Genomic DNA, 57,671 nt, shown 5'->3' with positions numbered 1-57,671 from the left:
AAGCCAAATCAATAGAATCACAAAAACGGCCCACATCCGACCAATGTTCAAACCCGTTTCAGGATGGGCAAAGGAAACATAAATGGTATTAAAAATATCCACTAGCAATGCAGCAGGAACAACCTTTGCGATCCCATCCAGAATGGCCGCCACTGCAGAGGGCAGCAGGCTTCGCGTATTCCCTCCCGAAATGTTGTAGAAGTAATTATTCATCGCTCATATCCTCCTTGACAACAGCCGCGGCGACAGGCTGCCGGGACAGCTGATCATCCAAACCGAGCTTCCAGCGAGCTGCACTGATATGCGCCCGCCACATCTGCTCATATAACCCGTTTCGCTCTCGCAGCTCTTCATGTGTTCCGCGTTCAGCAATCTCGCCTTGATTAACGACGATGATCTGTTCGGCTCCACGTATCGTCGACAACCGATGAGCAATGATGAGTACAGTTTTATCCTTAACCAACTCCGCAAGCCCTTGCTGAATCTTCCTTTCATTTTCGGCATCAGCATAAGCCGTAGCTTCATCCAGCACAAGAACAGGGGCATTTTTGAGCAAAGCGCGGGCAATGGCGATTCGCTGAGCCTCTCCACCGGACAGGTAGGTTCCTCCTTCGTCTATTTTCGTATCATATCCATACTCCAATTTCTCGATAAATTCGTGGCAGCAAGCTGTTCTGGCTGCTTTCATAACCTCTTCTTTGGATGCGGCTGTATTTCCCATTCGGATGTTCTCCTCAATCGTATCGTAGAATAGATGCACATCCTGGAACACAAAAGACACTGTATCCATCAGCCTTTCGGTTCCCATCTCACGTATAGGCACATCACCGATTGTAATTTGCCCCTCCTTCACATCCCAAAACCGCAGCAGCAAATTCGCTATAGTTGACTTTCCCCCACCCGATGGCCCTACAAGCGCGGTCATTTCTCCTGCTCTCGCCACAAAGCTGATATTGGACAGTACATGTTTGAAGTCCATGCTATCTTTACTCTCATAAGCAAATGAAACCTGATCAAAGGAAACATCATAGGAGGAAGAAACGCGGGGCACCGTCGGTTCGCTTACAACCTCCTCGGCAAAAACCGCTGCAATGCGTTTGTTGCCTTCCACTATTTCTCTCAGGCCGCTTCCCAGATAAAGCAGCTTGAGCAGCGGTGCCGACAAGCTCGGCGTAATAATCAAAATCAAGATAAACGTAACAGCAAACGATTGATTGTATGCCTGGCCGCTGGAAAGCAAAATCCCGATCGGGACAGCGAAAACAAATAAAGAGCTAATGATGATAAAAAACAGGCTATACGACGTTTTGCACATATTCGTTATATTCAGCGAGATGTCCCGGTAACGAGTCACCGCCTGTTTGAAGGTTAAAAAAGATTCCGCTGTGATACCAAACACTTTAACGGCAGGCATGCCCCTGACATACTCGATGCCCGTTGCATTCATTTCTTCTACCGCGTATTGGAAGTCCCGGTAAGCCTTTTGTCCTTCCTCGCTTCCAAATACTCTAGCTTGCAGCCAAAAGCCGATTCCGATGGGAAGCAGCAACACCAGAGCCATCCGCCAATCCAGCCAAAATAAATAAATCAATAAGGACAGCGGAACAATAACCGCGCTAACAAGATCGGGCAATTGATGAGCAATAAATTTTTCGATTTTCTCCACACTGACCTCAATAATTTTCTTCAGTTCCCCGCTAGCCGTCTTGTTGTGATAGCCCATAGGTACTTTAGCCACATGCTCGGACAACCGCACCCGAAGCTCATAGAGTATGTTAAAAGCAGCGATATGCGAACACATCCCGCCGATATATAAGGCGATCAAAGCGCCTACCAGAGCCAGAAATGCCCACATACCCCAATGTATAATAAGCTCCTTGTTAATTCCGGCGGCATTTTGGGCATGCATAAGCAGTTCTTCTATAATTTTAAATACTGCAAAAAAGGGTACAATCTGCAGCAAACTGGACAACGTCGAAAATACGCTGGCAACGATCAGAAGTCCTTTTTTTGTAGAAACAATTCTAAACAATCCGACAACTTCGGAATTGGAGTTCATTTGAATCCACCTTCTTATCACTCAATTATTTAATCATGCCTGCTTTAATAAAATGTTTGTTCAGCAGCTTGGATGCAAACCAACAGCCCAGTAAAGTCATAACAAATGAAAAAACGATACTCGAAGCAACCCATATTGGCGAGTAAGCAAAGTACAGCATTCTCTCCAGCGTATCCTTGGCAAACATATTGGCAAGGTAATCACCGCCGTAAACATAGATCGTTACCGACGATCCAATGCCGAATAAACCACCATATGTAGCATATGCCAGAGCCTGTCTCTTCAGGCTACGATACTGGCCTCCTTCTCCCGGATACAATACCGTTTCTCCCAACAACCCTGCCAGACTAAAGAAAACCAGCATCAAGGGAACACCCATCAAAGTGTACACCAGCCCGTTGACCACACATTGCACCAGCAGAACCCCTTTTTTGGCTATCTTCATCGCCATGAGCAAATACACAATTGCCGAGAAAAAGAGGCAGAAACCCGAAATTAAAGGCATAGCCGCTGCTCCCATAATGGGTGTTAATACTGAACCTACAACAGCGTTCACCACATAGATCAAAATGCTGAAAATGCCAATCAATATAAAATCCTTAGTTTTAAGCCTTCCTGTCATTAAACTCTCTCTCCTTATAGTGTTGTAATTGAACAAAGCAGAAAAATGCTGGTGAAGCAGATAATGATAATCATTATCAATTGATGCGAAAATAATAAACCTCCCTACTCATCAAAAGTAAACAGGTCATATTTAGTAATTATTACGATTAATCGCGGTGATTTTATGCTGCATTTTTCATCTCCTGTTTCACGAATATTTTACTCTATGTAACTATCGCATACTCCCTCTCCTTACGACACCTTAATCAGGAATATTTCGATACAAAACCGGATTATTCCGGTAGAGACTAGGTTCTTCCAAAAAAACGCGAGGGAATAGCGCCATACTTCTGTCTAAACTTCTCGGCAAAATAGCTCGGATTGCTGAAACCTGCCATCGCAGCTGCCATCGTAACCGTTGATGAGCCGCTTTCAAGCAGTTTATAGGCAACCTCTAACCTGCAATCAATGACGTATGCATGAATTGGCAGACCAAACAGCTGCTTGAATCCCTTTTTCAGTTTAAATTCATTCAGGCACACCTTCTTGGAGAGCTCTTGAATTCCTGGAGCACCCACTAAATCATGATCCAGTATCTCTTTTGCTTTGAGTAAAGATTCTATATCAGTTCGAGATAACCCTGCGCTTATAGGCGACATATGCATCAACTCATGCAAATAAACGGCCGCCAATTCCAACACCTTCCCCTCCAGATATATTCTCTTAATATTGTCTTCATAATTACAGTCAAGCATTTCTCTGAAGATACGATGTATTGACGGGGGAGCAATGTGAGTAAAATATGGTTCATTCCCTTTCGGTTGAGTATGATAAAAAAGCATACCCTCAAGATATTTTCGATCAATTTTAACCGTAATTCCGCAGTAAGGTGTCCCAGCTCGATATGCACCTACACAATCGGCCGGTTGATGTCCAAAAACTGACATCTCTCCATAATTTAACTGGTATGCCCGATTCATCGATCTGACTTCCCACTCAATCGGAGCACCCAGAGAATACCCCCACTTAATAGAATCATTTTGCTCAAGACAGCTCATCTCAATATCCTCATGAAAGCTCATTTCGCACACAGCAATATCTATGACAGAATTTACTTTGAACCTCTTCCAGAATCCCTGCCCGAACTGCTCTGGTATTTGTAACCTTTTACTCACGCAAGACCGCGTACGGTATAAACTGTTCAAATTATCTGCAAGAAGATGGTGCTTGGGGTGCAAACTTTCAATATCATACCAATCTGCTCGATCCTCTATCATCAATATTCACCTCATGGATTCATTTTCATTTCACTTAATTGATAATGATTATCATTATTAGTATTTTAAATGAATACATATCAATTTGCTAGCATTACAGCCAAACCTTTCTTCAAACATATGTAATTCAAAGTGAAGGAGTCCTACTAACTAACTTTAAAATGTGGAAATATTTATTAAATCTCCCCTTACATAAAAGGAAATTCATGCTATAATCTGAATGAATAAAAAAATATTCATTCATAAAATGGGATTTCGTGTCATTAGCTTATGCTGCAAATTCAAGTTAGTCGGAGGTTTACAACGTGGAAGATAAAAAGACGATTATTCTAAATAGCGGAAAAGAGTTGTTCAGTTCCAAAGGATTTAAAGATACCAATGTATCCCAAATCACAAAAATGGCTGGGGTCGGGGTCGGTACATTTTATAATTACTACCCTTCCAAAGAGAAGCTTTTCCTGGAGATCTTTTTAGAAGAAAACGTGAAGCTTAAAAAGAGCATGATGGACTCCATGGACTTGAAGGATGATCCCTTAACACTACTCAAGAAGTTGTTATCTATGAACATCATTGGTATGAACTCCAGTCCGATATTAAGACAATGGTATAACAAAGATGTCTATGGCATGCTGGAGGAGCTCTACCGTGAAGAGAACGGCATTGATAAGGTTGATTTCTTATATGGCAGCTTTGCAGAACTGTTCAGGCAATGGCAGGTTGAAGGAAAAATAAGAAACGATATTGATATTGAGCTTATCATGGCTTTTTTTACAGCGATCATCAGTATAGATACACATAAGGAAGAAATCGGGGTTCAGCATTTCCCGCAGATTTTAGATTACATGGCGGAGTTTGTCATGAAAGGATTAACCGAGCATTCAAAATAGTGCTAGTGAAACTTACGCCAACATCCGACTGACATGTGAAAGGAGGTTTGCAATGAACAATGAGCAGAACCACGGATACCCAGTCCGTTAACTTAGGCATGAATACAGAGATGACACACAGAGCTTTCGGAAAGCACGCAGAAGAAGCCCTCAGAGCTGTTGCTGGTGAAGCGGTACGGTTGGAACAAATGCTGAGCTGTTTTATACCCGGAAGCGAAATTAGCAGGATCAACAGGTCCGCAGGTATACAATGCGAGAAGCTGAGCCTTGATACCTACGAGTTGTTGTCATTGGCTGTTCATTTCTCAAGCTTTTGTCAAGGATTGTTTGATGTCACCATCGGTCCACTAGTAGCCCTGTGGGATTATAAGAATTCATACGAAATTCCGGATGAAGCGAAAATCAGGAGGGTTCTTGCCCTAGTGAACTATGCTGATTTGATGTTGGATCCTTATGAAAAGACCGCAGGACTTCAAAAAGTAGGACAGTCCATTAACTTGGGGGGAATAGGCAAAGGATTTGCCAGCGATAAGTTATTGGAAGTATTCAAGAAATTTGATGTCACATCGGCTTGTACAAATATCGGTGGAAATGTAGCTGTGCTGGGAACAAAGCCAGATGGCTCTCCGTGGCGCGTGGGTATTCGTCATCCTCGGCAGGAAGGGCGTTTAATTGGTGCTGTTTCTGTAGCTGACAAAGGAGTAGTTACATCCGGAGACTATCAGCGATACTTTTGGGATCGTAATGGAAAAAGGCGTCATCATATTTTAAATCCACATACAGGATATCCAGCGGAATCAGGGTTGATTAGTGTAACCATAGTTGCGGACAGCGCCACGACTGCGGATGCGTTGTCTACCCTGTTTTTTGTAGCCGGAATAGAAAAAGGACGTAAACTCCTAGCAAACTTTCCTGGAGCTGAGGTCATTCTCGTCGATTCGGAATTGCAAGTTTATGTTTCGCAGGGTTTGAAAGATTGCTTTCAGGCTGATAAGGGTATTCGAACGAATATTTTGAATTCATGATGGGAGAAGATCAGAATGACAAGAAAGGGGAAAAGAAAATTGCTAATCGCAGGTATCGTATTCGTGAGTGTTGTAGTCGTGGGTTTGGGAGGAGCATTACTCTTTACTGAGGGAGAGCGGCGTGAAGCCAAAAACCTCCCGATCGGAACCGTGAACTTTGAGCAGCTTCATGATGGCACTTATCTTGGGGACTATGAAGGCGGCATGTATAAATGGAGGGCCAATAAAGTACAGGTCACCGTATCCTCCAAGAAGGTCACAAACATCAAGCTTATAGAGCAGAAGGAAAAGCGGCCACCCTCATTTTCCGATGAATTGTTCGGCAGAGTAATCCAGTCGCAGTCGTTGCAGGTGGATACGATAAGCGGTGCAACCCTTACCTCCAAAGCCTATCTCAAAGCGATAGAACACGCATTGGACGAAGCGCAAGGTAAATAAAACTGGGATTGAGGTGATACGATGATATTTTATTTTTCCGGGACAGGAAATTCGCTATATGCCGCAAAAATGATTGCTCTTCATACTGGAGAAAAGTTGATTTCAATAGCCGAAGCTGAGAACAGAGCCGAAGAAAGCCATGAATACTGTCTGAGAGATGATGAAATCGCAGGTTTTGTACATCCTGTTTATGCGTGGGGACCGCCCACCATCGTGCTTGAATTTATTGAGAAGCTGCAGTTGAACAATTACCGGGGAAACTATGTCTTCTCTATTGTTACTTGCGGAGGCAGCATAGGAAATACGATGAAAGTGATGCAAAATCGGTTAACAAAAAAAGACATCCTTTTAAACAGCGGGTTCTCCATCCCAATGCCAAATAACTATATCATGATGGGTGACGTGGATTCCAAAGAAGTAGAGCACAAAAAGCTTACCGCTTCTGATGAAACCTTGAAATATATCAACCATGCTATTGACCAAAGAGTAAATGGAGAGTTTAAGGTAGAAAAAGGTCCTCTCCCGTGGCTATTAACCGGCATTATTAATCCTTTATTTAATAAAAATGCCATCGATACTACAAAGTTTCAGGCAGATCATCGCTGTACCGGTTGTGGTACTTGTGAAAAGGTCTGTAATTTAAATAACATTAAAGTGGATGAAAAGCCACAATGGGGACAACGCTGTTCTCAATGTCTGGCGTGTGTTCATTACTGTCCTATGAAAGCAATTCAATACGGAAAAGAAACTGAAAAAAAAGGAAGATATACAAATCCCAAAATAGCAATTAGTGAAATGTTCAGGGGATAAGGTTTTTCAGCAAAAAGCGCGGCCCCCGAAATCCCCGGAAGTCGCGCTGTTGCTTAGAAAGTTAGTTAAGTATGCTGGTGAAGGGAATTGAACCCCCGACCTACGCATTACGAGTGCGACCAAGTAGAGTTTAATAGCAACAAAGAACCTCAGGCATATTCACTCGAGGTTCTTTTACATGCATTGCATTTAATTATTTTCTAATTCCTCTGCACTTACTGTATAAAAATTATGATAAAAAAGATTTCGTGACTGATCAGCCAGTTCAAGCAACGCCTCCCTTTTAAATTGGATAGCTTCCTTCTCCAGCTCCGGCTCAGCGATCACCAGGTCTATCAGATGGAGAGACAATTGAGTCTGGCCGTTAACCTTCAGTTCCTTGGCTCGGTCAAGTACATATCTTGTATTTCCAATCAAGCCTGTTATCTCTCTCCGTACATCTTCCGTCGGCGCCGGTGCCAAATGGGTGGGATTGCCGTTAAACCAGCCGGTGTACCGGCGATAGATACCACGGATGACGAATTCGCGAGTTCCATAAACTTGCGTTAGGAAGGGGCTGTTCAGCAGATGCTCCGGCAGCTCGATTTCGGCTACAGCCTGTTCCTCAGATGCTCCCTTGTTAATGTAATCTATGGTTCGCTCATGAAGCAGCTTCAGCACCTCGATATTGTGTGCTAGTGCTCCCTCAATCTGTTCAGGCTCCAGAAGTGCCGGGCCATGGCCGGTCGCAATTGCCTTGGGGTTCCAGGATTGCACCCGCTCCAGCGTCTGGTACCATTCCTTTTCATAACGAATGACTTTATTCGGATTACCGATATTGGGAAAGGTCCATAAAATGAAATCGCCAACATACACAACGCCGTCTTCCGGTACATATGTTACGGTAGCATCGTCAGTTTCTCCTTTTCCATGAACCAGGCGGAAGGTTTTTCCTCCCAACTCGAAGGTATACTCCTGATCGTAAGTAATGTCCGGATAGACAAAGTTCGGTTCCAGCGTGAACAGGTTCTTTCTGAACTGTAATCCGTTAATGGCCATGTGATGAGACCAAAGTTTGGTATAACGGTCAAATCGGCGGACGATATTCCGGTGGCCGATGACAACCGCTCCCTCACGTTTGAATACGGAAGCTCCGCTCACATGATCGGCATGACCATGAGTGTAGATCAAATAACGGATTGGAAGGCTGGTCAGTTTGCGAATTTCAGCCAGAACCGCTTCCCCCCCTTCTGGCGATACAGTGGAGTCAAACACTACAACACCTTCAGTGGTAATAGCAAAGCCAATATTGCCAAAGCCGAAGTTTATTCCCGAATAATGGCCCTCCACCAACTGATACAGTTTGGAATCACTCCCCGGCACCCAGTTTACTTCTCCCTTTTCTGCATTGTTCTTGGCTATCAGTTGCGTTTCCTGAATAAATGTCATTTTTCTCACTCCTTAATTTGGTTTTCACTAAGCTTACGCATCAAGGCCTTAGCCTTTAAAGCTATCCTGCCACTTCAACAACCTGGCCTCCAGAAGCCGAACCAGTGAATCGGAGATTTTGCCTACTGCAGCAAATAGAAGGATACCGATAAATACAACCTCTGTCCTCATAAAAGAGCGGGCATCCTGAATCAAATAGCCGACTCCCCTGTCAGCGCCCATCAATTCCGCCACCACCAGTACCATCCATGAGATGCTGAGAGACAAGCGCAGCCCTAAAAGAATATTAGGCATCGCCGCAGGCAGCAGCAGCTTGCGAATGAGCTTGGATTGACTGAATTCCAGCACCTTGGCAACGTCGAACAGCTTGGCATCCACATTACGCACGCCCAAAAATGAATTCACATACAGCGGAAAGAAAGCACCCATGGCAATGAGCAGTACCTTGGATAATTCGCCGAATCCGAACCATAAGATGAATAACGGAGTGATGGCGAGTAATGGAATGGTTCTCAACATCTGTACCGTAGGATCGATATATTCCTCCGCGCGTTGATGCATGCCGACGAATAGCCCCAAGGCAAGTCCGGCTGCTCCCCCCAGGAGAAATCCTCCAAGCGCTCTCGCCATGCTAATCTCCAGATTGTCAATCAATTCGCCCGACAACAAGAGTCGGTATAATTCAGCTACAATGGACGAAGGTGCCGGAAAAAGAGCCGGGTCCGCCAACCCCAGCATACTGAATCCTTGCCACAACACCAGGATACCGACAGGAAGAAGACTTCCTTTCCATATTCTTGTTGTTAGCAGAATTTTTTTTGTCTCAAGGTTTGTAGAGACTTTGGATATGGAGGTTGTCTCCACTTTAACACTCATATGAGTCAACTCCTTAAGGAAGTTGGATTAGATGCTCCAGCATTCCTCTTCCTTGTAGTCGTTATTGAGAGTCCGCAGCACCAACTGCCGAAGCTCCTGGAAGGATGGACTGAGACGATCGCGCGGGTATGGAAGATCGACATGAAGCACCCCCTTAATCCGTCCAGGTCTAGGTTCCAGCACAACAATCCGCGTAGCCAGGAATACAGCCTCATCAATATCATGGGTAACAAAAAGCATGGTGGTCTCATTGTGGCGCCATATATCCAGAAGTGCATCCTGCATATGAGTGCGGGTAAAGGCATCCAGTGCACCGAAGGGTTCGTCGAGCAGAAGTACCTTGGGATTGCGCAAGAGACTGCGGGCAATGGCTACCCGCTGCGACATGCCGCCTGACAGCTCTTTGGGATATGAGCGCTGGAACCCTTCCAGCTTTACAAGACGAATCAGTTCATTCACTTTTTGCTTTACCTGGGCATCTGCTAAAGAAAGATCTGCTGCAATATTCTCCTCGACGGTCAGCCATGGAAACAGGCGGTGTTCCTGAAATATAAATCCCCTGGTTTTGGATGGGCGGTCGACTAGCTGGCCCTCCAGCAGTACACGACCTTCAATATCCGTATCCAGTCCGGCAACGATCTTGAGCAAGGTGCTTTTACCGCAGCCGCTGGGACCGATAATAGAAATAAATTCCCCTTTCGCCATCTCCAGATTGACATGCTCCAGCACCCGTGTATGTCCTTCATTGGATACAAAGGTCTTGCCAACCTCTTGTATGCTTAGAAAATCCCCCATCGGCTATCCTGCCTTTCTCCACCGGTTCGTAGTATAATTACTGCTTGCTTGCCGCTTCTATATAGGTATTGTCCACGTAGTCTTTATACTGGATCTTCTTTTTCAGGAACCCGGACTGGTACAGAAAATCGGAAGACTCCTGCTGAGTCTCGATAATATCCGCACTGATAACCGAAAGTCCCGAGGCCTGCTTATTGATCAGTACCTTAACAATATCCCGATCAAGACCTTTCAGTTCCGCGTAGGTATCGGCTGCTTCTTCAATATGGCTGTTCTGCCATTCTGTTGCTGTCTTGTATACTTTCAGAATTTCCGTCACAATCTCCGGATGGGCATCAGCAAATTCGTTTCTGACTATCAATGTAACGGGAGCCTCAATCTCCTCTTTAGGCTTCAACTCAATCCCTTTCTGTTGGGCGACAAGCTGTGTGGTGTACGGATCGATGGTTGCAATGGCATCCACCTGGCCGCTTTGAAAAGCGGCTACCGCATCTGCGATTTGAAGGTTGATGATCTCCAAATCCGACTCCTTAAGCGAATATTGCTTCAGGAATTTAACCAGATAAACATGACTCGTTGTCCCTTTTGCCACTCCAAGCTTCTTGCCTTTCAGTTCTTCCGGCGTCTGTATGCCAGATTCCGACCGAACCAGAATTGAATTGATCTGCGTTCCCTCAGTAATCAGTCCAATATTCGAAAAATCCAGTCCCGCTCCCTGTCCTTGCAGAGCAGCCCCGTCTCCAAGAAATGAGAGGTCCACCCGTTTGGCGGTCAGAGATTCCAACAAGGGCGGTCCGCTGGCAAATTCGCTCCATTCTACCCGTGCATTATATTTTTGGAGTGCTTCATTCAATAATCCTTGCTCCTTTATCAGCTGCAAGACATTGAGACCTGCATTCAATGCAACGTTAATAGTGACCGGCTTTTTGCTCGATTGAGCGCTTCCGGTATCCTTCCATTTCCAAATACCAAAGCCGCCAACGATGAATACGGCCAATGCTGCGATAACAATTAGCTTCTTATGTCCAATCTTGGGCATGGCGTTCTCTCCTTTTCTAATGTTAGGTAAAGCAAACAGCCCGAGCCGAAGCCCTATGAGCAAACACACCTGCATCGGCAGTAATACGCGCTGATATGCAGTGGCTAACGGGCTACGATCTCCGGCTGGTCCGGTGGATCAAAGGTAATTACAATATCTATGCTGTTTGTAGTTCTTTAACAGAATGACTTTTCGATCACTCTGTAAGCATGGACCTATTATACTGTCCGAGAATAATCTAGTCAATATCATATTGGAATAATATGATTTAGTTTTTTTGAATTAATTTTTGAATATATTTCACTGAAATTTCCCAAGACTGGTTGAAGCCCCGAATTTCCCACAGACTTACGGACCCTAGCAGCGTAGTGATCATAAGTGCAATCTCCTGAGGATCTCCCTCAATCACGGTCCCTTCCTCCTGCCCCTCTTGAATAACGGCGGTCAGACGCTGCAGATTCTCGAACATCCGTTGCTGAATAAGCTCCTTGGCATCAGCAGACAATAAATCAGTGGCCTGCGCCTGTAGAATAACCCAATAGGGCTTATCGGAGCGCTGATCAGACAGATAGGCTTTACTCATCCATTCCAGCTTGTCGGGAACGCTTCCCTCGATCTGGCTCATTTGCTGCAGAACCATGGTATAGAGGTTTTGTGATTCAAACACGATGCATTTCAGCAGTTCCTCCTTGGAGACAAAATGGTTGTACACATGCCCATGGCTCAACCCCGCCTCTTGAGCGATGTCGCTCATCTTGCAGGCTGTGATCCCCTTTTTTGTGAACATAGTGAGCGCCGCTCCCATAATCTGACGCCTGCGCTCCTCTCTTACCTGCCGATCTCTCTCAATATTGCGTGGAGACAATGTCATTCTCCTTTCCAGTGATTTTTGCTGTAACGATAGCTTGAATTGTTCTATTGTTGCAAGACTATCACATTCATCTATTATTTACGAATAACAATAATACAGGACTTTTCTGGTCCATATAATTGGTCCATATAAAACGAAGATCGAGAGCCAAATGCTTTAATTCACTCTGATCTTGTACACTGCTATAATCATCACTTCGTTTATCAAAGACTGTGCGCTATCCGTCCCCAACGTTTATCGAAAGAAAAAAAGCATTCCCAGGTCTAACTGACTCTGGAGAATGCCTGTTTCCTTAACTAACGCTGCTTACATAAGCTTCTTTTATACTTCAAGAACAGCATCCTAGTTTGAGTGTGTGCCCATCTTCCTGCAAATACGCTTGATTGAAGGTTTAAAAATGTTAGAAGCTATTCCTTTCAAAAAAAACGCGGCCTCCGAAAACCTCGGAAACCGCGCTGTGCTTGAAAAGTTAAGTATGCTGGTGAAGGGAATTGAACCCCCGACCTACGCATTACGAGTGCGTTGCTCTACCCCTGAGCTACACCAGCAGATTCACTTTGTAAAGTGAAACAAAAATTATTATACGCCGATTCACAAATATTGCAACCATCTGCATATGGGAAAATCTACTGCAGCTTCTCCAGTACAGAACGCAGCTTCTGTTCGGAGGAGCTTTCCTTATCGCGGCGGTCATCGATTTTGATTGAAGTGGATACTCTCTGAGCATCCGATTGGAAAGGAGCCTCATGAATCGCACGAATGGCGGCGAACACTTCATCAAGCGGTCCCTCAATAATTGTACTCATTGAAGTTAATGTATACTTGATCCCCTTCTGCTCTTTAAGTACTCGTTGCAAATCAGCTACATATGGACTAAGGCTGGTGCTTCCTGTCCCGATTGGAATAACGGTTACTTCCGCAATCGCCATTACTATTCCTCCTTTTTCAAAACACCTTTAACTATTGTAACAATTATTTCTTCTTTTTATCAAACAGACAAAAAAACGCGACCCCAATATCTTGGGAGCCGCGCTTTATTCCTAGACCACTTCCTCTGGAATGGAAAGGTTTTGCTTAAGCAGAGCCTTAATGATGTTGGCTGCTTTCACTTTTGTCTCTAAGCATGGGGATACTTCGATATGGTATGCGGCACGGTGAATGAGCTCTTTTAATTCCTGAACGGTTTTAAATTCCTCATCAAAATGGTTCACCACGCTGCCATATTGCATGAATTGATGTGTATCGCTGCCTCCGACAACCGGTTTGCCGAGCAGTTCAGCAAATGGGTTGATTTTAGCCTGATACGGCTTCAAGCCTTGACTATAAATATCCTTGCCGTTCAGGTCAAAAGCATCCAATCTCCGAAGCAGTTCATCGGGCAAATGATGTAGAGGTGTTCCCTCCCGAAATGGATGGGCCCCGATCCGCAGGAAACCTCCCTCTTCGCTCCAGTCCAGCAAAGTTTCAAACTTGATGAACTCTCCTTTTTCAGTATAAGGCTCCAGACGCCCTCTTAGCTCAAGTACGTTTTCCCGCTGACCAATAATGAGAATATGCCCGGTCTCCTGAATGTCCACCTCGATTCCAGGGAACACCTTTACCCCTTCTGCTACATAATATCCGTGTTCATAGGGGTAGTTCGCATCAAGCACATCATAAATATCTTCATAACGCCATGTATTAAAATGCTCCGTCATCGCCACGGCATCAAGGCCATTGATGCGCGCTTCAGCCATCATTTCCTTGAAATAGTCATGACTGAACGATGTTTTTTTGGCGAGCTTCACATGAGTGTGCAAATCGATTTTCATAAGCTTCTCCTTTACTGTGTGGAAAAATAAATAATATTAAAAGGTATATGATGCAGTAAACAAATATAGCAAACAGACGTACAGCGCTGATACCGTTATAAACAGACCGTCACGAATCGTAAACTTCATGTAGGACAGCTTGTTTTTTTTGACCTCAGGCGATTGATAGGCGTAAGAGAAGCCTTTGGCTTCCAACGCTTCTACTGTTGTTCTAGTCCTTTTGGCGATGCTAAGAATTAGAGGATAAAAGGACAACACGGCAATTTTCAGAAAATAGGCAATGCTTCTCCAGTACAAAATTCCGTGACGTTTTGGTGCTACACCTCTTAGACGGAAGGACAGGAAAATATGATGATATTCCTCCAGCAGACTGGGCAGCATTCTATACCCGTAGGCGATGCCGAAAGAGACCTGTTTGGGAACGCCGATACTTAATAAGCCGTCACTCAGCTTTTCCGGGTCCATACTGCAAAATACCGTAATGCTGGCCATAGAGATGACCGACAGCTTTGTAGTCAATACAAGCAGAGGTAAAATAGTGTCCCAGCCCCCACCGAATATCCATGACACCACAAGCAAATATCCGGCCTGACTCAGCAGTCCAAGACATAATATGAAAATGATGAGCGGACTGACTCGAGACATTATAGTCGTCACAGTCATGAACAGGAATAGCCCTATTAGCAGTACAACGTCGTGAATGAACCAAGGAGCAATCCCGAAATAGAGATACCATGCAAATAACGTTCTTGGATCCAGCTTGGCTAGAAAAGTGTTGCCATTGCCATAAGCTGTATTTAGCAGCTCTATTTTGACTCCCTCGACAGATACACGGTCCATCAGTTTACGAACATATTCCATTTTCAATCACCTCCTGCCCAGATTCGATCCCGTTCTCCTGATCTCGATGCTTCTTATGCTCCGGCAAGACTGCATTCCAGCGGTATGCAAAATCATCCACCGTATAGCTAAGCGGCGACATATTGAGCTTACGGCTCAGCTCCATAATCTGCGGGGCATTCAGCCCTGCCAGCTCCAATAGCTCACTATCCTCAAACACCGATTCCCTTGTCCCATCACGAACAATGCTTCCCTCATTCATAACGATGACACGATTCGCCCATTCGGCTACAAGCTGCATATCATGCGTAGCTACAATTACGGTCTCTACGTGCTGATTCAGCCCCAGCAACAGCCGTGTAATATCTTTACGTGTCGCGATGTCCAGATTTGCTGTAGGCTCATCCAGCAAAATAATCGATGGATTCATGGCGACTCCAATCGCTAGCGAAGCCCTCCGCTGCTGCCCTCCGCTAAGCAGACGACCATCCCGATGCTGAAGCCCGGTTAGTCCAAAGGTCTCCACGATCTCATCCACCTTCTGCTGATAGCCTTCAACACGTCTGGCTTTCAGGAAGAACTCGATATCCTTGCGAATGGAATCCTCAATGAACATCTCTTCTGGATTCTGATAGATATAAGTGACCGTATTGGCGAGCTCCTCCGGCGAAGTGTCCGCTGTATTTGTTCCCTTTACCCGGACATAACCACCTTCCGGCTTTGTCACTCCGGTAATTAATCGCATTAACGAAGATTTGCCTGCTCCATTGTTGCCGACCAACGCCACTAAATCTCCACGTTGAAAAGAAACGCTGACATCCTTCAGCACCACCTTGCGCTGACGAGTTACTGTCCGGTAAGAGAATTTAATGTGATCCATTTCGATCACCGGAGGAATGAGAGTTTTACTCTCACCCTCAACTTCCCTATCCGCTGGAATTGCTGCCGATGCTGTTCCTGCAACTGTTGTTCCTATCGTTTCCGCCAATTGTTCAAAATACCGCACGGCTTCTTCCAGTCTCACAGGATATGAATTCAGACCCACTTCACTGGTTTCTACTATTAGAGAAGCGGCCTGAGTAACTTGAGGAGGATAAATCTGACTAGCCTTTAATTGTTCCAGCTCACGAAGTGCTTCCTTCACAGGCTTGGACCAGATCGCCCTGCCCTTATCCATGAGAATAACCTCTTTGCAATACTCCGCAATAAACTCCGTATGATGCTCGATGACGATGATCGTCTTGCCATGCCGTTCGTTCAAATTCTTTAACAGATCATAAATATCTTTAGCATGACAGGGATCAAGCTGAGCGACAGGCTCATCGATAATGAGAATTTCAGGGTCCAGCGACACTGCTCCGGCGAGGGCTAGCTGATGCTTTTGTCCGCCGCTCAATTGCCAAATATATTCGTTATGGTCGACCTTGAGATCAGTAAGCTGCAGCGCCCTTTTGCCCCGCTCTAAATAATCCTTAAATCCATAATTAAGCGGAGCAAAGCTGGCATCATCAAGCACCGTTGGACGAATTAGCTGATTCTCAAAATCCTGATACACATATCCAACATGACGCGATAGCCGGGCAACGTCACATTCCAAGCTGTTTAAGCCATTCACAGTTACTGATCCTGCAAAATCACCTACGTAGTAATGGGGAATGAGTCCGTTTAACGTTTTGCACAACGTCGACTTACCACTGCCGTTCCCTCCGATTACCGCGACAAAATCCCCTCTTTTAATCTGCAAAGATACCCCGTTTAATACAGGCTCCTCAGAACCAGGATACGTAAAAGTAACCTCATCCATAGACACGATATAATCGGTATGATCAACAGCCGCCACCTCTCGGTGAACAACCTCCTGCTCTGTCATGCTTATCCTCCCTGTCACCTGAATTATGCCTGCTGACTTCCGTCCACATTAGTCGGTGTTTTCTTCCCTTTACGCAGCAGCATTACAATCGTAATAAGTGCAACCACCGCGGCAACACCTATGCTTACCCAAATGAACCATCCTCCGACGCTTTCCAGAAAGTCCGCGTCCCATTCAATGAGCGCCATATCCGATTCAGACATAAACTCTGCAACAGCCGCAGTGACTGCCAGGATAATAGAGATCACAACCACCCTCGGAGCGATAATTTCTCCCAATGAATATTTCGTCTTGTTATTACGCGGCTTCATACCAAGAAGTGGTTCAATTTTGCCATACAACCGAGGTACGAGATACAGTGTAGGCAACAGAGCAAATAAGATGCCGGAGAACAACACATCATTCAGAAAAGATACACCTTCCACAACAACAACGCTTTGTGCCAAGCCCGGTACAGCTTCAAATTCCTCAACACCAATCCACACCTTGGCAATATCAACAGCACAGCTGATGAACTGATGGATAATGACTCCGGTCATTGCCGCAATGCCGACCTGTCTGCGATTTTTAGGATCATTCACCAGACAACCGGCAATAAACATCGCTAGTGAAAACCCGATGAATTTTTCCAACTCGCCCAGACCGCCAAACTGTCCTAGCATCACTTCGCCAAAAATAATCTCACCAAGCGCTGCTCCAACCGCTGCATAAAATGGATGGAACAAAATACAAAGTGTAAGCGGAATAAACGCAAAGTACTCTACTGACAATTCAATGGGACCTAACTGGAACGATGGAATTAATTCCGTAATCATGTTGGATAAGCCGTACAAGGACATCGACAAAATAAACACCATCATTTTTTGTGACTGAGTAAGCACGTACCTCTTTTTTAATTGAACCACCTTAGCTACCTCCCTTATTCGGATAAATCTAATATAGAGAGGAAGTATTAACTCCAAAGCCGTGTCATGTAAACGATATGTAAAAATAATTACATAACTATAATTTATGTAAGAAATATTTCACTACTTTCGATTTTAGTTCACAGCTCATTTTCAACTATGATAATCTAGTTCTATATGAACGAATTTACAGCCGAAAGAGAGGGGCCTCCGTGAAACTGGACTGGAATACTGATACCTTATCTCCAGCTCAATATAAGATAGCTGACTATATTCAGAAAAATTTGCATACCGTGCTATTCTCCACCGAACAGGAAATTGGGGATGCTCTAGGGCTTAGCATAGCCTCGGTTTCCAGATTTTGGCGTTCTGTCGGTTTCAAGAACATTAAAGACTTCAAGGCTCATGTTCGCGAACAACTGGAAGTAGCGCCAGTAACACCAGCCGGCAAAATGAAAAGCATTATGGACAAAGGGGATGCTGATGCACTTCCGGGACAGCTGCTCGATGTGAGCATACGAAATCTGGAGGAAACGGTGCAGCATTATTCCCCTGAAGCCATAGAAGCGTCTGTGTCTGCTCTACTCTCTGCCAACACTGTGTATCTCTATGGTCCAGGACCTTCGGCAGGTCTCGTCGAACTGATGCACTACCGACTTCGCCGCTTTGGCTTATCTATTAGACGCCTCGACCGTGGCGGCAGTGAACTCTTTGAGGATTTGCTTCATATTTATAAAGGAGACCTCGTCGTCATTTTTGGCTTCGTTCGTCTGCTGCCTGAGGCAAAGGTGATTGTCCAGCATGCTAAAGAACAAGGCTATCATACATTGCTTATTACGGACCGACTGATTTCAGATTTCTCCGATCAGACCGATACTACTCTGTTCGCCAGTCGGGGAGAAACATGGGAATTTCACTCCATGATCGCCCCCACCTTCCTCATTGAGAACCTGATTATTGCAGTCGGAAAAAGAAATCAAGAGGCTCATTTACACAAATTGGATGAACTAAACAAACTTAGAAAAAAATACGGCAGCGAATTACCAAGATAAAAAAATTCACATTTTCGTTCCATCCCGTTCGACCCGCATTGCAGTTGCTTTCGACATATTTTTCATTATTTTTCAATGGTTATTTTTAAAAAATAGGCATTTACAAACACAATATATTGGGATAATCTTAATCCAAGACAACAAAATATAGTGTGAACGGGTGATTCGGAGGAAATTTGTTCCGAAGCTTAATAGGGAAGTGCGGTTCAATACCGCTGCGGTCCCGCCACTGTTAACCGAGCGCTAATGGGTGCGTCAAGAAGTATCCTCAATAGCGATCTGTCGATCAAAAAAGCCACTGCAAGGACTACATCTTGTGGGAAGGCCATCGACATTTGAATCGGAAGCCAGGAGACCTGCCCGTTTGGACGACACCGCACGAACCTGCGAGGAACAGGTAGGTGTCCGCTTGTAGCTTATTCATGGGAACCACTATGTTCTTTATAGCGCATTCGGGCATTTTCAACCTTGCCGGGTTGGGAATGCTTTTTATATGGGTTTAATGTTTAGTTTTTAGGGAGGAGAACTGTGATATGGCATTGTTAAATCGGGTTTATTCCAGTCAAGAGCAGATGCTGGATGAAGTGATACATTTAGGCGAGGAGATTGTGGAAAGCTCCAATCTTGAAGTTCTGCGAGAAAACGCAAATCTCAATGGGGAGAGCTTCTCCGGGAAGATGAGCAAGTTCGGCAGTGAATACGCCAAATGGTATGCGAACAATTTCGTAATGCCTGAGCAGCTTGTCCAAGCTATCAAGGATAACGTCGTATATGTACACGATCTGGATCAATATGCGATCGGTACAACAAACTGTATCTTCATTCCGTTTGCCAAGCTGTTGCGTGAGGGCTTCAACACAGGTAATGGCAGCGTCCGACCGCCTACCTCCATTATGACAGCGATGGCGCTGGTCGCTATTATTTTTCAATCTCAGCAAAATGCTCAATATGGCGGTGTGTCCGCAAACAAACTTGATTATGATCTTGCCCCTTATGTAGCAAAATCCTTCAACAAATATTTCCGCAAAGGTTTGGGATATTTTGAAGAAGGTGACATCGAGAGTGAGTACGGGGAAGTCAGCATGGGCCGCAGTGATCTTGCAGAGCTGTATCCGAAATCTTTTACATATGCGTTAAAAGAAACTGAAGCAGAAACATTACAAGCTTCTGAAAGTCTGATTCACAATCTGAATACCATGTCGAGCCGGGCGGGCGGACAAATTCCGTTTACCAGCATTAACTATGGTACAGATATTTCTCCGGAAGGTCAGCTTGTAATTAGTTCGCTGCTAACGGCAACGATGCGTGGATTAGGAAGCGGCGAGACTCCTATTTTCCCTATTCAAATTTTCAAATGCAAGCAAGGGATCAATCAGAATCCAGAGGAGCCGAATTATCATCTATTCCTAAAGGCAGCAGAATGCTCGGCAAAAAGACTCTACCCTAACTTCGCCAATCTTGATGCACCGCTGAATATGACATACTACGATCCAACAAATCCGGATACAGAATTTGCGACAATGGGCTGCCGCACACGAGTCGTAGCAGACCGTTTTGGACGTAATCACCTGTCAGGTAAAGGAAATCTATCCTTTAATACGATTAACCTCGTTAAGCTTGGTCTTGAGCATGGTATTGTGCTTGGCAAACGTCAGGAAGCGGATGAGCGGGGATTTTATAAAGAATTGAAGCATTACATGGACATCGCTATGGAAGGGCTGCTGCACCGCTTCAAAATTCAGTCCGTACAGAAAGCAAAAGCTTCCGATTTCATGATGCGTGAAGGTGTATGGGAAGGCGGTGAGCATTTAGGACCAGAGGATGCAGTGGGTGATCTGATCAAGCATGGCAGTCTCTCTATCGGATTTATCGGGCTTGCTGAATGTATGAAGGCGATGTACGGCAAGCATCACGGCGAGGACGAAGCAGTTTATAACAAAGCCTATGAATTGATCTCTTACATGCGTACCTACTGTGACACTCAGTGTGAACGCCACAATTTGAACATTACATTGTTCGCTACGCCAGCCGAAGGGCTGTCCGGCAAGTTCACCAAACGTGACCGTGTAACTTATGGAACGGTTCCGGGTGTGGTTGACCGCGAATACTATACGAATTCTTTTCATATTCCGGTCTATTTCTCACTCAGTGCAGCTCAAAAAATAAAGCTAGAAGCTCGATTCCATGATTTGTGCAACGCTGGCGCGATCTCATACATTGAGCTTAACGGCAATGCCCGGAGTAATCCGGCAGCCTTCCTGCAAATTATTAAATATGCACTATCGGAGAACGTAAGCTATTTCAGTATTAATCATCCTATTGACCGTTGCTCAGCCTGCGGATTCGAAGGGATTATCGGGGCAACCTGTCCTTCCTGCAACAGCCATGAGAACGACGTTCATATTCGTCGTCTGCGCCGGGTAACCGGATATTTGACCGGAGATTACCAGACCCGTTTCAACGGAGCCAAGCAAGCGGAAGTTCGGGATCGGGTGAAGCATCTCTAATGAATCTTTGTGGATACTACCCGGAATCAATCAATGAAGGTGAAGGACTGCGGGCTGCCATTTTTGTTAGTGGCTGTCGTCACTATTGCAAGGGCTGCTTCAGTCCCGCCACCTGGAATTTCAATTATGGAGAACCCTTCACCCCTGAACGCGAGCAAGAAATCATCTACGATATCGTAAACAATCCTCTTCTCAGCGGAGTTACGATTCTCGGGGGCGATCCATTCTTCTCCTCGCCAGAGGTTAGTGAATTCATAGATCACCTGCGTATGGAGGCTGGACCTATTTCAGTCTGGATTTATAGTGGATATAAATATGAAGAATTAATAGAAAATACAGATTCCGATGAATTTCATCTGCTCCGTCGATGCCAAGTGTTGGTAGACGGAAAATTTGTAGAGGAGCTGCGAGACCCTTCCCTGCTCTATCGGGGCAGCTCCAATCAACGAATTATCGATGTACAGCACAGTTTATCAGAGAGAACAATTACCCTTTGGGAGCCAACTTATACTTTCTAGCTTTTTAACTTTCTAGTATAATTGAAAATCTGTGATACTTTTTAGGAAATGTTCCAAGCGATACTCTATCGCTATGACATAGATCTATTTTTCTTACATTATTGGCGCTTCAAGCGCCGCTTTTTTCAGATAATATATGCAATTTAAACATTGAAAATTTGTAGATCACCAATACTTATTCGGGATCTAATTATATGAAAGTGGGGAAAATACTTTGCCATTACGCGTAACCAAACCAAACAACCGCCAACTAGCTTTTGATAGTGATCGTCTCGGTATTTATGCTGACCGAATCATGGAAGGTATAGAATCACTCGATAAGGAACGCCTGCTTAAAGGTGTTAATAGTAAATTAAGACGCGATGAAGTTACAGGTGAAGAAATCAGCAACGCATTTACAATGTCCGCACTTGAGCTTGTTACGAAAGAAGAACCAAACTGGAAGTTTGTCGCAGCACGTGCCCTGCTCACTTCTCTCTATAAAAAAGCAGCCGTAAATCGCCGCTACAAGGCATATCCTGAAGAGCCTTACGGATCGTTCTATCACCTGATCAGCGACCTTTGCAAAACCGGGATTTACCGTGGGGAACTGCTTGAATACTATACAAAAGAACAAATCGAAGATCTGGGTGAGACGATTGATGCTTCCCGCGATCTGCTCTTTGACTATATTGGACTATTAACCTTGTCTGAGCGTTACCTTGCAACAGACTTCGATGGCCGCACTATGGAATTGCCGCAAGAGCGTTACATGGTCATTGCCATGTATTTGATGCACAAAGAGCCTGCTGACAAACGGATCGAATACGTAAAAGAAGCTTACTGGGCTATGAGCAACATTTATATGACTGCTGCTACCCCTACGATGTCTAACGCAGGTAAAAAAGTAGCAGGTCAGCTCTCCAGCTGCTTTATCGATACGATCGACGACTCCCTTGAGGGTATTTTCGACTCCAACACAGACGTTGCACGTCTCAGCAAAATGGGCGGAGGTATCGGTGTCTATCTTGGTAAGGTACGGGCACGTGGTTCAGACATTCGTGGTCATAAAAACACCAGCTCCGGTGTTATCCCTTGGATTCGCCAGCTGAACAACACAGCGGTCAGCGTTGATCAGCTCGGAACACGTAAAGGAGCCATCGCCGTATATCTCGACGTATTCCATAAAGATATTCTCGCCTTCCTTGATTTGAAGCTGAACAATGGTGACGAGCGGATGCGTGCTCATGATATTTTCCACGGTATATGTATTCCTGATATGTTCATGGAAGCCGTTGAAGCCCGTGGAGAATGGAATCTGTTCTGCCCTCATGAAGTGAAGAAAACGATGGGCTGGAAGGACGAAAACGGTCGGCCGCTTGGACTTGAAGATTTCTACGATGATGAAGTCGGCAAAGGACAGTTCCGTGAGAAATACGAAGAAGCGGTTAACCATCCAACCTTGTCCCGTATTACAATGCCAGCCATCGATATCATGAAACGGATTATGAAATCCCAGCTTGAGACTGGTACGCCGTACATGTTCTACCGTGACACGGTCAACCGCGCTAACCCGAACCGTGCGCATGGTATGGTATATTCTTCAAATCTTTGCACAGAAATTATGCAAAACCAATCGCCTACTGTTGTTGAAAAAGAAGAGCTCGTAACCAAAGACGGTCAAACTCGCATCGTCATCTCGAAGGTTCCTGGCGACTTCGTGGTCTGCAACCTGAACTCGATCCATCTTGCCCGTGCTGTACCAGCAGGAGTGCTTGATCGTCTCGTACCGATTCAGACACGCATGCTCGACAACGTTATTGATATCAACAATATTGAAGTACTGCAAGCTCAGTATACAAACAGCCAGTACCGTGCCATCGGGCTGGGTACATTCGGTCTGCATCATTTGCTCGCTCTGGAAGGTATCCGTTGGGAATCTGAAGAGGCTGTAGCTTATAACGATGCACTTTATGAAAAGATCAATTACTTGCTTGTTCGTTCCAGTATGGAACTGGCTAAGGAAAAAGGACGTTATGCGAAATTCGAAGGCTCCGATTGGGACACTGGACATTACTTCACCAGCCGTTCTTATACAGACGGTACTCGTGAAGGTAAATATGTAACGACAGAACAATGGCGCGAGCTTCAGGAACAAGTTCATGAGAACGGTGTTCGTAACGCTTGGATGTTCGCCATCGCACCAAACGGATCGACTTCGATTATTGCCGGCTCCACTGCCAGCATCGATCCACTCTATGAACTGTTGTCCTATGAAGAGAAGACAACTTATAAAGTCGCTAATCCAGCACCAGATCTGTCCGAAAAAACAATCTGGTACTATAAGACGGCATTCATGATCGATCAGCACGCTTCGATCAACATGGCTGCTGCCCGCCAGCGCCACGTTGACCAAGCACAAAGCTTCAATCTGTACGTTCGTCCGGATATTAAAGCTTCCGAGTTCCTTGACCTGCACCTGCATGCTTGGAGAAACGGCTTGAAATCTACGTATTATGTACGAAGTCGTGCGTTGACGATTGAGGAATGTGAATCGTGTGCATCTTAATCTCAACCACCCAAACCATTATCTCAACCCTCCCAAACCCTCCCTTACCGTAAGGGAGGGCCCCCAAGGGCCTGCTGCCCTCGGGTCTCCCGCAAACTGAGGTAACGTGGGAGTTACAGAGGCGCTCCTGCCGCTGTCCCCTTCGGGGATGCGCTTGGGCTATGTGCGTGGAACGCTTTTCCCCCTTCGGGTACGTCTTACTTTTGGTGCACCCGGGCTACCTGGGAAACATGCTGCAGACACTTCTGCTTTATGCGCTCCCGGGGTACTATGTGCTGATGATTCGCTTGTCGCCCTACGGGCACGCTTTGCTGTGGTGCTCCTGCGGTTGGAGTTGACTGCTACTGCGACGCGCTTCATTGGATACGAAGTGCTATAAGGCGCTCTCCCTTTCAGGGAATCGCTAGGTTAGGCGCGGAGCCATAACTTCTACTTTTGACCGTTACTGATTACCACCTGCTACAAGGACGCTCTCCCCTTCGGGGAATCGACTTGGGCTAAGTGCAAAGATATACTGCTGCTACTGTGAGTTTGACCAAATCTTTGAGGAGATGAGTTTTAATGCAATTGCAAACGATTTTTAATACTGAAGCACCTAATAAATCCACTCGTATTATCGGTGGGGAATGTTCCGGGATTCTGAACTGGGACGATATCCGCATGCCGAACATGTATAAGCTGTACAAGGTTTTGCTGCTTAACTACTGGATTGCTGACGAAATTCCGATGAATAAGGATGCTCAGCAGTTTCCGACTCTTGATGCTGAAGAGCAACGTACATTCAAAATCAATATCGGGCTCCTTGCGGTACTTGATTCGATGCAAACGATGTTCGTTGGCGATGTGAAACGGTATTTCACCGATTCTTCACTGGAAGCTATTTCTGCAATTATCGCGCAGCAAGAGGTAGTGCATAATCAATCCTATTCTTATGTTCTTTCTTCTCTCGTATCGGATCAGGAGCAAAAAGAAATTTTTGAATATTGGAAGCATGATCCTGTCTTGCTGGAGCGCAACACTTTTATTTCTAACATTTATCAAACTTTCCGCAATGACCCTACTCCACAAACATTTTTTGAGGCGTTGGTAGCGGATTTGATTCTTGAAGGTGTTTTCTTCTACAGTACCTTTGCCTTCTTCTACAATCTGGCACGCGATCAAAAAATGATGGGTACATGCCAAATGATTTCCTACATTCAACGTGATGAGAATCAGCACTGCTACTTCTTCGCTGAAGTGTTCAAGCAATTGCTGATCGACTTTCCAGAACTGAACACAAAGGAAAACATGGACTTCACGTACCGTACGATTGACCGCGCTGTTGAGCTTGAAACGAACTGGGCACATTATACGCTCAAGGAAGTACGCGGCATTGATTTGGACGAACTGTCTGATTACATCAAATACACTGCGAATAAACGTCTGAAATTGCTAGGTCTCGAAAAAGCTTACCCAGGCGTTGACGTAAACTGCATGCCATGGATTAAACCTTTCTCTGACGAAGCGCTAAACGCAACGAAAACAGATTTCTTCGAAGCGAAGTCCCGTAACTACGGTAAAGTCGGCGATGATAACGGGTTTGACGATCTGTAAAATTAGGGGCTCCCTTTTATAAATGTCCCACCTGTAAATGGACTATTAGTCTTCCTCCCTATCAAGTAGGCGCAATAAAAAAACTATGCTACCAGCGCGTATCGGATCTCTACCGGTACGCCTGTTTGAATTTATCCAGGCACCATACCAAAGCAAAAAGCCTTCCCCTTCTTTATTGAAGGAGAAGACCGAAATATAAAAATACTCGTCAAGTCGCAAAAGAAATTTCGCTTGCAAATTCGTTTAATTCCACTACACCTTTCTCGGGTTGCAGGATAAGCCGGTTATTGATGTAGAGCCCGGAAAAGTGTACATTGGATACCGTTCTCTTGGCGTCGTAACCAAAAATGTGGCTTGGATTGGAGCACGTCCCCTGATACTGAACGTTTTCGAAGGAGATATTTTCGATCCGATTTCCTGGAGCCGGGTTATAATCCTTGTTCCGCATCACTCTGATATCAAGCAGCCGTCCCAGTTCAAAGTCTTCAACCCTGATATTTTTATACGAGATATCACGGATCGTATTTTTATCTCCAGCATTGATCGCTATGGCTCCCATATAATTGACTTGCGGCTCATGATGTTCAAGAATATCTATGTTTTCAAACCGCACATCAAAAATATTATCGCCGTCCCCACTATGATCGCCATGAGTTCCCATCATTAGCGGATGGGCAACGTCTGCCCACAGCACCGCATTGCGCACGCGAATATGACTGGAATCTCCACGATAATCCCACCTTGAGCCGTACACGGCGATGCAATCGTCCGATGTGCGCAGAAATACATCCTCTATCTCAATGTCTGTACAAGCCATAATATCAATACCGTCCGACCACCCTCGAGTACTGAAGGATTTGAAATTTCGTATGCGCACATGCTCGGATTTACCAAGATAGATACTGTAATGCGGCGGGTCGAGCGTAATAATACCTTCCACACTAATGTTTCGGCAAAATATAATTCGTACTCCCCTAAATGCAGAAAAACGATGGAAATCCGAGAGATACAGAATTCCTCTGCCCCGAATGACCACATCATGCACACGGTCGCAGACTATAGAGCCAACCACGATAGCCCCGCCGTCGATATACACTGTTGTATTGGAAGGAACACGTAAAATCATTTCTTCGAGATAATGCATTCCCGGTGCAAAATACAGCGTCTTATGCTCTACATTGCCGCTTCGTAATTCCAGCAAGTCGAGAATATCTTCGGTTCGATGAATTCCAGGATGAATACACAGAACCTGATCGTCCTCAGGCGATGGCGCTTCTTCCTCTCGTGGATTGGCGAACAGATGAAGGTTTGAGAACCGGTCATCGTTGATTTCAATAGACAATTTTCGAGGCTGATTTAAAGTAAACGAAATGGTTCGTTCGTCATGAAAAAAATTCAGATCATAAGATAAAGGCCGTATGACTACTCGGTTAATAGACTGCAATCTGCTCTCGATCCTTACTTCGATTTCTCCATCCATATCAAAATAAGCCATGGATGCACGCCTGACGTTATGCATGTCCACTTTCGCTTCATAGACAAACAATTCCTGCCAGACCATTCCGCGCTTACGCACATAAACCGCGAAATCGTTATTCCCTACAGCACTCTTAGGCGCTTCGTAAATGATCAGTGAATCCATAGTTCATCACCTCGGATTTCAATCTTTCAACACATGTTCGATGTACTCAAAATAATCGAAGTCAGCCGGCTTCCGAAAGCCGGTCAGGTCCTGACAGCACAGACCGACGAATGCACCCGTGAACCAGCCCTCGTCGCACGCCTCGTCGGATAACGTACTGGCATCCAGAACCGGACCGATGTTTTGGAAAGCATGCTCTCCTTCCGTGGAATATGCAAATTGCAGCTGGTCATGATCCACCCTGACGCGCAGCCATATCCGATCCGCGCTGTCCGGCAAAGGAATGTATCCGATTGGAGCCGCGTAATTGTTATTGACGGAGGAAAGGATGCTGATACAGCGTCCCAAATCTTCATCGTGCGTAACGTGCAAGTAATAGTAATTATGCGTGTCATACAGGCAGATCAGGCCGGCCATTTGCTTGAAGCTTTCCGGTTCAAATTCAAGGCAGGTGCTTGTGGTAAATGAAAACTCCTGCCAACGTCTAGCTACAAGGCTTTGTCTGAACTTCGAGCCAAGCCCTTCCCTTCCGAACAGCCGTAGATACCCTTTCCGCTCCGTCAGCGAATAAAAGGTGTCGTCAAGCGGTATACGCAGGGACTGGAAGTTAATATCAAGCGTTTCGCTGTCAAAGTCGTCGCGCGCAGGCCGGCTCGGAAACGGATAATCAGGAAGATCGGGCGCTTCCACCAAGGTGTCCGGCAATACAGTGCCATTTGCCAGTCGGAGCCAGCCGTCCTCGGTCCATTCCACCTTTTGGATTGCCGTCTCGCGACCTAGCGTATACTTGCGGTCGCCCTTCTCCGTCCGGTTCTCCAGCGCCCGTCCGCAGAGATGAACCATGTACCACTCGCCGTTCTGTGTTTCGACAAGGTCGCCGTGCCCCGCTTTTTGCAGCAGTAAATCAGGATGATTGCGTGAAGTCATCAACGAATTCCCCGGGTATGCCTCATAAGGACCAAACAATTTTTTCGATCTTAACATGGACTGTCCGTGTCCTTCGCCCGTTCCCGTATCCGCCGCAAACAAATAGTAATATCCGTTCCGCTTGTAAATGTGCGGTCCCTCCAGAAAAATATCGTTGCTTGCATAAATAGTAACCGCCTCGCCCACCATACGCTGTTCTTTTTCAGAATATTCCTGAATGACAAGACGACCCTTGAACCGTTTGGGTATCCGATGATCTGTAACCATGCTGATGATATATTTGCGTCCGTCGTCGTCATGGAACAATGAAGGATCAAATCCGTAGCTGTTCAGGAAAATCGGTTCTGACCATTCCCCATGGATATCCGTTGCTGTCACTAAGTAATTAGGCGTATCATACATGCTGACATAGAAGGAATTAACGACAGTATAGACTAAATAATAGACTCCGTCATGATAGGTCAGACATGGTGCCCAGATGCCCTGTGAGGCGCCGACTCCTCTGAGGTCCAACTGGGATACCCGATTCAGCGGGTGGGTGATCAGTTCCCAATGGATCATATCCCTGGAATGATGAATTTGTATGCCGGGAAACCATTCGAAAGTGGAGGTAGAGATATAGAAATCGTCACCTACTCGGATTATGGACGGGTCAGGATTAGAGCCTCTGAGAATCGGATTTTTAATTGTTTTCAAAATTGTCTCCTCCTTATGCAAATCCCGATAATCCAGCTACCACAAAAACAGATCGTTGCCCTTCAGCTTGAATAACGCTTCCATAAAATAATAATCGCCATAAATAATTGCATGGTGATGCGTTTTGCTGTGGTAGGCTCCTGTGCCATAAAGCAGGAAGTGATCGGTATCCGGCGACCAATCGATTCGCGATTCATCCAGCGTTCTCAGCAGCTTCAGCGCTGCCGTTAAAAACGAGCGGCTTTCATACCCACCGATAGCCTTGGCAATTTCTATAAGCCCGCATGCTGCGATGGCAGCTGCCGTATCATCCATTAATCCAGGCTCCTCCGGCTGTCTGAAATCGACCGGAATAATACCGTTCTCCGGAATATTGGCCATAAAATAATGCGCAACCCGCTTAGCCGTCTGCAAATACTCATCCTTTCCAGTATGAATATAACTCATCATAAATCCGTAGAGCGCCCAAGTCTGTCCTCGCGTCCAGGAGGAGCCTTCACCGTAACCCTGTCCGCCATGTGTACGAATCACCCCTCCGTTAAAAGGATCAAATTCGACGATATGGTTAACGGAGCCGTCAGGGCGAACGAATGCAGACATAGACGTATCTGCGTGCCGCATCGCGATTTGCTTAAAGCGCGGATCCCCGGTTTCTTCCGAAGCCCAATAAAGTAGTGGGATGTTGAGCATACAGTCGATGATTGCCCAGCCTCTCGTATCCCCCTCTTCCAAATCGTTCCATGCACGGATAAAGCCCCCCGCCAAATTAAACCGGCCCGCCAGCAGGTTTGCGGCATGCAAAGCACGCTTACGTGATTCCTGGTTCCCGGTTAGCTTGTAATTCGCAACACTGGTAGGGAGCCACATAAACCCGACATCATGATGCAGGCCGTAAAATTCATCAAAACTTCTGTCCAGCTTGACTTCAGAAATTTGCGCAATTTCCTTGTATTTTTCATTGCCGGTTTCATGAAACATGAGCCATAGCATGCCCCCCCAGAAGCCGTTAGTCCACCAGTTGATGCCATCAGCCACATCAGCGGAAGGATTGTCCACGGACTTGTCGTCATGCATGCCATTAATGGTCGTGTATGGAATTTTGTTGCGAGAACGCTCGCTGACTATATCCATCTTTTTCGTCACCTTAGCGATAACACCATCCAACCACTCTTTTTCCATATCTCTTAACAAGGGATTTCCCTACCTTTCGCTACGAAATATTTACTTACGTTAGGGTATTCTTTCTCATGGTGAAAGCGTATCACTAAGACTTTGTTAATGAAATGAAGTTTTTTAAGGGGAAAAAGCAGTGATTTTAGAACTTGCACGATCACTTGAATTCCGTTGTTTTATTTTCTTGAGTTGTACGTTGTATCGGTAGAGAAACAGGAAAATAAACGGTATACGTCTCGTCCTTGATTTCGTAGAGCGGAATAAAGCGAACATTGACGGACTGGCAATTGACCTGATGCGAAATACCTCCCTCAATGTTTCGGAAATCAGTGACCGGCTCGGCTATAACAACCCTTATTACTTCAGCAGGGTGTTCAAAAAGGTAATGGGCGAACCACCGTCTTCTTATTGGAGACACTTGTACAAAACATAGACGTTGGAAGGCGGGAATCACGCCTAAATGAACAACAGCACGCCCCAAAAGAGGGCCGTGCTGTTGCTTGTTGTGGATCTTATGTTGTTCTTTTTTGTAGATTTTAAATTGAAAGGTCATCCACCGTGTTTATCGCTTGAAGAATTCTGTAAATGATGACTGCCGCTTGAGCCCGGGTAGCATTTTCGAGGGGGGCAAATCTACCCTCGCTCAACCCGTTCAGCACACCTGCCTCCGACAATCTGGCTACAGATTGCTTGGCATAACTGGATAGATCACTCTCATCCTTGTAAAGCTCGATTTGAGTGGTAGAGTTCAGCGTTAACTTCACATAGGCCAATGCTCTGTCGACCATGACCGCTATGTCTTGTCTACTTATCGGCTCATTCACTCCAAACCGGCCATCCTCGTATCCTTGAATAATGCCTGCTTCCTTCGCCGCTGCAACAGCCTCGTAGTACCATGCTCCCTTCAGTGTGTCCGTAAAGCCAGTCTCATCGGTTCCTGTCCGCAGGTTCAAGCTCTCAACCAGCAGCTTCACAAATTGAGCTCGGGTTACAGCTAGATCAGGCTGGTATTGGCCTGGAGCCATACCATCAATGATCTCTCTGGCCGCCAGATTCAAGATAGCATTCTCGGCCCACGACACACTTGTCAGATCATTAAAACCTACATCTGCTTCCAAAATTGTATAGGCAGTGAATTGCTCCGGCACAAAAAACAACTTGCCAGTATCCTGATTATATCTGCTGCTTCTAATGACTTGCAGCATACCATGCTTATCGATACCATACACAACGATTTTTTCGGAATGCTCACTGGTATTCAAGACATAATTCAATTCCACCATTGCCGCTTTTTGTTCCGTAAAATTAACGATAGACTTGCCGTCTGCTAGCAATTCAAAATCGTATACCGGTTTACCGCCAATTCGCTCCTTTACACCAGAAGAAAGCTTAGCTTGACTTAAGGTAGACATCGACAAAAACAAATGATTGGCATTTGCTTTAGCCGCAGCTTCTGCCAGCCTATCCGCTGACAACGTCACATTTGCCAGTCCCAGACGGAAAGAAATGGAGTCTATCGCTGCACCCTCTAGTCCCTGAAGCAACGTTTGGGCTGGAAGCTGCACCGTCACACCTGAAAGGGTTCGGGATGCCTTTACTTCTATGAATATTTCCCCGTCCTTTGACTGTTGCAGAACCGCAAGCAGATCCTTAGGTTTTACTATTAATGCAAGCTGCCCTTTGCTGTCCGGTTCTTCATTGAATATAAGAGAAGCGCCTCTAACAGTAGCTTCCTTGCCTCTCTCGGATACATTTGTAATTATCGGATTTGTTACTGTAGGAGAAGTAGGAACAGAGTCATTCTCCCTCGTAACATTGAGGGTATACACTTTGACAGTGCCGTCTTCAGCCGTGACCTCGAGCTTGATCTGGTTTACACCCACTTGCAACGGCACCAATATGGAACTATTACCTGCTGCTGTCGCTCCGTTCACCTTTAGCGATGCCAAACCATCGTACAGCGTTGCTAAGATGCTCACGCTGCTTATCCTGTATCCCACGGTTGCACTATATTCGGTAACGTCAGAACTGAAGGCCGGTAACAAGGATCCAGAACTTAGTACCAGCCCGGATAGGTCGGCATTAGATGACTTGGTACCGCTGTTCGATTTCTCGCGAACCACAGTAATCTGGTAAGTCTTGCTTCCCGTCAGTCCGTTTACCTCGACGGTTATTGGATTGACTCCTACTTCCAGCAAGACAGGAAATGGACTTCCGCTCACCATATCAATGCCGTTGATCTTGAGCGTTGATGTTAGGTCGTACACCGATGCTGTAACGCTGACGCTATATACTGCATTAGTCACGTTGACGTTGTAGGCGATCACATTCGGATCAAACGCAGGGACCATATCACCTTCGCTCAGCCATAAGCTGGACAAATTAAGACTCTCGTCCACTCCTGGTACCGCACTGACCTCCGCCGATAGTCCGCTGCTTCCACTGGACGTAGTCGCAGATATCGCAAAATAATAGGTCGTGCCGTTAGCAAGTTCGGTTACATCATAACTGAGCACATCTCCAGCTACAGTCTGCACAGGATTGTCAAAAGAACCCGAAATAGTACTAGCATATACGTTGTAACTGACTGCTCCGGGTACTTCATTCCAGGTCAAGGTCACTTTGCCGTCCCCCGGCACAGCCGATTGCACGACCGGCGGAACGATAAGGCTTGATCTATCTTCTGCATAGGAACCGAAGAACTCCAATTCTGAAAGATTCCCGAACCAAGAGCTATTATTGGTAACCTTGATATAGCGATAATAAGTACTATCCGTAACCGACAGCCCTTGCCAATCCCAAATATTTTTGGACTCGGATGAAATCGGCTTATACGTTACTCCATCGTTGGAGCCTGCCACATAAGTGCCGATCATTCGGCTTGCCAGATTGGTAGTCATCCTTGGAGCAATTTCCACACTGCTGAGCGACACAGCACCATCCCCAAAATCGAAAAGATAGAACACGCCGTTACCAGCGCTTGACGAATTTCTAATATCTACAAAAGTTGATGTGTTACGGTCGAATAACCGCGGTCCGATTTCAGTCCCGACATCTGTCGATCTATTAAAAGTCAGCGTTGCTTTATCTAGAATATTATCAATTCTACTGGAAACGTCCGACACTAGCACAACAGATCCATCCGTCGTATAAACCACAGGTAATCCTGAAGTTTCAATCTGATTTTTTTTTGCATCGAGATACTTATAATTGACCTCGATTTCCGCATTTCTGCTCGCATTCCACCTAGCTGCCTCCGGACTGAGAGTTACTGTTGCCATATAATGCAAGTCGTCAAGCTTCGTTACCGTGGCGTCCATTCCAGCAATTGTTGCCTTCAACTCCGTGAGAGGTTGCTTAGCCGTAATGCTCAAAGTGAGCTCATTGCCAGCGATAGCTTTCTTAACAGGGACTTGCGCGTTGCTGCTTGCACCGCTCCCCTGCATGTGCTGAGTTAATGATTCAGCATTACTGCTAATCGACACGCTGGAAATTCTAGTAGGGGTTTCAATGCGATCTCCGTAGATTCGGAACTCGCCTACACTAAGAATGCTGTTTTTCTTTGCATAATAATCTTTGGATTCATAGGTTGAAATCTTGAAATATCGATAGGCTTCACCAAACTGTTCCTGCTTTACATTCAACGTCTGCATTTGACTGCTGTATCCAGCTTCTTCTGTTAGTGGTACCCATGTATCTCCGTCATCCGAGCCGTAAACAATTGCTCCTGACATTCTTTCTGGCCAAATATTACGCGGTTGCAGTGCAAAATGTGCAGGCGCAACTCTAAAGTTAGGGCCAAAATCCATAATGAAATATTTAGCTGTCAAATCGCCGCTGAAGGTAACCGTATTGTTATCAATCAAATAGGCTTCATATCCGGACTGCAATGACGATTTAATTGAACTCTTTGTAAAATCCAAGCTTCCATCGCTTAATCTCGGATTCAACTGCTTCATAGAAGCTACAACTAGGGATAACTCATTCAATGCAGAGTAAAATTCGCTATCCGATGCGGTATTCACCATGCCGAGAACCTTGTTATAGACATCTTCATATTTTTCCAATGATTCCGATTCATACATAGTGTTCGTGTCAAAATGAGATCCCACATATTCTATGGCTGCCTGACGATCACCCGCAACATGGATCGTAAGGCTCACTGTTGAAACTGTGATTCCATCGGAAGCTACTACGAGGCACTGATAGGAACCCTTCTCCTGAGAGGTTGGCGTCCAAGAAAATGCTCCAGTAGCAGGATCAAGAGTCGCTCCATGCAGTGCATCTCCCTGCAGATGATATGTGATAACGTCCGAGCTATTTGTATCAACAGCAGAAAAATCGTAATTAATCGTGCCACCTGCAAACAATGACAAATTCATATTTTTAGTCGTGATATTCCTGAAAGAGGGTGGCGTCAGCGTATTGTCAGCTTTAATATCCATATAATCGATATCAACATTTGTTCCATTTCCGACAACATTAAAGTAAGCCATAAAAGTCTTCGATGGGAATTGACCATATGAAACTGAGTTTTGCCCCATGTCAAAGGTTACATATTGCCATTGATTGTTGGTGTCAGGCAATTCAAGTGTTTGGAACGGCACCGAATCTTTATCTTTCTTTAATTCAAGCTTAGCTAATCCATTAGTGCGAATTTTTATAGCCACATTCGAAGTATTGTTTCGATTAATAAACATTAGCCGATAAGCAGCAAACAAGGTCTGGTTGTCGCTAGCTATTGTACTGATATAGCTGACGTCACCTTCCGTCTTCGTGCTAATATTCGATGTACTTTCCTTTATCTGGTTAGAACCATCAATAATACTATAGGCATCCTCTAGTTGCAGCAGGTATCTGTCTTTAAATAAGGTGTTTTCCCTTACTGCTCTAGATATAGAATCAGGCTGTTCATTAGCAACTTCCTTCGGGACGTAAATCCACCACTCAGCCCCGGTCTCCACTCTAGGTGCATCATTATCCGATCCATCGCCAGTAAAATAGTGATTCGGTGCAACCCGGCTCTTGAATGCTTTTACAAAGTATGGAGCTTTCGCTTCCAGCTGTTCTTCCGTATAACCCAGCTTATAGCGGTACACATAGTACAAATCCCAGCCGCCCGTGCCCAAATAGTGCATCCGGCCTTTATATTCATCCGAAGGTATAGAATAAATTTTTTCCTTTGCCCATTCCGATGCAGCTGTCGAAATTACGGGAGTCCAATTGATATCGAAGCCTTCCGAGAACTTAGCATAGTAGTCGGCTCCCATTAAAATCCTGTCATTCAAAAATTCATAGATGGATACACCCGTCGCACTAATGGTTCCGCTCGCTGGATCAACCTTGGTCCCTTGTGCATCCACCATTCTGGCGAGATTAATAAAGTTCGTAACGTCTCCTTCGCCATGTGCCAAATCCCGCCCCATTTCAACATGCTGCACATGGGGTGCGACAGGTTCACCTGTTTCATCATTCTGTGTCATTTCTCGAAACAGCCAATAGATAGATCCCGTCATATACTTGTCCGGCGCAGAATCGTTTACGGTTAACCATTCTATCGCTTTAGCATAATTATCCGAATCATTCTTAAAAATATAAGCAGCGATCGATCCGTACAGCGGATAATTGTGTTGATTCATAAACTTGTCGTTAAAATCCAAAAAAGTCTTTACCGTCGGGTCTATGACATTCTTGGTAAACGTCTCCGTATCCTGATCGGTCCATCTCAACTCTTCTGAAGAAGTGGTATACCGTAGAATCTCCGCTGCCATAATCATATTGTACAAGGGGGGTCCAGTATGGATATGAGAATCTGTAAAGTACCGGTATTTATTCGGGTCCATCTGTCCCCAGAGCCGAATAATACGCAGAGCATTTGAACGATAGGTTTCATTTCCAGTAATGTAGTATAAAATCGACTGCGTAAATGCCCGTGTTCCATCTTTCGATGCCATGTCCTTCACATTACTCGCGTTATAGGCATCCGTTCTTACCGTGATTCCATCTGGAGAAATGCTCGATGTAAAGGCAGTTTTCGCATAATCTGTTTCCAGCATGGCTGTATAATAGCTGTACCAAGGTTCCTGCTTGTTTTCAATTTGCGATCTCAAATTTTCCAATAACTCTTTAGTTACACTAATACCGGGATGGATAAACCCTTCATCACTGGTCACACTAATAATTTTAACCTCTTGCTTTAATCCGCTAATAGCGGCCCGCAAATCAGATGTCAACACATCTATGTCAGCTTGAGTAAGGTCGCTGATATTGCCGCTATCCAGTTTGTCGATAGCTGTTTGCCCGTGAGCCAGTGCTTGCTCCAAAGCTTTCCAGCTTGTATCGGAATTGTATCCTTGTCCTCCATTGACAATATCCTGGGCTATGGCCATTTGATTCTGTAAGTCATATGAGTACAGAACACCATCTAGTCTTTGCTTTCCGTAGAACTTAATCTCTGCCATATTCAAATACCATCTGGAGTCGTTCGTAATTTTTAGATAACGGTATGATGTTTTGTCGGTAATGGAGAGTGTTTGCCAATCGGCAATGCCCTGTGCACTGGTGCTTATCGTTGTCCAAGTTGTTCCGTCAATAGACCCTTGCAGGTAGGTACCGCCTAATCGTCCAAACTGATCGGCTCTGGCTAATATGTAGGCCCGATCTAGTGCAATGCCATTGCCTTCTCCCATGTCAAATACCAGAAACGTACCGGAACCATTATTCCATGGTCCGTTCCAGCTTAAATAGGTGCTTGGATTTTTATCCATTATACTGCCAGCAAAGGTTTTTCCATTGCTCGTGCTGTAATCAACATATACTGTATTGTTATTGGAAACATCCGGTGCAGGGATACCGAATGCTTCAGTTTTGGATAGAACATCGATATAATCGGAAAGCTCCTGAATCGTGACAACGCTTTCATCAGTTGTCTTAGTTACCGACTTCCCGTAGCTTCCGTCTTCATCCGTATAATTGATAGCAAACGAGACTGGCCCCGGGAACTCATATGGACTAATGGTATAGCCAGCAGACCAGTTGATCTGATCTACGCTATGCGCTACATAGGAATTTCCATTTACACTGACTGTTACATTTGATATCGGAGCAGTTGATTTAAAAGACAAAGTTACAGCATCACCAGCAGCAGCCTTCGTGGAATCCACATTATCGGATTTAATGGACACCCCACTAATCAGACTTTCAAGTTGAACTCTTGTCCCATGAATTCTCATTTCACCGATATTGAAAATATTACTATTTCCGTCCCCCATGATTTTCAAATACCGGTACGGGATATTTTGATGTTCTGCTTTTATGGATAATGTCTGTATATCTGAACTGCTTTTAGCCATAGAAGAAGTGATTTCTGTCCACACGATCCCGTCCACAGAGGCCTGCACTCGCCCGTTGTATAGCCGATCGGTAAAACCACTTCTGGCCTGCATTCGTACTTCCGTTACCTTCACTCCAAAGTCCTCTCCAAAATCTAATGTGAAAGACTTTCCGGTATCAGGTCTAAAGTCGCCAGCATGTGTACTTGGATTGTCGTCGTTCAAATTGGCCAGATTGGCAGCACTTACCGTTGTACCCGGATAAACGACCAGCGAAGAATAATCCACTGTTCCATCCGAGGGGGATGTTGCTGCTGTCACAGTAACAGGCAAATATGACAAGAGCATGACCGTAGAAAGGAACACTGACATCCATTGACGAAGCCAGCGTCCGTTTCTTGAAACTACATATTGATCCATTTTCCTATCTCCTTTGCATAATTATTAGTAAACATAAAATAATAGCGCTTTCATAATAGAATTATTTCGATCACCCCCTAAAAAGGTAGTGTGGAAATTTAACAAAACTAGTCATGAGAACTCCTCTCATGACTAGTTGACCAAAGGATGTTACTGGCACCCGTCATATCAGGATTATAATTGGGATTTATTGGAATAATCGAAACGTTTCCTGCAGGTCATGCCGATCAACAGCAGATCACAAAAAGACGGCGCTACATTCACTCTTCAAATTGAGTTGCATGCAGATATTATTCGTCTTCCTTGAAAATAGGCGTTATGTCCAGTTCAAAGGAAAACTCCTGTTCCTGGAGACGGTAGTCTTCGTGCAGTTCCGGTCCGCAGGAATTGGAACCTATGCCGCTCATTTTATAATCCAGATTCACGATCGTTTCCTTACGAGGGCGTAGTTCATGATCATGCTTGGCAGCAGCAAGGTCCTCCGGTGTATAATACGACGCCTGTAGCGAAAAGGGACTCGGAGCGTTAAAACGTAGACCCATGCCCTGCCTGTTCGAGACGATTCCCCATTCCGTGCCATAGCGAGATCCATTCTCCTGCGGACGGATGTAGTTTTCAAACATATCGTCTACGGACATCCCGTATTTGCTCATCCGTGCGCTTAGCCGTTTGTCCACGTAGCTTTCGTGCGGGCCGTATCCAAAATATTCGACCTCGTCTGTGCCAGCAGGCATCGTCAATTGGAGACCAAAACGAGGCAAAAATGGTAAGTCCTCGCGCACCTTCAATTCTGTGCGAAGGGATACACGGCCATTGTTGTCGAATCGCCAAGTGGTCGTGCCGTGCATAAGCGGATAACGGATGTAACCGCCGAGCGAGTAATCGACGGAAATCGTCACGGCTCCGTCAGGCTGCTGCTTCCACTTGCAGCGGTATACCTTCATCGCCGCCCTGTCGTAGCCTTCCACTATCCATCTGGCTTTCATCGGCTGGTCATTATCGATCGGAGCCCGCCAGATGTTCCATTTGGCGGGAGCAACAAGCATATTAACGCCGTGTCTGGACAGGCCGATAAGCGTTCCGCCGTCCAAATCAAAGGTATGACGGAAATCAAATCCCTCCATGACCAGCAGCTGTCCTGCTGAAATGGCGCATAGCTTATGGTCGTGACATGAACTGCGCTGCGGCTGAGCTTGCACCTGCAGATCCGTTTGCGTCTTTCCAACTGGAAGCTCAAATTGCTGAAAGGCAATCTCGTATCCTGGTTCGGACCAGCGGGTTTCCAGCTTCTGTCGGAAGGACAACGTCAGGAAATAGCGCCCTTGCTCCTGCGGCAGCCAATATGGCAGAACCAGCATTTGTTGACCACCATGTGGCTTGGCTTCCAGATGCAAGACATGCCCTTGCTGCTGCACAATACCATCCTTCTCGACCTTCCAGTAAAGTGCCAAGTGCGACAGATCAAGAAAGTCGTACAAATTTGTCAGACGCATTTTGCCGCTCGCAAGCTCCTCTGCCTCAATTCTGACGGGTGCGATAACTTGCTTTAATTCCAGCAAACCCGTATGCGGAACCCGATCCGGAGAGACAAGACCGTCAATGCAAAAATTGCCGTCATTCGGCATATCTCCGAAATCTCCTCCGTATGCAAAATAGGTTCTGCCGTCCTCCGTTTCAGCTTTGACGCCGTGATCGCACCATTCCCAGACGCAGCCGCCCATCAGCTTCGGATATTGATAGATCACCTTCCAGTAATCCTGCAAATCGCCGGGACTGTTACCCATGGAATGACAATACTCGCACAGGAACAACGGCTTTGTTTTCGAATCGTCCTTCGCATACTCTTCAATAAACGGCACCGTTTCGTACATATGGCTTTCCATATCGAGGTAATCGACGTTTGTACTTCCTTTATAGCGTGCCGCAGCTCCTTCGTAATGCACCGGTCTGGAGTTGTCGCGCGTGCGGGTCCACCGGCCCATAGCGATATGGTTGACACCATACCCGGCTTCATTTCCAAGCGACCAGATGATCACACACGGAAAATTTTTGTCCCGCTCGACCATTCGCTCTGCTCTCTCCACAAACGCCGCCTCCCAATCCGGGTTGTCCGACAGCCGATTAATTGCGCCTTCTGCCCATTTCTCCGCAGAGCTCATACCGTGAGCTTCAAGATCCGCCTCGTCAATAACATAAAAACCATATTCGTCGCACAGCTCCAGAAACCGCGGATCGTTCGGATAATGGGCGGTACGAATCGTATTAATGTTGTGCCGCTTCATCAAATTCAAGTCCTTAATCATATGGCTGAGAGGAATAACGGCGCCAAGCTCAGGATGAGACTCATGACGGTTGACTCCTTTCAGCTTGACCGCGCGCCCATTAATGAGAAAGACTCCGTCTACTATCCGGATTTGCCTGAAGCCCGTTCTGAACGCCAATACTTCTTCGCCGGCCTTGACAGAAACGCTATACAAATAAGGCTGCTCGGCATTCCATAATACAGGCTCCTCGATTTCCAGCGCTATCGTCCCCCGTCCGTCAATCACTGCACTTGCAGCCTGAAGCATACAGCCTTCGGCGGCTCTGATCTCGATGGCTACCTCTCGGGAACCGGTCATTTCTACCTCGCACAGCAGCCTGCCGAGACGGAAGTCATCCGTTATTTCCTGCCTGATGAATACATCCCGAACATGCGCCCTGTCTCTGGCGAGCAAATAGACATCGCGGAATATGCCGGAATACCGCCACATATCCTGATCCTCCATATACGTGCCATCACACCATTTCAGCACCATGAGGGCAATCCGGTTGTCCCCCGTTCGCAAATAAGGAGTTATATTAAATTCCGAGGCATTCCTGCTTCCTTGGCTATATCCGACAAACGCGCCGTTAATCCACAGATAAAAGCACGAGTTCACTCCTTCGAAAACAATATAGTTCTCCTTCTCCCGCCAATTTTCTGGAACCTTAAAATCCCTGACATAAAGTCCCGCAGGGTTGTCATCAGGCACAAAAGGCGGATCACATGGAATCGGGTAATTGGTATTCGTATAATGCATTTGATCGTATCCGTTCGTTTGCCAGCAGGAGGGCACGAGCAAATCATCCCAGCCGGTTACATCCGAATCCTCCGCGTAGAAATTATCCACGACATGCTTTAGGCTGGCATGATAACGGAATTTCCAGCTTCCGTTCAGTGTACGGTAAAACGGGGATTGCAAGCGCTTTCGCAAGGCGGCGGAGGCGTAATCCTCATAAGGAATGTAATAGGCCCTCGCAGGTTCCCGATTTACGTGCAGCAGATTTTGGTTTTCCCAATATTTTTCGATGGTAATCACAGCAATTCGCTCCTTGCATCCTTATTTATAGCTCTCAGGCCATCGTATCCAGACTCGGATTTTCGAAAGTCGAATACTCTTCTTTACAGTATACCGAAGGCGTTGACTGTCTCGTATGAGGTGTTTTTTAGATCGAGGTGTACCATTTTTAATCTGTTCCTCTTACATTTATCCTAGCTGAGGAGAAGAATGGGGGATAGAACAGCCATTCTGTCCCCTCACCTTACCCAAAATCAGTTGTATGATGTTCCAATCAAAAAAAAGAGCAGACTTTTATTCCGCCCTAAACCGGTATGATTCCAGACAAGACGAAGAAAAAGCTCCTCCAGCCGAAAGGCTGAAAGAGCTTACGCATCAAATGCTTGCGAGTTGCACAAATCAACTGAGTACTCGCTTTCAGAACAAACATTCAGGCTGGACAAGGCGTTTAAACCTTGGTCGGACATTTCATCCTCAGCCCTTCGTCGCCCCCGTTGCAATCCCTTTGACAAAATATTTTTGCAGAAAGACGAATATGATCAGAATCGGGACGACAGACATCGTCGTGCCAGCGAAAATCATATCCCAACGAGATGAGAATTCTCCGATATACCGGTAAATTTCCACGACCATGGTTTTAGGCTCGCCGGAGGGTAGAACCAGCATCGGCATCAGGAAGTCGTTCCAGATTCCGAGTCCGTTCAACACGACCATACTGGCCGTAACCGGTCCCAAAAGCGGAAACACGATGTTCCAGAAAATTCTCACTCTGGAGCAGCCGTCGATTTCAGCCGCCTCCTCGATTTCAACCGGTATGCCTTTGACAAAGCTCGAATAGAGCAAGCAGCCGAAACCGACCGCACCAGCGACATAAATCATGATTGGCCCCGCTAGGCTTCCGTATAATCCAAGCATTTTCAGTTCTTTAAACAGTGGAATCATATAAGCTTGAAAAGGAATCATCATCCCTGCGAGAAAATATAGAAAAATAAATCTCGTCCATCTTGCATTTCTCCGTTGAATGGCATAACCTGCCATCGGGATGAGAAGAACCTGGAACACGATGGACACCACCGTCAAAATCAGACTGTTTTGGATCGCATTTGGAAAGTTCGTTTCAGTCAGCAGATACTTGAAGCTCTCGAGATACAACGTTGTCGGTAAAGACAAGGCATCCCTCATAATTTCCGCGTTGCTCTTAAAGGCAGACATGATATTGAAGAAGATGGGAAAAAAGAACAGGACTGCAATCAGAAGAGTGAGCGTAAATATCAGAATATTTACTGCAAGTCCGCGTGTTTTCAGTTTCATTACAGCTCAACCTCCCTCTTCTGGAGGAACTTCACCTGAATGACGGTAATGATCATGATGATCAGGAACAGCACGATAGCCAACGCCGTACCGAAGCCTTGCCTTAATTCACCGAACCCAACCTTGTAAATCAAATAGGTCAACGTTTCGGTTTCAAAGCCGGGACCACCATCCGTCATTACCGCGATTTGGTCAAATATTTTAAGAGCACCGATCATCGCCAAAACCATGCAGACGGTGACCGATCCGGCGAGCAACGGGAACGTGATATGCCGGAACTGTTGCCAGCCGTTCGCCCCGTCGATGCTGGCTGCTTCGTTCAATTCCTGGGGAATGCCCTGCAATCCGGCGAGATATATGATCATGTAATAGCCAGCGCCTTTCCATACAGTAGACAATACGATCGCCAACATGGCATACCTCGGATCGCCCAACCAATCTACGGCAAGTGCGCCTAGGCCGATTTTATTCAACATCTGATTAATTACCCCGAAGTTGTAATTCAGCAGCATGGCCCATACAAAACCCATTACGATACCGCTGAGCAACGTAGGGAAATAGAAAATGCTTCTAAACAATTTACTCAGCCAACGCACTTTATCCACAAGCAGCGCCAGCAAAATCGCAACCACGTTTTCAAGCAGTACGAGGCTAATTGTCATAATCATAGTGTTTTTTAAAGCATTATGAACCCGCGGGCTGTTCCAAATCTCCACGAAATTGGCAAGACCGATAAAGCGTATGTCAGGACTAATTCCGTCCCATGACGTAAAACTATAATATATACTGCCGACCGTTGGAACGATTACAAAAAGTGTATATAAAATAAATGCCGGCAGAATAAAGAATAGCGCATAGGATTGCCATTTTCTTCTCTTTTTTGTGGAAGTTTGAGGATTATTGATAAGCGTTGCAGGCGTAGTCATGGTTTCTCTCACTCCTTCTTTCATCAGAAGGGGACCCCGGCAAGTCAGAGGCCCCCTTCTGGTGGTGATTAGTTACATTGAGTTGGCTTTAACTTGATTGTCATACTCCTTATCCGCCTGTTTCATATACTCAAGCACGTCTCCATCTTTTACAACTAGCTCCTGCAACTGCTTGTAATACCAGTTGCGGAATTGTGGAGGAATCAGGTTTTTGCCCCACCAGTTATTGATCGCCAGCGATTTGGTCACATTTGCATCGGCCATAATGTCAAGTACTGTTTGCATTTGTTCGGTTGCATTATATTTAATGTTTTCCTTGGTTGAAGGAATGCCGTTTGTCGTCTCCAAATATTTCGTATAGTTTTCCGCCTTGTAGAAGTAGCGGATGAATTCCTTGATCGCTTCCGTCTTATCTTGATCCTTGGAAGCTTCTGTCGAGAGGGACCATCCACCTGCAGTAGGCAACCCGACAACGTTCACTTTACCTTCCCGGTCAGGGACTGCGTAGAAACCGAATTCAAAGTTTGGATCAGCTTCCGCGATTTGCGTGAACATCCATGGCCCTGAATAGAGTTGAGCTGCTTTTCCGGTAACTAGGAAGGAGGCTGTTTGATTATCGCCGGTGCTCAGCCAGCCCTTATCGACATAATTTTGGAACAATTCTTTATAATCAGTGACAGCCTGAACCACATTAGGATCGGTGAAGCTGACTTCTTTTGCTGTGCGCTTGGAGTTCCAATCCGGATCCTTCACGTAAATCTGATCGATGAGGAACTTGTTGACCCAGAAACCCATATGAAAAATATCTTTGCCTCCGACTACGAGCGGTGAAATTCCGTTGCCTTTCAGCTTTTCCTGAATCGCGATAAATTCGTCCCAGTTTTTAGGAAGCTCCGTAACTCCTGCCTCTTCATAAGCTTTCTTGCTATAAATGATTCCCCAAGGAGAAGTCATTGTGAGAGGAGCGTTATAGACCTTGCCATCCACTTCAGGAAGCGTACTAAACAAGTCCCGCAAATCAGTTGGCAGTTCTACGATTTTTCCCGCATTGGCAAACAATTCAGTATCCCGCATTTCTACAAGATCCGGAAACTCGCCTACCGCATCCTTCGTTTTCAGCCAATCCAGGTACGCTGAAGAAGTCGTTTCGCTCAAATCCTTGATTTTTATATTCGGGTTTTCTTCCATAAATTTCGTAATGACGTCGGAAATTGCTTTTTTACCGGCAGGATCGCCCGAGGCGTAGCCGATCGTAAAGCTGACCTCTTTTTTCGTTTCCTCTTGAACCGCACCACCATTGTTGCCCGGTGCGGATTTATCTACAGTATTCCCGCCGGAATTGCCTCCTCCGCAAGCGGTAAGTGTTATGGATGCCGCCAATACGATTGCAGATAGTTTTATCCATGGTTTTCTAAACATCTTTCAATAACCTCCCTTTTATCCTTCGAACTGGAAACCAAATGAACGATGTGCGCATCATCGACTGAAAGCGTTTCCTCGTTTCAAGCATAGCATTTGCATCTTTCGAACTGAATGAACTTTTTTAAGTTCCACATGCGACAGATTTAAGATAAATAACCGCTTCAAGCGAATATAAAAAAAACGAACGGAAAGTTCATATTTCCGTTCGTTCCGATACATACTCCTCCACAATAGGAAAGGTGAGAACAATCGACGTGCCGATATGCTCGCGACTGTTGATCACAATACCGTAGGGCTCGCCAAATACCGACCTGATCCGTTCATGCACGTTTTTGAGTCCGACGTTTTTGCCGGGGGCTTCTGCATCATTCAGCACGAGGTTCAAACGTGTAAGTGTATCGACGCTCATTCCGACGCCATCATCGTAAACCGTAATGACAAGATCCATGCCGCGTTTTTCAATGGTGAGCCCGACCGTACCTCTCCCTTTTTGCTTCAATCCATGCTGGATAGCGTTCTCGACGATCGGTTGCAGCGACAGCTTTAATATTTGCCAGTTCAAATCTACGCCCGAAGCAATGTCATAGCTGAATTCGAAGCGCTGGTCATAACGAACCGATATAATGTAAAAGTAGTCTTTGACATTGTCGAGTTCTCTGCCAATACCTACCTTTTCCTCGCCGTAATCGATGACGTATTTGAGCTGATTCGACAAAGAAAGAATCATATCGGCCACCTCATGATCGTCTTTATCTACAGCGCTCATCCGAATTACCTCAAGAGTGTTGTACAAAAAATGCGGGCGAATCTGACTTTTCAAAGCGTTCAATTCCGTCTGCTTCTGTTTAATTTGCGCAACGTATGCCTCGTCGATGTACTCCTTCAAGCGGTCGATCATCCGATTGAAGCTATGGCTAAGCCTGCCAAGCTCGTCGTTGCTGCGTACCTCCACCTGCGTATCAAGGTTTCCCGATTCGACCTTGGCCATTTGCTTCATCAGCTTGAGGATCGGAGCAGACAAGCGCCTCGAGAACCATGTGCCCATTACGATGAGCGCAATAGAGCATAAACCGATAGCGATGAAAATAGTTATCCTGAAGGACAACAGCTGCTGAAACAACGAGGCGCGATGAATTCTTGCCGTTAACATACCGTTCAGAAACGGAATCGGCTCCGAAATCATCATCATTCCTTTTTCTGATTGCCCAGCAATTTTGGCTTTATCCTGATCGGACAGCTCCCTGCTGCTGAAGTAAAACTGACCCTCTCCATCCAGCAGATAGAGCTCGTCTTTCTCGCCCAAATTTAACTCTTTGAAGAACTTATCGAACAAAGAAACATCTACATCAATAAATAAAGTGCCTACGACTTTCGGGTTGGCAGTCACCTTGCCGGAAATATCAATCAGATTGCGCCCGACGGTAAATGCATTACCCTTGGAGTCCCAGTAATAATCAGTGGAATGGGTGGGGAAAATAGCCACCTTGGAAGGATTCCCGTTCATTTGCCTGCGCCAATCCCGATATGGTAGCAAACTCGAATCCAGCCCACGATTCCCCTTATCCTGGAAATATATCTTCTCATCGCTTTCCCGAACAAAAAAAACGCTGCTGATATATGGATCGCTGTACAGCACGGTTTTCAGAAACGAGTCAATCGGTATGTTGTTGATTTGCTCCAACTCGTTGACGTTATAAGTCTGATTCAGGCTGGCGCTCTCCACAAAGCCTTCATACCTGCCAGTATACATAATTTTGGACATTTCATTGTACTGGTCGAAAGCCGAATTCAGATTGTAGCTCATATACAGAACCATTTGTTGCAAATTGGCTGTCGTATACCGCTCCACGTACCCGGTAAAGGCATTCATCGAAAATAGACTGAGCGCAAATAGCGGAATGAGGCCCACCAGAATGAATGAAGTCGCAAACTTGACGAAAATGCTCGTAAATTTTTTACCCCTAAGGCGTAACATAAGATTAAGCCCCCTATTTCACACCCGATTGCCGATACTCCTGAGGCAGCTTGCCGTACACTTTCTTAAACATGTCGCTAAAATGCCGGGCGTTGTTGTAGCCGACACGCTCCGCGATTTCGTAAATCATTAATTCCGATTCCAACAGCAGGCGGAGTGCATGCTTCATCCGTTCCTCCGTTAAATACTGTTTGAAATTTTTTCCGGTATGCTTTTTGAAAAAGCTGCTGAAATAGTATGGATTCATATAAATAAGGGCAGCCATGGACTCCAGCGTAATGTTCTCGGCATAATGCTCCTCCATGTACGCTTTGATCTGGCGTAGTTGAGTGATCTCTTTGTTCGCCAGCTTATGTGCAATCCGGTCGAAAGCTTGCTGTACGATGGATGTGAACTCGTCCACAACACCTGTAAAAGTCGCATGGCTCGACAATCTTTCCAGAAGGGAACCTTGACCGTCGCGAAAAAAGCCAATTTGCACTCCGATACTTTCCATTTCCTGTTCCAGCAGCAAAATCGTATTATAAACGTTTGTAATAGCCAAATGTTTGCTGCCCCCGGCCATATGCTTTACAACATCCATTAGTTGGCCGGTCGTTTGTATAAGTTGCTCTTTGTTTTGCGATGAAAGCGCCTTGACGATCCCACTCTGCAGTTCCGTAATGTTGTGTATTTCACAGGCATAGGCTACATCTTCTACACCAGCTTCAACAATCCCGTTCAATCCGGTAAAATATTTTGTTTTAAGCGCTTCCAACGCCAAACGATAAGATTCATCGGCCGCCTCAATCCCGGATACGGCTGCACCGATGCCTACCGAAACCTTAAGCTTAAGAAACACATTTATTTTTCCATGAAGGTCTTGAGCCAGCTTTAGCGGTTCGCCAAGCTGCTCGTATTGAGTCAGAATGCCGAACCTTCCGTCTTTATGAAACATCAGGCAATTATCCCTGCCTTCTAGCGTTTCTTTTATTATATTGTTCAGAGCAAAATGAACCAGCTTGCGTTCCCGTTCCTCCCAACGTGAATCCCCGCCCGTCTCTTCGTCCGTTTCCAGTAAACAGACGCCAGTATATCTGCTTAGCGCAATGGCCCCCATGCCAATCAATTGGCCCGCTGCCCGCTTGTCCCCGTCCATCAGTCCATCCAGCAGTTCCTCGATCGTAACGGTCCTGTTCTTACGCTCGTAGTGGTTCAGCATTTCCTTTGTCCGTTCCCCTTCGTTCTCCTGGCGGATTAACGAAGCGGCCTTGCTCACCACATCCTCCAGATGCTTTTTGCTCACAGGTTTGACCAGATAATCAAGGGCTCCGTATTGAATAGCCTGGCGGGCATAAGCGAATTCCTGATAAGCGCTGATGAACACAACCTTGATCTGGCGGCTCTGCTCATGAAGCTCTCTGATCACATCGATTCCGCTGCAGCCGGGCATACTGATATCACTGATAATCAGATCCGGACGGCAATCGTGTATAACCTGTCTCAGCTCGTTTCCATCATTAGCCTCTCCTACGATAGTAAACCCAAGCGCCTCCCAAGAGATCAACTTTTTTAAACCTCGTAATATTACCGGTTCATCATCCGCCAACAATACCCTTATCTGCATGTTTCTCTCCCCCTTACGGTACGGTAAGCAACCAAGAGTTTTTAAAATAAAACTGTGAGGTACTCTCATTATACCGCCTTACTTACTTTACTGGAACATCGGCTTCCCAAACTCAAAGCAAGTTTTTTAAGATGAGTGTGCACTATTTTAATTTCAGATTACGACCGATTGAACACAGCAGTTATAACGTTGTAGGCTGCCCGTAGTTTAATGACGTAAACGGACAGCCTGAATTTCAACTCTACTACAATATCCCGCAGATGCGTAATTTATCCGAGCCTCTCCCAAGACGTAATCGTGTATTTGCTCCCAGCAAAATTCCCCCTCCGCTCGGCATTGCCTTTTCCCTCTTTTCCGTAGCTGAGGTGAATCCAATTGTAATGCCCTTCCCGATGCTGCAGGCTGAACCCGTCATCTTCATAGAGCAAGAAATCCGCAGGGGAACTTCCGTATACTCTGACTGCCAGCTCAAATTCAGAGTCATCGGCAATATATTGCAATGGCTTCGCCAGCGGAAGAAGTGTATTGTCCTTGACAAAAACGGGCAGGCGCTTGAGCTCAGGTGAAAACGTGTATGCACGCCCGCCCTTATACCGTTCATGCGTCCAGAAATCGCGCCAATCCCCGCGCGGAAGGTAAACCTCGCGCTCCCGTGCGCCCGTCACCAACGGTGCGACAAGTATGGAATCCCCCATCATATAAGCATCATCAATGTTGTAAGTATGCTCGTCATCCGGATAATCCATCACCAAGGCCCGAAACGGAGGAACTCCTTCTTTCAGGTAACGGGCAAAGGCCGTATACAAGTAAGGCACGAGACTCATTCGCAGTTCAAACAGCTCACGGCATGTTTCTTGTACCCATTTATAATCCTCCATGAACTCCCCGGCCTTGTTCTTCTCACCATCGACTTGCAGCCACGGCGGGTTCGGGATCTGCCAACAGTTGAGCAAGGCCATAGGAGAGAACACAACAGTCTGAATACGTCGGATCAAATCCTCGATCGAACTGGCCTGCCTTACCTCAGGCGTCCACAGCAATCCTGAAAAACCGGCATTAACAACACCGCGGATAAAGTCTTTATGATCGTACAAATCACTATAAAGCACAAAAGGGTAAGGACTGGCCAGTGCCCCGGAGGAACGAACCTGTGAATAGGTTCTTCTGCCCGACACCTCGAAAGGTTCAAGCAAAGTCGACTGATACAGCGTGCCGAGCTGGTTATGCATCTGCTCTCCGTCCATGCCGGATGGAAAGACAGCCGCATCGGGAAAAGACCAATTGGAATGCACATAGTCCGAGCTGTCACACTCGTCGAGCTTAAAGCCGGATATCCCCCGGTTCACGAACGTCTCCAGATGATGCTCCGCGAAAACCTTTCTTGCCTTCTCAATGGACAAATCCGGAACCAGCCCCTCCCATACCTCGTAATTGCCGGAGTAATCCAAAAGCTTATCGTACATAGGTGAAGTTGGGTGGACAAATAGATGCTCCCACAAGTTCACCCGGTAATTCATATCGTACAGTTGCTCAAGCATTGCCTGATGATTCGGGAAACGCTCCTCGTCCCATAGAAAGGAGCAACTGTACGCCTGGGTTTGCCAGCCCGGCTCGAAGCCGAATACATCCACTGGCATCTGGTCCTTGCGGAAACCCTCGGCCAGGCGCATGACATCCTCTTTCTGCGCGGCGCTGTAAGCCCTGTACCACATGCCTAACCCCCACATTGGCGGCAGACATCCGCCGCCTGAGAACAGTACATAGCGCTGGACAGCCGAAAGAAGATCTGGACCCTCAAACAGATACACATCAATACCCGCAGCACTCGGCACATCGACGAGCACAGTCCGGTTTCCCTCAGCTGTCTGGTATCCGTACAGTTCAATCTCGGAGGTGCCCACGGTCTTTCGTTCATTTTTTTTGGATGCGGAATCGCCTTTCCGCAAATTTGTGCCGCAGTAGAAGGTTGCATAACGGGACGTGTCCACAAGTACTCCGTAACCCGAAGTGGTGACATAAAATGGAGTCGGTGCATGGCTATCCCCCGTATCTGCAACCGGGTCGCTATTGACGCGTATCATCTTCTTTCGCCCTGTGTGATTTACCCTGTGCAGCTGCAGGCCAAAGCCGTAAACCTGTTCACCCTCTTGCAGCGGCAGTTCAATCTGCACACCCCTTTGCGAAATGGTTACATTGATATCGTTAGGGCGGATGGGTGTTTCCCCTTTACACGTCAAGCGCTCTAACGCCTCGTGCAAAATATCGAATTCACGGAGCGCCGTCGGTGTATACTTCTCTGGCTCTCCCCATCTAAATTTCCATATGCCGTTTGCTATTTTCTCCATGTGATAACCTCATTTCTATGAAAAATTCATCTGCCAGCTGTTATGCTACAAAACCGGCAGCAACGCAAGTATGCTGTTGACAATGCCTTGTTGTGATCAGAAATTATGCCAGTCCTTTGGCCTTCATATACTCTTCCTTATATGCTGCTGCTTTTTTGGCGATCAACGAGAAGTCTCTTTGCTTTACCGCCTCATTCGTCAAATCCGAGCCGATACCGACAGCCGCCGCCCCTACTTTGATCCATTCGCCCAAATTCGCCAGTGAAACCCCTCCGGTCGGCATAATATTGGCCTGCGGAAGCGGCCCCTTCACTGCCTTGATCATCGACGGATCGTACAGATTGCCTGGGAACAGCTTTACGATGTCCGCCCCTAATTCCAGCGCTTCCTGGATTTCCTTGATCGTCATGCAGCCCGGCATGACCGGAATCCGGTATCTGTTGCACAGCAGAACTGTTTCCCGATTCAGCGATGGCCCAACGACAAATTGGGCGCCGCTTAAAATAGCTTGCCGCGCCGTCTCAGGGTCAAGCACCGTCCCAACGCCTATAATCGCATAGCTTGATTCATCCTTGGCATTCCATGAATATTTTCGTGACAATCGCTCGATGGCCTGAAGGGCGAACGGAATCGTCATCGTTATTTCAATGACTTTAATGCCGCCGGCAATAGCCTGCTCTGCCATTTCCACAACCTCTTCCGGCGTTTCGCCACGCAATACGGCAACGACGCCTTCCTCGACGATTTTTTGAACTAATTGCAGCTTTTTCATAGATTATCCTCTTTTCTATAATGAATTAATTCGCCGTTTGCTTTGGCTTCTCCCGGATTGCCGGGGTTTTTAACACTTAAGGTTAAAAGCTCCTTTTCTGCAAATGAGATATATTCAACTCGAAATTCGTCATCCATAAAAAATCGAGGCTTCCAAGCAGACATCTTATGCACAAAATCTTCTAGCTTAGACATTCCACACTGTGTTGCATCCAAAGAGCCGATCGCTTCCACAACTACGCCAGTCCGGTGTCCCTTGCACTCCACCAGAGAATAACCGATTCGCTGCCGAACCTCGTAGGGACTCGTCAAATAAACGGCAAAATAAGTCTCTTCCACCCTGCCGAAAATAGCATGGTCTGAAAAAGTCCATTCTCCCTCCGGAAGCACGCCAACCACTTCATCCGGGACATCATCCGGAAGCGGATACAGCGCCATGATCACATTTTTTCGATAAAGTACGGCCGTCCATTCACTTTGATGGCGCGGATCGCTTTGAGCTGAATTGTAGCCCTCCCCGGGATGGAAAAAGTAAAGCTGATTCCCTTTCCCGCTGCGACGAACCGGGAGGCTGAACAACCAGCGAAGCTGCTCGTTATCAAACTCCTTGACCCTTTCCCATAAACCGCCTGCGGCAAACTGATTGGTCACATAAACATAGGAATGCAGCTTCCGCTTTACACCATCAACTTCCTTCATAACCACCCTGCTGATTTCTGCCGTATGAATATGCTCCAGCGCCGTGCTGCGGGCATTCTTCGGAGCTTCATAAAACAGGAAGCCTGCATATTCTGTGCGGGGAAGCTCTTCCGGCAGCCCAAAATCGCCGAACTGTACATAATCATGCAGCACATTTCCATCCTTGGGTGTATCATGCGGCCTTCCCCGGGAATGCGCTCCTATCCAAGCTCCCTTCAAATAATATAGAGCCCTGACATTCCACAAATGGTCTAGCATTTCGGAAAGCTCGGACTTCACGGCCGGCTCCTCCGAGAGCGTCCATGCACAGGTAAATGCCTGAATCCAGTGCCAAAACCAAGGCAAGCTGCCGTAATCTGCCATACCCTCCCTACGGATGTGCTCCAAGGTTTGCCTCAGGCTGCTTCTTCCTTCGGCCAACAATTTATCGTCTCGAAAGCGTTGCCCGAAAATCAGCTTTGCAGCGGTGTATTTTGCTTCGTGATGCCCGTAATCTTTTAACGGCTGACGATAAAACCCGCTCTGGTATATATTTGCCAGCGCTCTATTAAAAAGCTCCGCGAGCCCCTTACTCATATGCTGTTCATAGGTTTGAAGGAAAAAAACCATCAGACTGCCCATCAATTCCACGGGCAGAACATGTGGCGAAGCCTGCTCCGGCTTCGGCTCCAGGCCAAGCGGCCAATGACCGAACATCGGACTGTCTTTTCGGGCATCCTGAAGCTGAAGCACTTGAAGCAGCATCCTTTCGGCCAATCGCTTGCCTTCCCATTGGTCAAACGACGGATCTTCCGCAGGATCAACGGATGCTGCGAACAAATACGAAGCGTAATAAAAGTTATCGCGAATATCCCCGTGAAACCATAAGCCGCTGGACAGAACAGACTGTTCCCATGCCTTCCGCGCTACAATCCGTACGATCTCCTGCATTCTGCTTCGATAAGTATCCATAAAAAAACTCCTTTCCGTTCCAATGCTTGTTTCGGCCCAACGTTCCACTATGGTTAAGGAGCTTATTGTCATGATCGTTTGTTGATCATTATGAAAAGCTCTTGCAAAATGAACCTAAATGGATTAATGTGAACCTATACGAACATTATACACATAAATGAACAAATGAGGAGTGGTTTTTGAAATGGAACGACGTTATGCCTCTCATCCGAATGAAGTCAAGCAGTTCGACACACAGCGGCTGCGCAAGGAATTTCATATTCCTACACTGTTTACGCCGGATCAACTGGAACTGGTGCTCACTCATGAGGATCGCCTCATTATTGGAGGCGCAGCGCCGGTTAACGATGAGATCAAGCTGGAAACGGAGCTTAAGGAGCTCGGAGTTTCTTTTTTCCTGGAACGGCGTGAGCTTGGAGCTATCAATGTAGGCGGGCCTGGATCGGTCGTTGTTGATGGCACCGAATATGAACTGAATACTAAGGACTGCCTGTATGTAGGAAAAGGCTCACGAGAGGTCATTTTCAAAAGTAAGGATGCTGCCAAACCGGCTAAATTCTATTTGAATTCGGCCCCAGCACATCAAGAGTTCCCAACGGCTAAAACGACGCTGGCCGACGCAGAGTCCGGCGCGTTGGGCTCGATTGAGAATTCCAACGAACGGACGATTCACCGCTTCATCCATGAAAACGGTATTCAAAGCTCCCAGTTGGTGATGGGAATGACTCAGCTAAAAACCGGAAACATGTGGAATACGATGCCTGCTCATGTTCATCCTCGCCGAATGGAAGCCTACATGTATTTTGATCTTGCTGAGGACGCAGTTGTTTTTCACTTGATGGGGGAACCCGACGAAACCCGTCATATTGTCATACGCAATGAACAGGCGGTAATCTCTCCGAGTTGGTCGATCCACAGTGGGGTAGGCACAAGCAATTATACGTTTATCTGGGGCATGGCCGGGGACAACAAAGCCTATGCAGACATGGACGCCGTGGCAATAAAGGATTTAAAATAAGAGTAAAACCTGATGGAAGAGTGAGTTAAAACATGAGCCAGATTCGGCGGTACGAGAAGATTATGGAGGTTCTGCTGACGAACAAGGAAGTGACGGTAGCAGAATTAAGTGAAAAACTGCGGGTGACCGGAAAAACGATCCGAGAGGATCTCGCCCGGCTGGAGGAGCAGGGGCTGCTCGTTCGTGTGCATGGCGGAGCAGTGCTGGCCCAAGGCGACCAGTTCGGAATACTCCCGTCCAGAGAGCCTTTGGCCAAGCATGCGGAGGAGAAAGCCGAAATCGCACGCAAAGCCTTGCTTCACCTTGAAGAAGGCGATATCATTGCGCTGGACGGAGGAAGCACAACGCTGGAAATCGCCCGAAGGCTTGAAAACAGATCGCTGACCGTAATTACCAACGATGTGTACATCATCAGCGAACTCGCCGCAAAAGATCAAATTCGCCTCGTTGTCCCTGGCGGCTATCGGGTTCGCAATATGCTTGCCGGCCCGGAGGCGGCTGCTTATGTTCGGCAGCTCAACATCCAAAAAGCGTTTATCTCGGCAACAGGCATCCATCCTGAACACGGGTTATCAATATATACCGGCGATCTGATCGGGTTCAAACGGGCTTTGATTGAAACGGCCCGCGAAGTCATCGCTGTAATGAACCATCAAAAATTTGATCAAACAGCACTGCGTACATTTGCTGCATTAAGCGAGTTGACTCGCATTATTACCGACAGCGGGCTATCCGCCGATTTGGCGAAGCAATATGAGCATACAGGAGTAACCATTGAAGTTTAATACAAATTGCGAAATGCAGGATTCACATAATTTTTCACAAAATGGAAAAATGGATAGCTAAGGAGTGTTTGACCAATGAATTTATTTGATTTGAAGGGAAAAACGGCTTTGGTCACCGGGGCTGCTGGCGGTCTTGGTCAAGGCATCGCCGTCGGGCTTGCTGAAGCGGGGGCGGACGTCGTAAGCGCTTCGCTTGGGAGCAGTGCAGAAACAGTGAGCAAAATCACCGCACTTGGCCAAAAGGCTGCGGAGATTGTTGTCGATCTGAGCGACCACAGTAAGCTGCAATCCGTCTTTGACGAAGCGCTTAAGCTGACGGGACACATAGATGTCCTCGTCAATAATGCAGGAATCATCCGTCGAACTCCAGCCAAGGACCACAGTGAAAAAGACTGGTTCGACGTTATTAACCTGAACCTGAACACAGTATTCTTGCTGACGCAAATTACCGGCCGACATATGCTTGAACGGGGCAGCGGCAAAATCATCAACATCTGCTCTATGCTTTCCTATCAAGGCGGAATCAACGTGCCGGGCTACACAGCCAGCAAGCATGGTGTAGCCGGGCTTACCAAGGCGTTCGCCAACGAATGGGCAAGCAGCGGTATCCAGATCAATGCCATTGCCCCTGGATACATGGCAACGGACAATACGGCGCCAATTCGTGCTGACGAGAACCGGACGGCCTCCATTACGGATCGAATTCCTGCAGAGCGCTGGGGTACGCCTGACGATGTGAAAGGTCCGGCGACCTTTCTGGCATCCCCTGCGGCCGATTATCTGAACGGCCATATTCTTTGTGTCGATGGAGGATGGATGGCGAGATAAGTCAGTCAACTTTATATTTGAAATAACCTGCAGGCAGCTGCCGAATATTCAACGGCGGCTGCCTCTTTCCATTCTTTCCGGTATCTCAAATCAGGCATGGCCCTCCCCGACAAAGGTTTGGGCCTAGCCTCCTGATGCTTCTGTGAATTACCGCTCCACATGTCCTTTCCCAGCCAGCAATCGTTCGATTTCAGCCGCGTTGGGAAGACCTTCCCAATCGCCTACCGCTTGAATGACCTGAGAGCCGATCAGATTGCCAAGGCGAACCGCTTCCTCCATACTGTAGCCTCGGATCAGGCCAGCCAGAAAACCAGCACAAAAACCGTCACCCGCTCCTACGGTATCAATCACTTGTTCGACTTTGAAATAGGGTACAGATGTCAACTTGCCGTTTTCTAAAATATAAGTGCAGTTATCCCCGCCCTTTAAGATGCTCACGGCATCAAGCTCCTGGAGCTTGTCCTTAATAGTCTCCATCGAATCCGTTTCATACAACAGATTCAATTCATCAAGCCCTGGGAGGAAGTAATCCGCTTTCATTGCTAAGGGTAAAAGTACCTTGCGCGCCTCTTCCACACTCCATAGCTTCAGACGTAAATTGGGATCAAAGCTGACCTTCACTCCGTTTCGTTTGGCGATGTCCACCGCAGCAGTAGCAGTTTCGATGCAGGACGGGCTAAGCGCTGGAGTAATGCCGGTAATATGTAATATCTTGGCTCCGGCAATATAAGCTTCGTCCAGATGCTCAGGACGCATGAAGCTGGCTGCGGACAGCTTGCGATAGTAATGTACCGAGCTTCTCCCGGCAACATTTTCACGAATCATTAATCCGGTAGGTGCTTCATCCGTAAGCCGGGCGCGTGATGTGTCTACGCCTTCCCCCCTTATTGCTTTTAAGATGCGATGTCCAAAAGGATCATCCCCCAGTCTCCCGCACCATCCAGAAGCGTGCCCCAAGCGGGCAAGCCCGATTGCCACATTGGACTCCGCTCCTCCAAATGAAGGTGACAGATTGGAGGCATACTCTAAACCTTTCCCACCTTCGGCAATAAGCAGAGCCATGCTTTCGCCAAATGTGACGACCTCTGGCGATGCCTGTAGGTTCCTAGCTGAAATATTCATCGGTCTTTCTCCACCTTTTCCTAATATCGTTGCGATTTACAATTACCAATATATGCTCACTTTATTATCTCATGTTCTGCGGAAAGAGACTACATTTATAATAGGTAGAATTAAATAAAAAAAGATTCATTCCATTCCTATAAACAGCAAAATAAAGAAAGTTTCTTCCCCAATGCAAAAGGACCCATTAGAATTTTTTCCGATCGGTCCTTTTTCATTAGTATAGAGTTGGAATGAGGGTTTATGCCATTGTGGCTCCTGTTTTCGATAAAGAAGGGCTTTCGAAATCATTAGGTTACACTGAAGGAGAGTAACGAACCGGACTGTCCCTTAAATAAAATTTCTTGTTTAGCAGTGTAAAGGCAAGATATCAGGAAAAGGATGCAAAAATACAGTTTTTTTAAAGTAGCCATGAAAGGATGAACAAAAGCCTGCAAAAATGCAGGAATAAGGTTCAGAATAGACTAGTTTGAAGAGAATCCTTAGAGAAAGCCTGCGCATCTGCAGCAATTTAGGGCATTTAGAGACTTTACATAAACAAAACCTGCACATTTGCAGGAATTTCAGAAAATCCGCATCATGACACTATTACACATGAGATACGGTCATAGAGTGCGGCAGGATCAAGCGGTGCAGGGGGCGTCTTCCTTG

The 57,671-nt window shown here is 46.3% G+C and carries 41 protein-coding genes, 1 tRNA gene and 1 riboswitch (1 of these 43 running past the window's edge); of the genes, 12 read left to right on the top strand and 30 right to left on the bottom strand.

All coding sequences use genetic code 11. The annotated features are described in order from the left end of the window. The 4 genes from BLS49_RS18690 to BLS49_RS25370 all read right to left on the bottom strand — a co-directional run. Positions 1–213 carry the 5' portion of an ABC transporter ATP-binding protein gene (locus tag BLS49_RS18690; protein ID WP_091234303.1) on the bottom strand. Its footprint begins 1,527 nt before the window's first position, so the window shows 213 of its 1,740 coding nt (coding positions 1–213); its start codon is at positions 211–213; the stop codon falls past the left edge of the window. After that, positions 206–2,059 (bottom strand): ABC transporter ATP-binding protein, encoded by a 1,854-nt coding sequence (locus BLS49_RS18685; RefSeq protein WP_091234300.1) that lies wholly within the window; start codon positions 2,057–2,059, stop codon positions 206–208. The genes BLS49_RS18690 and BLS49_RS18685 overlap by 8 nt, the downstream gene beginning before the upstream one ends. A gap of 25 nt (positions 2,060–2,084) precedes the next feature. Then, the gene (locus tag BLS49_RS18680) at positions 2,085–2,681 is read right to left on the bottom strand and encodes an MptD family putative ECF transporter S component (RefSeq protein ID WP_091234297.1); all 597 of its coding nucleotides are present in this window, start codon (positions 2,679–2,681) and stop codon (positions 2,085–2,087) included. A 289-nt stretch (positions 2,682–2,970) separates the two neighbouring features. After that, the gene (locus BLS49_RS25370; RefSeq protein ID WP_091234294.1) at positions 2,971–3,939 is read right to left on the bottom strand and encodes a helix-turn-helix transcriptional regulator; all 969 of its coding nucleotides are present in this window, start codon (positions 3,937–3,939) and stop codon (positions 2,971–2,973) included. A gap of 305 nt (positions 3,940–4,244) precedes the next feature. Between BLS49_RS25370 and BLS49_RS18670 the strand changes: the two genes are divergently transcribed. From BLS49_RS18670 to BLS49_RS18655, 4 genes are read left to right on the top strand one after another with little or no spacing between them, the layout of a single operon-like run. Beyond that, positions 4,245–4,826, top strand: a complete 582-nt coding sequence (locus BLS49_RS18670) for a TetR/AcrR family transcriptional regulator (protein ID WP_091234293.1) — start codon at positions 4,245–4,247, stop codon at positions 4,824–4,826. Positions 4,827–4,885: 59 nt separating this feature from the next. Further along, complete coding sequence (locus BLS49_RS18665; protein ID WP_091234290.1) at positions 4,886–5,851, top strand: FAD:protein FMN transferase; 966 nt, start codon at positions 4,886–4,888, stop codon at positions 5,849–5,851. 15 nt (positions 5,852–5,866) lie between these two features. Then, a complete protein-coding gene (locus BLS49_RS18660; RefSeq protein WP_091234289.1) occupies positions 5,867–6,289 on the top strand; it encodes an FMN-binding protein in 423 nt (140 codons plus the stop codon). Positions 6,290–6,310: 21 nt separating this feature from the next. Then, complete coding sequence (locus BLS49_RS18655) at positions 6,311–7,099, top strand: EFR1 family ferrodoxin (protein WP_091234286.1); 789 nt, start codon at positions 6,311–6,313, stop codon at positions 7,097–7,099. Positions 7,100–7,288: 189 nt separating this feature from the next. Here BLS49_RS18655 and BLS49_RS18650 read toward each other — a convergent pair whose 3' ends face one another. The 11 genes from BLS49_RS18650 to BLS49_RS18600 all read right to left on the bottom strand — a co-directional run bounded on the left by BLS49_RS18650 (position 7,289) and on the right by BLS49_RS18600 (position 17,534). Beyond that, the gene (locus tag BLS49_RS18650) at positions 7,289–8,527 is read right to left on the bottom strand and encodes an alkyl sulfatase dimerization domain-containing protein (RefSeq protein WP_091234285.1); all 1,239 of its coding nucleotides are present in this window, start codon (positions 8,525–8,527) and stop codon (positions 7,289–7,291) included. 48 nt (positions 8,528–8,575) lie between these two features. Then, positions 8,576–9,403 carry an ABC transporter permease gene (locus BLS49_RS18645; protein WP_091234283.1) on the bottom strand — a complete coding sequence of 276 codons (828 nt, stop codon included), beginning with the start codon at positions 9,401–9,403 and terminating at the stop codon, positions 8,576–8,578. Between the two features lie 27 nt (positions 9,404–9,430). Further along, entirely contained in the window at positions 9,431–10,198 is a 768-nt protein-coding gene (locus BLS49_RS18640; RefSeq protein WP_091234281.1) for an ABC transporter ATP-binding protein, read from the bottom strand. 37 nt (positions 10,199–10,235) lie between these two features. Beyond that, a complete protein-coding gene (locus tag BLS49_RS18635; protein ID WP_175471471.1) occupies positions 10,236–11,237 on the bottom strand; it encodes an aliphatic sulfonate ABC transporter substrate-binding protein in 1,002 nt (333 codons plus the stop codon). Positions 11,238–11,505: 268 nt separating this feature from the next. Beyond that, positions 11,506–12,102, bottom strand: coding sequence for a TetR/AcrR family transcriptional regulator (locus BLS49_RS18630; RefSeq protein WP_175471470.1), 597 nt, complete (start codon positions 12,100–12,102; stop codon positions 11,506–11,508). Between the two features lie 482 nt (positions 12,103–12,584). Further along, positions 12,585–12,656: transfer RNA gene (locus BLS49_RS18625), tRNA-Thr, on the bottom strand. A gap of 78 nt (positions 12,657–12,734) precedes the next feature. Continuing rightward, complete coding sequence (locus BLS49_RS18620) at positions 12,735–13,037, bottom strand: MTH1187 family thiamine-binding protein (protein WP_091234272.1); 303 nt, start codon at positions 13,035–13,037, stop codon at positions 12,735–12,737. 111 nt (positions 13,038–13,148) lie between these two features. After that, complete coding sequence (locus tag BLS49_RS18615; protein WP_091234269.1) at positions 13,149–13,919, bottom strand: PHP domain-containing protein; 771 nt, start codon at positions 13,917–13,919, stop codon at positions 13,149–13,151. A gap of 36 nt (positions 13,920–13,955) precedes the next feature. Further along, positions 13,956–14,780 carry an energy-coupling factor transporter transmembrane component T family protein gene (locus BLS49_RS18610; RefSeq protein ID WP_091234268.1) on the bottom strand — a complete coding sequence of 275 codons (825 nt, stop codon included), beginning with the start codon at positions 14,778–14,780 and terminating at the stop codon, positions 13,956–13,958. Then, positions 14,764–16,629, bottom strand: coding sequence for an ABC transporter ATP-binding protein (locus BLS49_RS18605; RefSeq protein ID WP_091234264.1), 1,866 nt, complete (start codon positions 16,627–16,629; stop codon positions 14,764–14,766). Before BLS49_RS18605 ends, BLS49_RS18610 begins: the two co-directional genes overlap by 17 nt. Positions 16,630–16,652: 23 nt before the next feature. Continuing rightward, entirely contained in the window at positions 16,653–17,534 is an 882-nt protein-coding gene (locus tag BLS49_RS18600) for a DUF8171 family membrane protein (RefSeq protein WP_245742563.1), read from the bottom strand. A gap of 212 nt (positions 17,535–17,746) precedes the next feature. On the opposite strand from BLS49_RS18600, the gene BLS49_RS18595 reads away from it, so the two are divergent. From BLS49_RS18595 to BLS49_RS18575, 5 genes are all read left to right on the top strand, one after another. Beyond that, positions 17,747–18,586, top strand: a complete 840-nt coding sequence (locus BLS49_RS18595; protein WP_091234261.1) for a MurR/RpiR family transcriptional regulator — start codon at positions 17,747–17,749, stop codon at positions 18,584–18,586. Between the two features lie 141 nt (positions 18,587–18,727). Next, positions 18,728–18,964, top strand: a riboswitch (cobalamin riboswitch). A 155-nt stretch (positions 18,965–19,119) separates the two neighbouring features. After that, positions 19,120–21,093, top strand: coding sequence for an anaerobic ribonucleoside triphosphate reductase (locus BLS49_RS18590; RefSeq protein WP_091234257.1), 1,974 nt, complete (start codon positions 19,120–19,122; stop codon positions 21,091–21,093). Then, the gene (nrdG, locus tag BLS49_RS18585) at positions 21,093–21,611 is read left to right on the top strand and encodes an anaerobic ribonucleoside-triphosphate reductase activating protein (RefSeq protein ID WP_091234254.1); all 519 of its coding nucleotides are present in this window, start codon (positions 21,093–21,095) and stop codon (positions 21,609–21,611) included. The genes BLS49_RS18590 and nrdG overlap by 1 nt, the downstream gene beginning before the upstream one ends. A gap of 214 nt (positions 21,612–21,825) precedes the next feature. Then, entirely contained in the window at positions 21,826–24,159 is a 2,334-nt protein-coding gene (locus BLS49_RS18580) for a ribonucleoside-diphosphate reductase subunit alpha (protein ID WP_091234252.1), read from the top strand. A 561-nt stretch (positions 24,160–24,720) separates the two neighbouring features. Next, positions 24,721–25,752 (top strand): ribonucleotide-diphosphate reductase subunit beta, encoded by a 1,032-nt coding sequence (locus BLS49_RS18575; protein ID WP_091234247.1) that lies wholly within the window; start codon positions 24,721–24,723, stop codon positions 25,750–25,752. Positions 25,753–25,960: 208 nt separating this feature from the next. Here BLS49_RS18575 and BLS49_RS18570 read toward each other — a convergent pair whose 3' ends face one another. The 14 genes from BLS49_RS18570 to BLS49_RS18505 all read right to left on the bottom strand — a co-directional run bounded on the left by BLS49_RS18570 (position 25,961) and on the right by BLS49_RS18505 (position 53,267). Then, positions 25,961–27,394, bottom strand: coding sequence for a glycosyl hydrolase family 28 protein (locus BLS49_RS18570; RefSeq protein ID WP_091234244.1), 1,434 nt, complete (start codon positions 27,392–27,394; stop codon positions 25,961–25,963). An 18-nt stretch (positions 27,395–27,412) separates the two neighbouring features. Continuing rightward, positions 27,413–29,017, bottom strand: coding sequence for a glycoside hydrolase family 43 protein (locus tag BLS49_RS18565; protein ID WP_217640071.1), 1,605 nt, complete (start codon positions 29,015–29,017; stop codon positions 27,413–27,415). A 36-nt stretch (positions 29,018–29,053) separates the two neighbouring features. After that, positions 29,054–30,196, bottom strand: a complete 1,143-nt coding sequence (locus BLS49_RS18560; RefSeq protein WP_175471472.1) for a glycoside hydrolase family 88 protein — start codon at positions 30,194–30,196, stop codon at positions 29,054–29,056. A gap of 151 nt (positions 30,197–30,347) precedes the next feature. Then, positions 30,348–30,743, bottom strand: a complete 396-nt coding sequence (locus BLS49_RS25810) for a hypothetical protein (RefSeq protein WP_425432164.1) — start codon at positions 30,741–30,743, stop codon at positions 30,348–30,350. Next, a complete protein-coding gene (locus BLS49_RS18550; RefSeq protein ID WP_091234236.1) occupies positions 30,727–37,941 on the bottom strand; it encodes an S-layer homology domain-containing protein in 7,215 nt (2,404 codons plus the stop codon). The genes BLS49_RS25810 and BLS49_RS18550 overlap by 17 nt, the downstream gene beginning before the upstream one ends. Before the next feature lie 290 nt (positions 37,942–38,231). Beyond that, the gene (locus tag BLS49_RS18545; RefSeq protein WP_091234233.1) at positions 38,232–41,282 is read right to left on the bottom strand and encodes a glycoside hydrolase family 2 TIM barrel-domain containing protein; all 3,051 of its coding nucleotides are present in this window, start codon (positions 41,280–41,282) and stop codon (positions 38,232–38,234) included. Positions 41,283–41,735: 453 nt separating this feature from the next. After that, positions 41,736–42,572: a carbohydrate ABC transporter permease gene (locus tag BLS49_RS18540; RefSeq protein WP_175471469.1), complete on the bottom strand. Its 837-nt coding sequence runs from the start codon at positions 42,570–42,572 to the stop codon at positions 41,736–41,738. Beyond that, positions 42,572–43,498 carry a carbohydrate ABC transporter permease gene (locus tag BLS49_RS18535; RefSeq protein ID WP_091234229.1) on the bottom strand — a complete coding sequence of 309 codons (927 nt, stop codon included), beginning with the start codon at positions 43,496–43,498 and terminating at the stop codon, positions 42,572–42,574. Before BLS49_RS18535 ends, BLS49_RS18540 begins: the two co-directional genes overlap by 1 nt. Before the next feature lie 72 nt (positions 43,499–43,570). Beyond that, entirely contained in the window at positions 43,571–44,917 is a 1,347-nt protein-coding gene (locus BLS49_RS18530; RefSeq protein WP_091234227.1) for an ABC transporter substrate-binding protein, read from the bottom strand. A 196-nt stretch (positions 44,918–45,113) separates the two neighbouring features. Then, positions 45,114–46,895 carry a sensor histidine kinase gene (locus BLS49_RS18525; protein WP_091234224.1) on the bottom strand — a complete coding sequence of 594 codons (1,782 nt, stop codon included), beginning with the start codon at positions 46,893–46,895 and terminating at the stop codon, positions 45,114–45,116. Between the two features lie 13 nt (positions 46,896–46,908). After that, complete coding sequence (locus BLS49_RS18520; RefSeq protein WP_091234221.1) at positions 46,909–48,501, bottom strand: response regulator; 1,593 nt, start codon at positions 48,499–48,501, stop codon at positions 46,909–46,911. Positions 48,502–48,770: 269 nt separating this feature from the next. Next, a complete protein-coding gene (locus tag BLS49_RS18515) occupies positions 48,771–50,846 on the bottom strand; it encodes a glycoside hydrolase family 31 protein (RefSeq protein WP_091234218.1) in 2,076 nt (691 codons plus the stop codon). Positions 50,847–50,949: 103 nt separating this feature from the next. Further along, complete coding sequence (locus tag BLS49_RS18510) at positions 50,950–51,618, bottom strand: bifunctional 2-keto-4-hydroxyglutarate aldolase/2-keto-3-deoxy-6-phosphogluconate aldolase (protein WP_091234215.1); 669 nt, start codon at positions 51,616–51,618, stop codon at positions 50,950–50,952. Further along, entirely contained in the window at positions 51,615–53,267 is a 1,653-nt protein-coding gene (locus BLS49_RS18505) for a hypothetical protein (protein WP_091234212.1), read from the bottom strand. Before BLS49_RS18505 ends, BLS49_RS18510 begins: the two co-directional genes overlap by 4 nt. A gap of 184 nt (positions 53,268–53,451) precedes the next feature. On the opposite strand from BLS49_RS18505, the gene kduI reads away from it, so the two are divergent. From kduI to kduD, 3 genes are all read left to right on the top strand, one after another. Then, entirely contained in the window at positions 53,452–54,285 is an 834-nt protein-coding gene (kduI, locus tag BLS49_RS18500) for a 5-dehydro-4-deoxy-D-glucuronate isomerase (RefSeq protein WP_091234209.1), read from the top strand. A gap of 32 nt (positions 54,286–54,317) precedes the next feature. Further along, positions 54,318–55,070: a DeoR/GlpR family DNA-binding transcription regulator gene (locus BLS49_RS18495; protein WP_091234206.1), complete on the top strand. Its 753-nt coding sequence runs from the start codon at positions 54,318–54,320 to the stop codon at positions 55,068–55,070. Positions 55,071–55,145: 75 nt separating this feature from the next. Next, positions 55,146–55,898 (top strand): 2-dehydro-3-deoxy-D-gluconate 5-dehydrogenase KduD, encoded by a 753-nt coding sequence (gene kduD, locus BLS49_RS18490; RefSeq protein ID WP_091234203.1) that lies wholly within the window; start codon positions 55,146–55,148, stop codon positions 55,896–55,898. A 147-nt stretch (positions 55,899–56,045) separates the two neighbouring features. On the opposite strand, the gene BLS49_RS18485 is transcribed toward kduD, so the two are convergent. Further along, positions 56,046–57,020, bottom strand: coding sequence for a sugar kinase (locus BLS49_RS18485; protein ID WP_091234199.1), 975 nt, complete (start codon positions 57,018–57,020; stop codon positions 56,046–56,048). Positions 57,021–57,671 lie beyond the last annotated feature (651 nt).

The organism is Fontibacillus panacisegetis, from assembly GCF_900102215.1.
GTDB classification, from domain to species: domain Bacteria; phylum Bacillota; class Bacilli; order Paenibacillales; family Paenibacillaceae; genus Fontibacillus; species Fontibacillus panacisegetis.
The sequence above is the reverse complement of the archived record's forward strand: the minus strand, read 5'-3'. Positions and strand labels throughout refer to the sequence as shown.

What these genes read in the sequence shown, in the direction of transcription:
- BLS49_RS18685 (WP_091234300.1), bottom strand. Translation starts at nt 2,059, where the DNA reads ATGAACTCCAATTCCGAAGTTGTCGGATTGTTTAGAATTGTTTCTACA.
- BLS49_RS18680 (WP_091234297.1), bottom strand. Translation starts at nt 2,681, where the DNA reads ATGACAGGAAGGCTTAAAACTAAGGATTTTATATTGATTGGCATTTTC.
- BLS49_RS25370 (WP_091234294.1), bottom strand. Translation starts at nt 3,939, where the DNA reads ATGATAGAGGATCGAGCAGATTGGTATGATATTGAAAGTTTGCACCCC.
- BLS49_RS18665 (WP_091234290.1), top strand. Translation starts at nt 4,886, where the DNA reads ATGAGCAGAACCACGGATACCCAGTCCGTTAACTTAGGCATGAATACA.
- BLS49_RS18660 (WP_091234289.1), top strand. Translation starts at nt 5,867, where the DNA reads ATGACAAGAAAGGGGAAAAGAAAATTGCTAATCGCAGGTATCGTATTC.
- BLS49_RS18655 (WP_091234286.1), top strand. Translation starts at nt 6,311, where the DNA reads ATGATATTTTATTTTTCCGGGACAGGAAATTCGCTATATGCCGCAAAA.
- BLS49_RS18650 (WP_091234285.1), bottom strand. Translation starts at nt 8,527, where the DNA reads ATGACATTTATTCAGGAAACGCAACTGATAGCCAAGAACAATGCAGAA.
- BLS49_RS18645 (WP_091234283.1), bottom strand. Translation starts at nt 9,403, where the DNA reads ATGAGTGTTAAAGTGGAGACAACCTCCATATCCAAAGTCTCTACAAAC.
- BLS49_RS18640 (WP_091234281.1), bottom strand. Translation starts at nt 10,198, where the DNA reads ATGGGGGATTTTCTAAGCATACAAGAGGTTGGCAAGACCTTTGTATCC.
- BLS49_RS18635 (WP_175471471.1), bottom strand. Translation starts at nt 11,237, where the DNA reads ATGCCCAAGATTGGACATAAGAAGCTAATTGTTATCGCAGCATTGGCC.
- BLS49_RS18620 (WP_091234272.1), bottom strand. Translation starts at nt 13,037, where the DNA reads ATGGCGATTGCGGAAGTAACCGTTATTCCAATCGGGACAGGAAGCACC.
- BLS49_RS18615 (WP_091234269.1), bottom strand. Translation starts at nt 13,919, where the DNA reads ATGAAAATCGATTTGCACACTCATGTGAAGCTCGCCAAAAAAACATCG.
- BLS49_RS18610 (WP_091234268.1), bottom strand. Translation starts at nt 14,780, where the DNA reads ATGGAATATGTTCGTAAACTGATGGACCGTGTATCTGTCGAGGGAGTC.
- BLS49_RS18605 (WP_091234264.1), bottom strand. Translation starts at nt 16,629, where the DNA reads ATGACAGAGCAGGAGGTTGTTCACCGAGAGGTGGCGGCTGTTGATCAT.
- BLS49_RS18590 (WP_091234257.1), top strand. Translation starts at nt 19,120, where the DNA reads ATGGCATTGTTAAATCGGGTTTATTCCAGTCAAGAGCAGATGCTGGAT.
- nrdG (WP_091234254.1), top strand. Translation starts at nt 21,093, where the DNA reads ATGAATCTTTGTGGATACTACCCGGAATCAATCAATGAAGGTGAAGGA.
- BLS49_RS18575 (WP_091234247.1), top strand. Translation starts at nt 24,721, where the DNA reads ATGCAATTGCAAACGATTTTTAATACTGAAGCACCTAATAAATCCACT.
- BLS49_RS18570 (WP_091234244.1), bottom strand. Translation starts at nt 27,394, where the DNA reads ATGGATTCACTGATCATTTACGAAGCGCCTAAGAGTGCTGTAGGGAAT.
- BLS49_RS18560 (WP_175471472.1), bottom strand. Translation starts at nt 30,196, where the DNA reads ATGGAAAAAGAGTGGTTGGATGGTGTTATCGCTAAGGTGACGAAAAAG.
- BLS49_RS25810 (WP_425432164.1), bottom strand. Translation starts at nt 30,743, where the DNA reads ATGACCTTTCAATTTAAAATCTACAAAAAAGAACAACATAAGATCCAC.
- BLS49_RS18550 (WP_091234236.1), bottom strand. Translation starts at nt 37,941, where the DNA reads ATGGATCAATATGTAGTTTCAAGAAACGGACGCTGGCTTCGTCAATGG.
- BLS49_RS18540 (WP_175471469.1), bottom strand. Translation starts at nt 42,572, where the DNA reads ATGAAACTGAAAACACGCGGACTTGCAGTAAATATTCTGATATTTACG.
- BLS49_RS18535 (WP_091234229.1), bottom strand. Translation starts at nt 43,498, where the DNA reads ATGACTACGCCTGCAACGCTTATCAATAATCCTCAAACTTCCACAAAA.
- BLS49_RS18530 (WP_091234227.1), bottom strand. Translation starts at nt 44,917, where the DNA reads ATGTTTAGAAAACCATGGATAAAACTATCTGCAATCGTATTGGCGGCA.
- BLS49_RS18525 (WP_091234224.1), bottom strand. Translation starts at nt 46,895, where the DNA reads ATGTTACGCCTTAGGGGTAAAAAATTTACGAGCATTTTCGTCAAGTTT.
- BLS49_RS18520 (WP_091234221.1), bottom strand. Translation starts at nt 48,501, where the DNA reads ATGCAGATAAGGGTATTGTTGGCGGATGATGAACCGGTAATATTACGA.
- BLS49_RS18515 (WP_091234218.1), bottom strand. Translation starts at nt 50,846, where the DNA reads ATGGAGAAAATAGCAAACGGCATATGGAAATTTAGATGGGGAGAGCCA.
- BLS49_RS18510 (WP_091234215.1), bottom strand. Translation starts at nt 51,618, where the DNA reads ATGAAAAAGCTGCAATTAGTTCAAAAAATCGTCGAGGAAGGCGTCGTT.
- BLS49_RS18505 (WP_091234212.1), bottom strand. Translation starts at nt 53,267, where the DNA reads ATGGATACTTATCGAAGCAGAATGCAGGAGATCGTACGGATTGTAGCG.
- kduI (WP_091234209.1), top strand. Translation starts at nt 53,452, where the DNA reads ATGGAACGACGTTATGCCTCTCATCCGAATGAAGTCAAGCAGTTCGAC.
- BLS49_RS18495 (WP_091234206.1), top strand. Translation starts at nt 54,318, where the DNA reads ATGAGCCAGATTCGGCGGTACGAGAAGATTATGGAGGTTCTGCTGACG.
- kduD (WP_091234203.1), top strand. Translation starts at nt 55,146, where the DNA reads ATGAATTTATTTGATTTGAAGGGAAAAACGGCTTTGGTCACCGGGGCT.
- BLS49_RS18485 (WP_091234199.1), bottom strand. Translation starts at nt 57,020, where the DNA reads ATGAATATTTCAGCTAGGAACCTACAGGCATCGCCAGAGGTCGTCACA.